The sequence below is a fragment of the Saccharopolyspora sp. 7B genome, assembly GCF_020177435.1.
Taxonomy (GTDB): domain Bacteria; phylum Actinomycetota; class Actinomycetes; order Mycobacteriales; family Pseudonocardiaceae; genus Saccharopolyspora_C; species Saccharopolyspora_C gregorii.
Genome location: NZ_JAIUKC010000092.1, coordinates 1 through 55237 on the forward strand (window position 1 = coordinate 1; position 55237 = coordinate 55237).

Genomic DNA, 55237 nt, shown 5'->3' on the forward strand with positions numbered 1-55237 from the left:
GACCCCGACTCCCCGGGCCACCCCGACTCCCCGAGCCGGCCGGACGATGACGACTGAGCAGGCGCGCCGCGGCACCCGCGTCCCCGCCCGCGCCCAGATCATGGGCTGGATGCTGCTGGTGCTGGTCGTGGTGCTGACCGGGATCGTGCTGCTGGTCTGGCGGTTCCTGCACAACGAAGCGATGAACAAGGTCACCGCCGCCCTGGAGCAGGAGGGGCACGAGTTCGTCAACTTCGCCCACGTCGGCCGCGATCCCGCCACCGGCGTGCCGATAGGCGACCCGGAGGTGCTGTTCGAGACCTACCTCGGCCAGCAGTACCCGGACGCGTGGGAAGCGCTCATCGGCACCTGGGACACGCCCACCGGCCTGCAGATGCGGGTGCAGTCGCAGGACAAGGGCACCCGCGCGGCGGTGCACGACCCGGGCCTGCTGGAACGCATCTCGCACTCCGCCGCCCGGGAGGGCACCGCGCGCTCCAGCGCCGGACCGCTGCGCTGGGTGAAGGTGGAGGTGCACACCCGCGACGGCGGGCACGCCTGGTTCATCACCGGGCACTTCACCGCCGCCGACGTGTCCGAGGTGCACGAGGTGGTGCGCACCTTGGTCCTGGTCAGCGCGTTCGGCGTGCTGCTGGCGGCGGCCTCGTCGTGGGTGGTGGCCGGGGCGATCCTGGCGCCGGTGCGGGTGGTGCGGCAGACGGCCGCGGAGATCAGCGAGCACGACCTGACCCGCCGCATCCCGGTGGAGGGCCGCGACGACATCGCGGCGCTGGCCTACCAGTTCAACGCGATGCTCGACCGGCTCGAATCGGCGTTCAGCACGCAGCGCCAGTTCGTCGACGACGCCAGCCACGAGCTGCGCACCCCGATCACCATCGTGCGCGGGCACCTCGAACTGCTCGGGGACGACCCGGAGGAGCGTGACGAGGTGGTGCGGTTGTGCACCGACGAGCTGGACCGGATGACCCGCATCGTGGAGGACCTGCTGATGCTGGCCAAGGCGGACCGGCCCGACTTCGTGCACCCCGCCGAGGTGTCGCTGGCCGAGCTCACCAGCGACATCGACGCGAAGGTGCGCTCCATCGCGGACCGGCGCTGGGTGCTGGAGAGCATCGGCGAGGGCGACGTGGTGGTGGACGCGCAGCGGCTCACCCAGGCCGTGGTGCAGCTGGCGCAGAACGCGGTGCAGCACACCGAGGACGGCTCGGAGATCCGCATCGGCTCGGCGCTGAGCCTGGGCCGGTTGACGCTGTGGGTCACCGACCGCGGGCCGGGGGTGGACCCGGCCGAGGTGGAGCAGATCTTCGCCCGGTTCGCGCACGGCAGCGGTCCCGGCCGCGGTGGCGCCGGGTTGGGGCTGGCGATCGTCGCCGCCATCGCCGAAGCGCACCAGGGGCGGGTGCGGGTGCTGTCCGAACCCGGGAACGGGGCCACCTTCGGCCTCGACCTGCCCGCCTGGCCGGGCGCGGTGCCCGGCCTCGTCCCGCCCGCGACCACCGAGGAGGCCAAACCGTGAGCAAGATCCTGATCGTCGAGGACGAGGCGCGCATCGCGGCGTTCCTGGAGAAGGGGCTGCGCGCCAACGGCTTCGGCACCTCGGTCGCCGGGGACGGCGCCACCGCGCAGGAGCTGCTGCTCGGCGGCGACCACGACCTGGCCGTGCTCGACCTGGGGCTGCCCGGCAAGGACGGGTTCTCGGTGCTGCAAGCGGTGCGTGCGCAGCGGATCACCCTCCCGGTGATCATCCTGACGGCGCGGGACTCGGTGCACGACACCGTCGCCGGGCTGGAGGGCGGCGCCGACGACTACATGACCAAGCCGTTCCGGTTCGAGGAGCTGCTGGCGCGGGTCCGGCTGCGGCTGCGCTCGGCGGACCGCGCGCCGGACGTGGCGGTGCTGCGCGACGGCGACCTGTCGCTGGACCTGCGGACCCGGCGCGCCCAGCTGCCGGACGCGACGGTCGACCTGACCGCCCGCGAGTTCGCGATGCTGGAGCTGTTCCTGCGGCACACCGGCCAGGTGCTGTCCCGGGAGCAGATCCTGTCCCACGTGTGGGGCTACGACTTCGACCCCGGTTCGAACGTGGTGGACGTGTACGTGCGGGCGCTGCGCCGCAAGATCGGCAGCGAGCGGATCCGCACGGTCCGCGGCATGGGCTACCGCCTCGGTTCCTGAGACCCGATCCGGTCGGTGGCGCGGTTCCGGGGGCCGTCGGCGTCACCCTGGGTCGCGGTGGCCGGTGCCCGTTCGGGACGCCCGGCGGTGCCGTGGTCGCGCTCCGCACCGAGTTGTGCACACCTGTGGACAACTTCGTCCACACCTGTGCACAACCGGTCGCGGAGCGGGTGCCGCGCACCCCCGGGAGCTCGGGGAACGGAGTTGTCCACAGGCTGTGGAAGGAATGTTTGCGCTGGCCCGGTGGTGCGGGCGCGCGTTCACCGGCCGGTCGTCCCACGGTTCCGCGCCGGACCGCCACCGGCCCACCACCACCGGCCCGGCGCACGGCCCGCGGGCCGCCCGTCCACAACCCCCGCGGCGCCGGGAACGACCCGCCCCGACGTCCGGCACCGCCCCTCCGGCCTCACCCGTCCCAGCAGCGTCCCGTGCCCCAGGGTGACCACCTCACCCCCCGCGCAGCCCCGGCGGAGCGGCGGACCGCCCGCCTTCGCCGCTCCCCAGCGGCCCGTTGCTGTTTCTTGTCAGCGGCGAAGCCGATGAGCGGCGACCACGTACCCAGGCCGACCACCCGCGGGTTCTCAGCGGTTCCCTCGCGAGGACAGCGATTTCTCCTGTGGCGGAGCCACCTCTGAAATCGATCCCGCAGCGAGGGGGCCGCTGAGGTTCCGCCACCCGACCACGACGCAGACCGAGTTCAACGGCAGAACACTCAGCCGACGGGGAGCCTGCCCACGCCGCGCCAGGAGATCCCGGCCCGCCGCAGCACGTCCGGGTCCAGGTGGTTGCGGGTGTCCACCACGACCGGCCCGGCGAGCAGGCCCGCCACCCGCGGCCAGTCCAGCGCGCGGAACTGCTGCCACTCGGTGAGCACGACCAGCCCGGCGGAGCCCTTCGCCGCTTCGTACGGGTCGTCCACCAAGGTCACCACGTCCCGCAGCGGCGCCTCGTCGCCGCGCAGCCCCGGGTCGCAGGCCACGAGTTCCGCGCCGCGCGCGGCCAGCAGCTCCGCCACCGCCAGTGCCGGGGAATCCCGCAGGTCGTCGGTGCCCGCCTTGAACGTGAGGCCCAGCAACCCCAGCCGCACCCCGTCGAGCGAGCCGGCCACGCCGACCCCGCACGCGTCGGCGACCTTCGCGACCATCTGCTCCCGCTGCCGCGCGTTCGAGTCGATCGCGGCGCCGAGCAGTTCGAAGTCGAACCCGACGGACTGCGCCACCTGCAGCAGCGCGGCCGTGTCCTTGGGCAGGCAGGAGCCGCCCCAGCCGGGCCCGGGCTGCAGGAACGACTGCCCGATCCGCCGGTCGTAGCCCATGCCCTCGGTGACGTCCGAGATGTTGGCGCCCAGCCGCTCGCACAGCTCCGCGACCGCGTTCACGTAGGACAGCTTCGTCGCGAGGAAGCAGTTCGCCGCGTACTTGACCATTTCGGCGCTCGGCGCGTCGGTGAGCACCGTCGGCGCGCCCAGCCGGGCGTAGAGCGCGGCGACCCGCTCGGCGGCGTCCTGCGAGGCGGAGCCCACCACGATCCGGTCCGGGTTCAGGAAGTCGTGCACCGCGGAGCCCTCGCGCAGGAACTCCGGGTTCGACACCACGGCCACGTCGGGGCGGCCGACGAGCTCGGCGACCCGCGCCGAGGTGCCCACCGGCACCGTCGACTTGCACACCAGCACGCACCCGGCCGGCAGCTCGGTGGCGACCTCGGCGACGACCGATTCGACGGCGGCCAGGTCCGCGCCACCGCCGGAGCCCATCGGCGTGGGCACGCACAGGAACACCACTTCGGCGTCGGCGACCGCACCGGCCGAGCCGAGCACGAACTCCAGCCGCCCGGCCGCGATGCCCTCGGCGACGAGCTCGCCCAACCCGGGTTCGAGGATGCCGACCTCGCCGCGGGACAGCCGGGCGACCTTCGCGGCGTCCACATCGCTGCACACCACCCGGTGTCCCAGCGACGCCAGGCAGGCGCCGGTCGTCAACCCGACGTACCCCGTCCCGACGACCACGATCCGGCGAGCGAACACGGCGACCTCCACAGCGGCGGCCCGACCGGGAAATCCCCAGTTCGGGAAGCTGACCTCGCTCGAATCGTGGCACACCGGCCGGGCGGGGAAGGCCGCTTCGGCAACTGTTCACGCGCTGCTGCTCGGGTGGTGACGCAGCGGTGCACGGCAGTTCACGACCCGATCAGTACTGCACAACCGCGCCCAGTACTGGTTGACTACGAGCGCATCGCGATCGACACCGAGGAGAGACCCATGCAGATCACCGGCACCGCCGCCATCGTCACCGGCGCCGCCTCCGGGCTCGGCGCGGCCACCGCCCGCGCGCTCGCCGAACGGGGCGCGCACGTGTTCGGCGTGGACCTGCCGGACTCGGTGACCGCGGCGCCGCCCGTCGACGGCATCACCTACACCGCCGCCGACGTCACCGACGCCGACCAGGTCGGCACCGCCGTCGAGCAGGCCGCGGGCGCCGGGGTGCCGCTGCGGATCGTGGTGAACTGCGCCGGGATCGGGCCGTCCGCGCGGATCAGCGGCAAGCAGGGCCCGCACGACCTCGACCTGTTCCGCAAGGTCCTGGAGATCAATCTGCTGGGCACCTTCAACGTGCTGCGGCTGGCCGCCGCGGCGATCCGCGAGACCGAACCCGACCGGGAGGGGCAGCGCGGCGTCGTCATCAACACCGCCTCCGTCGCCGCCTTCGACGGGCAGATCGGCCAGGTCGCCTACGCGGCCTCCAAGGGCGGGGTGGCGAGCCTGACGCTGCCCGCCGCCCGCGACCTGGCCTCCGCCGGGATCCGGGTGATGACCATCGCTCCCGGCATCGTGGACACCCCGATGCTGGCCACCGTCAGCGAGGAGTTCCGCGCCGGGCTCGCCGCCGGGGTGCCGTTCCCGAAGCGGCTCGCCGTGCCGGGCGACTACGCGAAGCTCGCGGTCGGCATCGTCGAGCACGACTACCTCAACGGTGAGGTCATCCGCATGGACGGCGCGCTGCGGATGCCGCCAAAATGATCAGCCAGGTGATCCGGATCGGGGAGGGCGCTCGCGAATGGGCTCGATGAAGGCCGTGCAGTACTGCAAGGTCGGTTCCAGGCCGGAGGTCGTCGAGATCCCCGTCCCCGAACCGGGCCCCGGCCAGGTGCTGCTGCGCGTCGAGGCCGCGGGCGTCTGCCACTCCGACTTCACCGTGATGAGCTGGCCCGCCGAGGGCTTCCCGTACCCGCTGCCGCTGACCCTCGGCCACGAGGGCGCGGGCACCGTCGCCGCCGTCGGGCGCGGCGTCACCGCGGTGGCCGAGGGCGAGCAGGTCGCGGTGTACGGGCCGTGGGGCTGCGGCGGCTGCCGGCAGTGCGCCACCGGCATGGAGAACTACTGCACCCGCACCGCCGAGCTCGGCGTGGTGGCGCCCGGGCTCGCCGCCCCGGGCGCGATGGCCGAGTACATGGTGGTCGACGACCCGCGGCACCTGGCGCCGCTGGACGGGCTGGACCCGGTGGTGGCGGCCCCGCTGACCGACGCGGGCCTCACCCCGTACCACGCGATCAGCCGCTCGCTGCCGAAGCTGGTGGCGGGCAGCACCGCCGTGGTGATCGGCGTCGGCGGGCTCGGGCACCTCGGCGTGCAGCTGCTGCGGGCGCTGACCCCCGCCCGGATCGTCGCGATCGACCTGGCCGAGGAGCCGCTGGAGCTGGCGCGGCGGGTCGGTGCGCACGAGGTGCTGCGCTCGGACGAGCACGCCGCCCGGCGGGTCCGCGAGCTGACCGGCGGGCGCGGCGCCGAGCTCGTCGTCGACTTCGTCGGCGCGGAACCCACGGTGCGCACCGCGGCGGAGTGCGTCGGCATCGCCGGGGACGTCACGCTCGTCGGGGTCGGCGAGGGCCGGCTGCCGGTGGCGTTCGGCGCGGTGCCGTTCGGGGTGTCGGTGGCGGCGCCCTGCTGGGGCGGGCGCGCCGAGCTGCTGGACGTGCTGGCGCTGGGCCGCTCCGGCGCCATCTCGGTGCACACCGAGACCTTCCCGCTGGAGCAGGCACCCGAGGTCTACGAGCGGCTCCACCACGGGGACATCACCGGCCGGGCGGTCCTCGTCCCGTGATCGGTCCGGCCGGACCGGGTCAGAGGTCCTCGGTGAACGGGATCTCCCCCGCTTCGGGCGAGGTCATCCAGCGGCGGACGGCGAGGGTGGCGCGGACGTCGTCCTCGTTGTACTCCAGCAGCCGCCGCCGCTGCGACGGCTCGGGCCGCTGCCCGTCGAGGCCCACGGCGTCCCGGTACCAGCGCATCGAGTTCTCCCCGCTGGCCTCCGGGTCCCGCCAGGCGAACCCGGCGCTGGGCGCGATCACCTTGAGCCCCTTGCCCTGCGGGCACAGGAACTGGTCGCGGACGGCGGCGAACAGGTCGACCCACTCGCCGGAGCCGATGAACCGGCGCACCTCGGACACCTCGGGGATGCCGGGCTTGCCCGCGAACCGCTCGGCGGAGGACAGCATCCAGCGGTTCTCGGCGAGCTCGTTGTAGCAGTAGGCGCGGAAGGTGAGGCCGCGCGCGTGCGCCCGCTCGCGGACGGCGGTGAACCAGCACCAGAACTCGGCGAACGAGCGGGCCTCGTCGTCGGAGGGCAGCGGGTCCCAGGTGACGAACGCGCGGTAGCCCGGTTCCTCGTCGACGTCGACGCCGGAGAGCCAGCAGCCCCACATGTAGGCGCCGGAGTCGGCGTAGCTCTCCATGTCGACGTCGATCTCCACGTCGGCGCGCGGCACGTCGAGCTCGCGGACGCGGCGGACCAGCGGGAGGTCGCGCAGCCACGCCTTCGCCAGCAGCACGGCCTCGGCGGTGCGGGCGGCGCCGAGCGCGGTGCCCGCGCCCCGCTCGGGGGTCATGGCCGCGAGGTCGTCGACGGTGTGCACGTCGGCGCCGCGCAGCGCGGTGGCGTCCTCGCCGCGCACGACGAGGCTCACGTCCCGGGCGTCGCGCAGTTCGGCCGAGCAGGTCGGCCACCACGGGCAGCCCTTGCACTCGGTGACGCGGGACGGCAGGGCGAGCGGTTCGGCGCCGGTCGCGGCGGCGGTGGCGACGGCGACCCGGTCGGTGAACCGGGCGTCGTACTCGGCGAGCGCGGTGCGGCCGCCCGGCCAGTTCGGGGCGAGCAGGTCGTGCCAGACGACGACGTCGCCGTCGACGCCGATGACGCCGCCGGTGGGGTTGCCGGGCGCGGCCATCCCGCACGCGGCGAGCAGCCGCACCAGGTGGGCGAGCCGCAGCTGGTCCCGGGGCTGGGACCGCACCTTGCGCCGCGGGTCCCGCCGCGCCGAGCCGGGCAGCGGGTCCTCCACCGGGGAGGTGCGGGCGCCGTTGCCGGGGTCGGTGGTCTTGTGCCGCACCACCAGCACCGGCAGGTAGCCGGAGTCGACGCGCACCAGCAGGTCGATGCCGCCGAACCGGCCGGCTTCGGGGTCGGCGGGCAGCTGCGCGCCGGAGATGAAGCGGACGCCGTCCCGCATCGCGGTGAGCGTCTCCCGTTCGCGCTGCCGCCTGCTCGCATCGCGGGGGACGCGCGCCCAGGACTCGCCGAGCGCGGCTTCGAGCCGGTCGGCGATGGCGCGGCGGTGGTCGGCGGCGTCGCTGACGCGCTGCTCGATGCCCGGGTCCACGGGTGCTTTCGGCAGGTCGCGGGCCTGCGGGTCGTTGTCGAGGTGCACCCTCCTGCGGCATCGCGTGACCACGCCCGCGTCGAGCAGCACCTCGTTCTCCACGCCCCGCAGCGTAGGCCGTGCCCCCGACGATCGCGCCCATCACCCCGGTGACGCAGCTGCACGAGTGGTGACTCGGCGTGCACATCTGGTAGATCACTCGCGCTTCCGGTCAACCGGCAGCCGCCGCCGCGACTCCTTACAGTGATCCGCGAGCGAGGTGAAGCCCCAGGTCGGGGCATCGGCACGGCGCGGACCGCGCCGGAACAGCAGGAGGCGGCGATGACGCGACGCGAACCGGCCACCGCAGCACTGACCACCGAGGTGCTCGACACCGAGCCGCTCACCGGCGGGGACACCGGCGGGGACGTGCGCTCGGCCGCCAAGCAGGTCAAGAAGGTCGCCAAGCTGGAGGCGAAGGCCGCCCAGCAGCGGACCAGGACGGCCAAGGAGGGCACCAAGGCCGTCAAGCAGGGGGCCAAGGCGGAGACCAAGGCCGCCAAGCAGGAGGCGAAGGCCGCGGCCAAGGCCGCCAAGCGGGACGAGAAGGCGCGCAAGAAGGGCGAGCACGGCCGGTTCACCCCCGGCGACGCCCGCAAGGCCGTCGGCGTCGCCAAGATCCTCGGCCCGGCGCTGGCCCCCTACGCGTGGCAGGCGTTCACCGCCGCGCGGGACGGTTACGACCGGGCCCGCGCGCGGCGGCTCGGCGTGCCCGTCGACGACCTGGGCCGGTTCACCGGGCGCGGGGCGGCGCTGCACGCCCGCATCGCCGGGGACGCGGAGGCGCTGCGCGACCTGCGCACCCGCACCGGCGGCCGCAGCGCCGCCGAGATCTCGCTGGTGGAGAAGTTCGCCGACCAGGCCGAGAGCAGGCTGGGCCAGCTCACCAGCGCCGTCCGCGCGGCCGAGCACATGCCCGCCCCGCGCCGCCGCGCCGCGCACCGCGCGGTGACCGGTGAGCTGGACCGCATCGAGGCCGACCTGCTCCAGCGCCTCGGCGTCTGATCGGACCGGGCAGCACGACGGCCGGGCCGGTCGCTCCACGAACGGAGCGACCGGCCCTGCCGCGTCGGAGGCGGGTCGTCAGAGCGTGACGAACCCCTGCTTCACCATCCAGTCGCGGGCGACGTCGGCCGGGTCCCGGCCGTCCACGTCGACCCCGGCGTTGAGGTCCAGCAGCTCCTGGTTGTTCAACCGGTCCGAGATCGGCTGGAACACGTCCTCCAGCTGCGGGTACTTCTCCAGCATGTCGACCCGCACCGTGACGGCCAGGTTGTAGCGCGGGAAGAACTTCTTGTCGTCCTCCAGCACCTTCAGGTCCAGCGCCTGGATCCGGCCGTCGGTGGTGAACACCTCACCGAAGTTGCAGGCCTTGCCGGTCGCCGTGGCCGTGTAGATGGTGCCGGTGTTCAGCGTCTCCACCCGGCCCGGATCGACCGCGAACCCGTAGGTCTCCGCGACGCCCGGCATGCCGTCGTTGCGGCTGGCGAACTCGCTCTCCAGGCAGAACGACAGCTCGTCCGGCTTCTCCTGGCCGAGCCGCTTGAGGTCGGACAGCGTGTGCACGCCGAGCCGGTCCGCGTTCTCCCGGTTCAGCGCGAGCGCGTAGGTGTTGTCCGAGTTCAGCGACGGCGCGAACCAGGTGACCCCGTTCTGCTCGATGTCGAGCTTGCGCACCGCCTCGTACTGGGCGATCGCGTCCGGGATCGGGTCGGTCTTGCCGTTGTAGCTGATCCAGGACGAGCCGGTGTACTCCCACACCACGTCGATCTGCTTGCTGACCAGCGCGTTGCGGGCGCTCGCGGAACCGGTGATGTTGCTCAGGTCCCGCACGTCCGCACCGGCGGCCACCAGCGCGAATTCGGCGATGTAGGCCAGCACGATCTGCTCGGTGAAGTCCTTGGAGCCGACGGTGAGCGGGACGCCTTCCAGCTCCGGGACCAGCTTGATCGAGCCGGGCCGGACGCTCAGCGGCACCGACGAGCCCGAGCTGAGCCCGCAGCCGGTGAGCGCCGCGCCCGCCGCGGCGGCCGAGAACAGCTTCAGCGCGCCTCGGCGGGACATCGGTGTTCCACGCATCATCGGAGCCCCCTCGGTGACAGGTACCGCTCGGCGAGCCCGCCGAGCCAGTCGACCAGCAGGGCCAGCGCCATGGCCAGCACCGCGCCGACGGAGAGCACCGTCCAGTTGCTCAGCTTGTACCCGGTGTCGATCAGCTCGCCGAGCCCGCCCGCGCCGACGAACCAGGCCAGCGTGGCGGTCCCGACCGCCAGCACCAGCGCGGTCCGCAGCCCGGCCAGGATGAACGGCACGGCCAGCGGCAGTTCGATGCGGACGAGCACCGAGAACCCGGACATGCCGATACCGCGCCCCGCGTCGATCAGCGACGGGTCGACCTGCTGGAGGCCGACCAGGGTGTTGCGCAGCACCGGCAGCAGGGCGTACACGGCGATCGGCAGCGTCGCGATCCAGAACCCGGTGGTTCCGTTGGTGAGCAGGAAGAACAGCACCAGCAGACCGACCGACGGCGCCGCCTGGCCCATGTTCGCCAGACCGATGATCAGCGGGCTCACCCGCCGCGCCCACGACCGGCTGAGCAGCATGCCCAGCGGCACCGCGACCAGCACCACGATCAACGCGACCGCCACGCTCATCAGCAGGTGCTGCCAGGTGAGCGTGAGCAGCGTGGAGGCGGTGATGTTCCGACTGGTGACGACGTTGTCCCGGTGGGTGAACGCCACGCCGACGACGACCACGACCAGCAGCAGCGCCACGAGCGGCTGCGCGAACAGGCGCAGCCGTTCCGCGGTGCGGGACCCGGAGTCGGCGGCGTAGGAACCGCTCATGACCGGTCCCCGGCGTCGGCGGGCTGATCGGCGTGGTCGTCGGCGTGCTCCTCGCGGAGGTCCTTGATCGTCGTCATCACGGTGTCGATGTCGACGACGCCGACGTACTCCCCGCGCGACCCGGTGACCACGGCGACGCCGTCGTCGTCGGTGAGGATGGCCTCCAGCGCGTCCTGCAGCGTGGAGGCGGGCGAGACGCTGTCCTCCACGGCGCGGCCGGCCCGCTCCAGCGAGGAGACGGCACCGGCTTCGCGGGCGGTGGCCCAGCGCAGCGGCCGCTTGCGGCGGTCCAGCACGAGGCCGATGGCGCCGCGCCGGGTGCCGAGGCGTTCCTGCAGCGCGCTGGGCTGCTCGTCGATCCCGGCGGTCGGCACCTGGCCGAGTTCGATCTCCCGCACCCGGCGCAGCGTGAGCTGCTTGAGCGCGGCACCGGCGCCGACGAAGCCCGCGACGGTGTCGTCGGCCGGGTTCGCCAGGATCGCCTCGGGCGTGTCGTACTGCAGGATCTTCGACCGCTCGCCGAGCACCGCGATGCGGTCGCCGAGCTTGACGGCCTCGTCGAAGTCGTGGGTGACGAACACGATCGTCTTGCCCAGGTCGGCCTGCAGCCGCATCAGCTCGTCCTGCAGCACGCCGCGGGTGATCGGGTCCACCGCGCCGAACGGCTCGTCCATCAGCAGCACCGGCGGGTCGGCCGCCAGCGCCCGGGCCACGCCCACGCGCTGCTGCTGCCCGCCGGAGAGCTGCCGCGGGTAGCGGCCGCGGTACTCGGCGGGGTCCAGGCCGACCAGGTCGAGCATCTCGTCGACCCGCTCCACGGTCCGCTGCTTGGTCCAGCCGACCAGGCCGGGCACCATGCCCACGTTCTCGCCCACCGTCATGTGGGGGAACAGCCCGGCCTGCTGGATCGAGTAGCCGATCTCGCGGCGCAGCTTGTCCGGGTCCAGGCCGAGCACGTCCTGGCCGCCGATGGTGATCCGGCCCGAGGTGGGCTCGATCAACCGGTTGATCATGCGCATGGTGGTGGTCTTGCCGCTGCCCGAGGGGCCCACGAACACGACGGTCTCACCGGCGGGGATCGTCATGGTGACCGATTCGACCGCGGACAGCTTCTGGCCCGGGTACCGCTTGGAGACCTCCTCCAGGCGGATTTCGACGCCGTGACCGCCGGCGCGGTCGTCGGTGTCGGGCTTGTTGTTCTCAGCCACGAATACCTCTCGAAGTCGTCAGGCGTCCGAGCAGCACGAACACCGCGTCCAGCAGCAGCGCCAGCACGATCACGCCGAGCGTGCCCGCGAGCGCCATGTTCAACGCGTTCGCGCTGCCGAGGCCGGACAGGCCGCTGAAGATCAGGTTGCCGAGGCCGGGCCCCTTCGCGTACGCGGCGATGGCGGCGATGCCCATCAGCATCTGGGTGCTCACCCGCATGCCGGCGAGGATCCCGGGCCAGGCGAGCGCCAGTTCGATCCTGGTCAGCACCCGGAACCGGTTCATGCCGATGCCGCGCGCGGCATCCAGGATCGGCTGGTCGACTGTAGACAGCCCGACGATGGTGTTGCGGACGATCGGCAGCAGCGCGTACAGCACCAAGGTCACCACCGACGGCGCGACGCCCAGCCCCAGCACGGGGATGAGCAGGCCGAACAGGGCGAACGAGGGGATGGTCAGCACTGCGCTGGACAGGGCGGTGGCCACCGCGGCCCCGGCGGGGCTGCGGTACACCGCAACCCCGACCAGGACGCCGACGATGGTCGCCAGCACGATGCACTGCACCACCATGCTGGCGTGCTGGTAGGAGTCCACCAGCAGTTGCTGCCACCTGGAAGCGACGTAATCCAGGAAACTCACGTGGTGGCCGCCCCCGGTTTCGCCGCCGACTCGCCCGAGCCGCCCTCGGCGCCGTCCTCCTCGGTCTCCGCGGGAGTCGTGACGAGCTGGAACTCGCCGTCGTGCTCCTCGGTACCGGCGATGACGGCCTGCTCGAGGACCTCGGCGCCCTTCTCGTCCCGCAGCGTCATCTCATCGCTGCGCAGGTCCTTGGTGAGCGCCACGCACAGCAGCACCATGACGATCGCGAACGGCAGCGCACCCATGAACGTCAGGTTCTGGATGCCCGAGAGGGCGTCGTCCTCACCACCGCCGATCACCAGCATGATCGCGGCGACCGCACCGGTCGCGGCACCCCAGAAGATGACCACCCAGCGGCTCGGCTCGATGGAGCCGCGCTGCGAGAGGGTGCCCATGACCACCGAGGCGGCGTCGGCACCGGACACGAAGAAGATCGCGACCAGGATCATCACCAGCACCGAGGTGACCAGCGGCAGCGGCAGGTGCTCCAGCACCGTGAAGGTCTGCGCCTCGGCGCCGCCGTTGACGATGGCCGGGTCGGCCTTGCCGGTGTCGATCGCGGCACCGCCGAAGATCGCGAACCAGATGAGGCTCACCACGCTGGGCACCAGCAGCACGCCGCCGATGAACTGGCGGATCGTGCGGCCGCGGCTGATCCGGGCGATGAACATGCCGACGAAGGGCGTCCAGGAGATCCACCACGCCCAGTAGAAGACCGTCCAGCTGGACAGCCACGAGTGCATCTCGTCGCCACCGGTCGCACCGGCGCGGGAGGCCATCTCGCCGAAGTCGCTGATGTACGCGCCCAGCGAGGTCGGCAGCAGGTTCAGGATCAGCACGGTCGGGCCGGCCACGAACACGAAGATCGCCAGCACCGCCGCGAGCACCATGTTGATGTTCGACAGCCACTGGATGCCCTTGGAGACGCCGGACACCGCGGAGGCGATGAAGCAGATCGTCAGCACGACGATGATCAGCACCAGCAGCACGGTGCTGGTCTGCCCGATCCAGCCCGCGGCCTGCATGCCCGACTGGATCTGCAGCGTGCCCAGGCCCAGCGAGGCGGCCGAGCCGAACAGCGTGGCGAACAGCGCCAGGATGTCGATCAGCTTGCCGATCGGGCCCTCGGCGTTGCGCTTGCCGATCAGCGGCATGAACACCGCGCTGATCAGCTGCTTGCGACCGCGGCGGAAGCTGCTGTACGCGATCGCCAGCCCGACCACCGCGTAGATCGCCCACGGGTGCAGGGTCCAGTGGAACAGCGAGGTCGCCATCGCGGTGCCCACCGCCGCGTCGGTACCGCCTTCGACGGTGCCGGGGGGCGGGGTCATGAAGTGCGTCAGCGGTTCGCTGACGCCGTAGAACATCAGGCCGATGCCCATGCCGGCGCTGAACATCATGGCGATCCAGGAGATCGTCCTGAACTCCGGCTTCTCGCCGTCAGCACCCAGCGGGATGCGCCCGTACCGGCTGAACGCCAGGAACAGGGCGAAGATGACGAAGCCCGTGGCGGCGAGGACGAAGCCCCAGCCGGTGTTGGTGACCAGCCACTCCAGCGCGCTCTCGGCGAAGCCGCTCAGCGACTCGGTGCCCACCGACCCCCACGCCACCAGGATGAACATGATGGCGGCGGTGACTCCGAAGACGGTCCAGTCCGTCCTCGGCTTGCCGATGAACTCGGGTGACCCCGATGGTTCCGTTGCGTGGCCCGACGAGCCACCCTCTCGTAGATCTGCTTCAGTCGACACAGGTTCCGGCGCCCGAACTCGCGACGCCCCCTCCTCTCCGTACCTCACGTCACGACGGCCGGAACACTATTCACCTGTCACTGTCTGCTCGTGCAGGAAGAATTCCCGACCGTCCGCAACCCATAAACCGTGACCCATTCGGCGGATCAAGGCAAGCTCACTTGCGCTCAGCGTGGCCGAACCGACATCTAGGCTGGACATCCGTGGCGACCCGTTCCATCCCTGCGCGTGGCGCTGCTCGTGCGCTGCGCGGGCTGGTACTGACGGCCACCTCGGCGTCACTATCAGTAGCCGCACATGCAGCCGCGGGTGGTTCCACACCCGATCTCGGAACCACCATTTTGATCACCGCCTTGTTGTCCGGAGCCGGGTTGGCGCTCGCCGACCGCAGGCGAGGGTTGTGGAGCATTGTAGGGGCAGTCGGTGTCGGGCAGGTGTCACTTCACTTGTTCCTGCAGCTAGCGGCCTCGCACTCGGACTCGGCACCCCTGCGCGGACTGCCACTGGACCCCGTTGCGATGACCCTGGGTCACGTCCTCGCGGGGCTCCTGGTAGCCGTCCTGCTGCACCGGGCCGAGGATGCACTCTTTGTAATCGTTTCAACCTTAAGGCTGACGCTTCCGCGGAAGATGCCAGCGCCGTTACCGCCTGTAACGACCAGATTCGCGATCTGCCTCCCGGCGGAGCCGCTCCTCCTGATCGAACAACTGATCCGGCAGCGGATCCACGCTCTGCGCGGACCGCCGGAACCGCCGAACGGCGGACCGGGATGACACCGAACGGCACCCGGATCGTTGCCCATTCGTATCCCCGATCGATTCGCAATTCTTGAATTGATGTGCGAAACCGCACAGATCAGGAGTCCAGATCTCCATGTCCACAACTCGATCTCTGTTCCGCACGACCGGCGTCACCGCCGCGATCGCATTCACCGCGATCGCCGGGGCGGGCACCGCCGCCGCGCACGTCAGCGCGACCCCCGAGCAGGCGGAGCAGGGCGGCCACGCCAAGATCGCGTTCCGGGTCCCGAACGAGCGGCCCGACGCGAGCACCGTGCGGGTGCACGTCGCGCTCCCCCTCGACCACCCGCTGAGCTCGGTGCGCACCAAGCCGCTGCCCGGCTGGACCGCCGAGGTGCGGAAGGTGCGGCTGGACCGGCCCGTCGACGTGGCGGGCGCCCAGGTCACCGAAGCGGTCTCCGGCATCACCTGGACCGCGCGCCCCGGCACCGCCATCGCGCCCGACCAGTTCCAGGAGTTCGAAGCCACCCTCGGCACCTTCCCCACCGACACCGACCGGCTGCTGCTGCCCACCGAGCAGACCTACGACAGCGGCGAGGTCGTGCGCTGGGACCAGCCGCCTGCCGCGGACGGCTCCGAGCCCGAGCACCCGGCACCGGCGCTGGCCCTGGTCGAAGGGGACGGCTCGGGCCACGGGCACGGCTCGGCGCCGGACGGCACCGGGCACGACGGCCACGAGGACGCGGCGGAGGCCGAACCGGCCGGAGCGGACGACACCGCGCGGGTGCTCGGCGGTGCCGGGCTCGCCGTCGGCGCGCTCGGGCTCGGACTCGGCGCCGGTGCGCTGCTGGCCGCCCGCCGCAAGAACGGGGGCCGGGCATGAGGCGACTGCTCGCGATCACCGCGCTGACCTTCGCGGCGCTGCTCGGCGCGGCGGGCCCCGCGTTCGCGCACAACACCCTCGTCGGCAGCGACCCCGCGGAAGGCGCGCAGCTGAGCTCCGGCCCCGCCGAGGTGCGGCTCACCTTCGACCAGCCGGTGCGCTCCGGCGAGGGCTACAACACGATCACCGTCGTCGGCCCGGACGGCAGCTTCTGGACCGACGGGCAGGTCCGCGTCGAAGGCACCGAGGTCGTCGCGCCGGTGCGCCCGCTCGGGCCGGCCGGCGAGTACACGATCGGCTACCGGGTGCTGTCCAACGACGGCCACCCGGTCAGCGGCAAGCGCGGCTTCACCCTGACCGAGGCGGGCACCGGCACCCCGGCGCCGCCGCCGGACGCCGACCGGGCCGAGCCCGACTCGGGCGGCGGGATGCCGATCTGGCCGTGGATCGCGGGGGCCGTGGTGCTCGTCGCGCTCGGCCTGGTGCTGGCGCTGCGGCTGGGCAGGTCGGGCGAGTAGCCGACCGGGCGGGCCGCTCCGGAAGGGGCGGCCCGCTCCCGCTCGGGAAGGTGCCACGTTCGGCGGTGCAGCGGCCGCCGAGCCGAACTAGAGTCGGACGATGCCGCGGAGCGCGCCCCCAGGAACGCCCGCGGCACTTCAGCCCGGCCGAACTCCGGGCTCGTTTTCCGCTGGGTGGAAAAGATCGGTTCGTCGCCGAACGGTCATTCGTGCTCGGTGAGCTGCTGCGCCCCGGACGAGGAGAGCGACTCCAACCGGCCCAGCGCACCCCGGCCGCGGCGTTCCAGCTCGCGCCGGCTGATCCAGCCGTAGGAGTAGTGCCGGTAGGCCTGGCTCAGCTGCACGAGCTCCGCGAGGTGGTCCACGGCGCGCTGCCGCGCTTCCCCGCTGAGCCCCGGCACCAGCCGGACCTCGCTGTTCACCACGTCGTCGAGCACCCGCGCCGAGTCCAGCGCCTTGCGCCCGCGCCAAGTGAGCTTGCGCCGCATCCGCGCGACGTTCCTGGTCATCACGTCCATCCGGGCCCCCCGTGCCGCAGACACTCACACATACGTATTACTTCAGACCTCGCTCGTCACCAAGAATCACCGACACGGCCCCCGCTCGTCGATGAACTTCGCCCGATCGTACGCATCAACCGCTACCTGTAGGGCTCCCACTGAGCCGCTGCGTCACCCTCCCGCATCGAGCGCAACCGGCTCCGCAGCTGGTCGCGCACCCCGGGGTTGCTGCGCAGGATCGGCAGCACGCTCACGGTGATCTTGAGCTCGCGCAGGTCCCGCAGCACCGGGAACCCGGACCACGCGGTGACGTCGAAGCCGTAGACCTCCGCCAGCCGGTGGTACCGCTCCGCGGGCGCGCCCAGCCGGAGCATGCCCACCGCCATCGGCGTCAGGTCCCACTCCGGCTGCCCCACGCACAACGAGTCCAGGTCGCACAGCAGCGGCCCTTCGGGCCCCGCGATCAGGTTGCCCAGGTGCGCGTCGCCGTGCACCACCGACGGCGGCAGCGGGAAGTCCAGCTCCGCCAGCCGCGCCTCCACGTCGTCGCAGCGCTGCTCCAGGAAGGCCCGGTCCGCTGCGTCCAGCTCCTCGGCGTCGGCCAGCCTCCGGCGCACGTCCGGCATCGGCTGCCAGCGCGGCAAGGTCGAGGGCTGCGGCAGGTCGTGCACCTGCCGCAGCAACCGGCCCAGGTCGGCGCCGTCCGGGGCGGGTCCCACCTCCGGGACCGCCTGCCACAACGTCGCCAGGTGCCCGCCGGTGCGCACCGGCTGCGGCACCCCCGGCAGCAACCGCACGGCGGGAACCCCGTGCTCGGCGAGCAACCGGCCGGCCTCCACCACGTTCACCGCGCGGTAGGCGAAGGACGGCGCGAGCACGATCCGGACGATCACCGGGTGCTCGCGCAGCAGGAAGACGCCGTTGTTGACGAACCGCACCAGCCGAGCGCCCCGCGGGTCGAGCCCCGCGGCCGCGCACACCTCCGCCAGTGCCAAAGCCAGTTTCGGCCGCGTGTAGCGGCCCTCCGCCGAGCGGGTCCCCGACGTCATCGGGGGCCAGCCCGGTCGTGCCGCTGCACCGCGCCCGGGAAACCGGCGCTGACCTGATCGCGCGAGGACCGCGCGCCGAACCGCCTGCCGCGCACCGGTCTCACGCCTCGCGGAAGCGGCGGATCTCTTCGGACAGGTCGCGGGCGTCGGAGTTCATCCGGTGCCGCCCGGCTTCCAGCTCCAGCGGCTTGAGCCGGTCGGCGACGCGGGCCGACTTGACCTTCTCGCCGATCTGCAGCGCCGACCGCCCGACCTTGATGCCCTCCTGGAGGTCACCGGCCCGGATGTGGTTGGTGGCCTGCAGGCTCAGCCCGAAGACGTGGGTCCGCTGCATGTCGGCGCCGTACGCCTCGTTGCACTTGATCGTCTCCGCGACGGCGAGCGGCGCGTAGCGGTCCGGATCGAACACGGCCAGCGCGTCGTGCGCCGAGCCGATCATCCCGTGCAGGTCGTTCTCGTTGAAGAACCGCACCCAGTCCGGGGCCTCGGCCACGTTCGCCCTGGCGAACTCGTCCTTGGTCCGGCCGACCATCTTCTGCACCTGGTCGGGCTTGTTGAGCATCCCGTAGGCCCAGGCCTCGTTCGCGCACAGCACCGCGACCGTCAGCGAGGAACCGGATTCCTGCGCGGCGATCTGGCCGAGCTGGAACAGCTTCAGCGCCTCGTTCGGTTCCTGGTAGTGCAGGTAGACGCGCCCCATCCGGTACAGCACGCTCGCCACGAGGCTGTCGTCCTCGGCCTGCTTGGCGAACTCCAGCGCCTTGCCGAAGTGGCCGCGCGCCGGGTCCAGCAGACCCGTGTCGAAGGAGGTCCAGCCCGCCAGGCTGTGCATGTCCGCCAGCGACACGTAGAGCTTGCGCTTGACCTGGTCGGACGCGTTGGCGTCGAGCAACTGCTGGGCCCAGGAGAGCTGGGCGACCACGGCGTCGCGGCAGGTGCCGCCGCCGTAGCGGTAGTCCAGGTCGCGCAACGCCTTGGTGGCCGCCTGGATCTGCTGCACGTCGGTCATGCCGATGCGCATCGGAGCAGGCGTCTGCACATTGCTCGGCACCCAGGTGCTCTCCTCCGTCCCGAAGACCGCGGCACCCATGGTCACCGCGGCCGCGTGGGACAGGAACTTCCGACGCTTCACCGACTCGTCCTCCTCAGCCTGGGGGCCGCTGTTCGACTTCGCGACCCTCATTGCCGTCGCCCCGTCGTAGGCGAGGCCCATGTACCCCCTCGGTATCCCGAGGCCGTCGGCGATTCGGGCCAGCACGTCATAAGCCATGACCTGGCGGCCCTTCAGGATCTCCGAGACCTCGGACTGCGACTGGCCCGTCGATGCCGCGATCTGGCGCTGCGAAACCCCGATCCGGCGCAGTTGCCGGTAGATCTCGCTGACGTTCCGCGCCGCCAACGCGTCCCGCATCTCACGGCCGTCCCAGACGTCTCGTGTAACGGGCGAGCCGTTCGAACCGATGGTGTTCATTTAGACCCCCTCACACTCTGCACGGGCGTCGGTCGCAGAGTAAGGGCACTTCGACGAGCCGGTGAAGTGCGTATCGGCAGAGGTGATCGGTGGGGGTGAAGTCCACCGACCGTTCGTCGTCGCCGTTGAGCCGGTCATCGCCTACCGGCTACCGCCCGCGTTCGACGCATTCCAATCTAGTCATCGGTAGCAACCGAGCACGGAGAGGAACCCGAACGGCAGTGGACGGGATGACGGAGTCCGACCCCCGGGGCGGCGTGGAGGTCACCGCGAACGCGGCGGTGCCCGAACAGGCCGGTTCCGCGGCGGGATCCCCCGACCGCCGTCGTTGGTGGCGGGTGCTGTGTCGCGACGTGGGGCACATCCGCCGCTACCTCACCGTGCTGGTCAACCGGGACAGGGTGGTTCTCGTCGGACCGCCCGGCCGCACCGTGGTGCTGTCGACCGATGGAGTCGGCGAGTTGAGCAGCGCACTACGGCGGGCCGCTGAGCAGGCGAGAAAGTGACGGTGAGGTTGCGGTGGACGAGATCTTGGGTCAGGTGCTGCGCAACGCGGTGTGGGAGCGGCTCGACGTGCTGAGCGAGCTGGCGAACCGCGCGGACGCCCCGTCCCTGCTGTCCGTGGCGCGTTCCGAACTCCCCCGGCTCACCGAGGGATGGCGGACGCTGCTGGCCGCGCACGACACCGACGACAAGGGCAACTGCATCGAGTGCTCTTCCCGATGGCGACCCCGCAGCGCACCGTGCTCGGTGTGGCGCTCGGCCTACGAGCACCTGGTCGCGGGAGCCCTCGCACCCCGTCCCGCACGGCACCAGCGACCGGCGCACGAGCTGCGCCCGGCGGCGCCGGTGCCGTAGACCGGCGGTCGCTCGGTCCCCCGGTCAGCACCACTCCCTCCCCGAACCGGACGGATCGAGCCACCGCCCCGGTGGCCGGCGAACCATCGCCGTGCACCCCCGACCACTGCAGTGGTCGTCGGCCACCACACAACTTCCAATTCCACAGTGGACGTGCTGGCGGCGCCCCGAAGGTCTCCTGATCCCCGAAGGCGTCCGGGCTCCCCCGAAGAGCTCCGATCCCCGCCCCGCTCCGAGTTCCCCCGAAGGACTCCGCGAGCTCAGGAGATCCGCCGCCGCACGAGTCTTCCGCGGGCCGGTGCTGCAGCACTCCCCTCCCCCGACCGGTACCGGTCCGCGGATTCCAACGACTCCGGTTCCCCTTTCCCCGAAGGGGCGCCGGGGTGGACGAGGGGTCCCGGTGCTCGTTTCCCCGGACGAGCGCCGGGACCTTTCTTGTCTTCAGACCCCGTCCGTCAGGTCCGGCCCGTCATTTGCGGCGCAGCCGAGCCGTGGCGGCGAACTCGGGGTCGAGGCGCATCCCGCCGCCCGCGCCGAGCCGGGTGTGCTCCGCGGGCACCGCGAACCACGGTTGCCGCGGCCCGAGCAGCGGCGTGTACACCGGCACGAATCCCCTGTCCTGCAACGAGACCGCGAAGTCGGCACCGATCCGGCCGCGCCGGTCCAGCGCGCCGGTGCCCTGCCACGGCAGCAGCCCGGACCCGCCGAGGTAGGTGAACCCGCAGCGGCCGGGCCGCGCGGCGCTGACGGTGAGCCGCACCCGGTTCGGGAACAGCAGCTCCTCGTAGCCGAGTTCCTCATCGACCCGCATCGTCGCCAGGTAGCGCACGACGGTGTGCCAGGCACGGCGCAGCACCTCCACCCGCGACTGCCGCAGCAGCGGCGGCACCGCGCCCCCGTCCAGGTCGTAGACGTTCGCGTAGACCGCGCGCGCCCAGTTCGCCCGGTCGACGCCCTCCGGCACCGACAGCGGGACGGAGAACACCACCGACATCAGCATTTCGCGGAACATCAGGACCGAGGCGGCGACCTCCTCCGGGACGCCGTCCGCGCGCCGGTCCACCTGGTCGAGGGTGCGCAGCGGGTCCTCGGAGATGTCCAGCCCGCGCAGCGCGTCCGCCAGCAGCCGCCGGTGCCGCGCGGTGCGCTCGGCCCGCTCGGCGGGCAGGTCCACGTCGAGCCGCCGGGCCGCGACCGCGTCCACCTCCTCGATGGTGGCCGCCTCCCCCAGCCCGGCGAGGTCGGCGTACTCGCGCAGGATCGCGCTGTAGGTGCCGGTGATCGACAGCGGCCGCGGCCGGAAGTGCCTGCCATCGGTGAGGATGCGGAACCGCAACCCCGGCGGGTGCACCGCGCTCGCCGCGCGCTGCATCTCGCGCAACCGCGCCAGCCCGCCGAACTCGGCGAGGTCGGGCAGCGGCCCGCTCGCCTTCAGCCCGTTCAGGCACTGCTTGATGGGGAAGCCCAGCAGCACCACGTCGATCGGTTCGCCCGCGCGCAGGAACGGTTCGACGTCGCGGCGCAGGTGCTCCACCTGGTAGTTGGACCGCGCCCCCTTGAGGAACTGCTTGCGGCCCAGCACGTGGTGCAGCGCGTGCACCACCCGTTCCCGGTGCTCCGGTTCGGGCGCGGGTTCGTCGAGCCGGAACCGGTCGCGGGCGGCGCGGGCCACCCGGTCTGCGGCGCGGTCGGCGTCGGCGAGGACGTGCCCGGCGAGCTCCAGCGCGGCGTCCCGGCCCAGGTGCACCGCCCAGCGCTGCGCCGAGCGGTTCGACCGCAGCGCGCCGATCTGCAGCTCCTCCAAGGAATGCGTGTGCGAGAGCAGGCCCGGGCCGGATCCGCCCGCGCGCGGCCGGGGTTCCACTTCGAAGGTGGCGATCGCCGGGGCGCCGTCCGGCAGCGGCCGTCCCGGGACGCGTTCGTGCACGAGCCCGGGCACTTCCACCGCGACGGCGAGCGCGCCGGGGAACTCCGCGACCAGCGCGGTGCGGTTGTCCCGCAGGTCGTCGAAGACGGCGACCACGTCGAGCTCGCCGAGCCCGCGCAGCCGCGCCACCTTCAGCTCCGGGATCGGCCGGGTGCGTTCGTCGGGCATGCACAGCAGCGGCGCGTCCGGCACGCCCGCGTCCCGCAGCACGGCCGCGGTGTGCTCGCGGACCCGTTCGCGGCGGCCGGTGCAGAACACGACCTGCCCGCCTGCGTCCCGGACGTCCCAGGTGAAGCGGGCCAACCCGGCGTTGACCTCGTCGGTGCGCAGCCGCTGCCAGGGCCGGGCGAAGGCGCGGAAGAACTCGGCGTGCACCGCTCGCCAGTCCACCGCCGGGTACTTCTCGGCCAGCCCGGTGCGGTCGAGGAAGGTGGGCCAGGTCGATTCGACGTAGGTCGGCAGCACCGGCAGCGCGTCCGGGTCGGCGAGCTCGGGGATGCCGTGCGGCGCGCCGGGCCGGGGCCCGGACACGGCGCGGGTGGCTTCGACGGTGCGCCGCAGCGGGACGATGCCGCACAGGTCGAGGTCGATGACCACGGTGGGGCGCGGGCGCTCCGGTTCCCAGCGGCGGCGCCGGGTCCGGTCCTGCACGGTGTCGAGCACCTGGCGCAGCACCTCGTGCTGGTCCGGGTCGACCGAGTGCGCGTGGGCGCGCAGGTCGGTGCGGGCCAGCAGCCGCGCGGTCCGCCGGTCGAGGTGCCGCAGCTCCTGGTCGAGCACCCGGTCGATGCCGGCGCGCACCGATTCGCCGCGCGGCAGCGGGTAGCCGATGCGGCGGAAGCCGTCGGCGAGTTCGGCGAGCACCGCGAGCAGCGCCCGCGCGGCGGAACGCACCGCCTGCTCGTCGGGTTCGGCGACGGCGGCGGAGGTGACGACGCGCCCGGTGGCCTCCAGCTCGGTGGACAGCTCGAAGGCGAGCGGGGCGGAGTCCGCGCCGTCCGCCGCGAACAGCGCGGTGCGCCGGTGCTCCAGCGCGTGCCGGAAGGCCCGCAGCGGTGGGCGGACGAAGTGCTCCAGGAAGAACCCGAGCTCGTGCTCCCGGTGCCCGAAGCGGTTGTCGATGACCAGCCGCAGCAGCCCGGGCGCCCCGTCGGGTCCCGGCGCCAGCAGCGCGTCCGGCCGCACCGCGACGGTGCCGCCGGGGTGCTGCGGATGCGGCGGAGACGGCAGCGCACCACCGCGCGGGCCGGTCTCCGCGCCACGGCGCGCGGGTCCGGGGACGACGGTGGCGCAGTGCATCCGCAGCACCGGGTCCTCGCGCACCGCGCGCGGCAGCGGATCATCGTCGGGGCCGGTGCGCGGCGGGAGCGCCGCACCGAGGGTGCCGGTGAGCGCCCGCAGCCAGTCGGGGTCGTGGTGCCGCCGCCTGCGGCGCAACCGGACCAGCAGCCGGTACAGCTCGGCCCAGGTCGGTTCGGGACCGAGCGGCAGACCGTCGCCCGCGCCGTCGCCGACGAGCCGGAACTCCCCGCCGTGCCGGCGCAGGCGCAGCCGGTACCCGCCGTCGTGCAACATCCGGTCGGCTTCCGGCACCGGCAGCGGCGACCACAGGTCCTGGGCCGGCCGGTCCGTCCACATCGGGACCAGTGCGGCCGGGAGCGCTGCGGTGCTCGGCCGGGAGACCGGCGTGTGCGCGGTCACCGGGCGAGCTGGCGCGGTGCCGGCGCGGGGAACGCGCGCGGGCCGGGCGGAGCGGGGTGGTGGTGCGCCGCCGGAATTCTGCTGGGGGCGATCCGGTCCTGGCCGGCGGTGCGCCCCGGCGCGAAGTCGCGGGGAGTGCGGATGCGGGGAGAACCAGGCGCGACGCCGCAGTAGCTCACGATCACCTTTCCATCACAGCTCGGGGAGGTCGACTCACGCTAGATAGTGACAATGCGCGTCGGCAACGTGACCGAATGCATACGCCCGTACCGTAACCCCGACCCGATAGCAGTGACCTGGAACACTATGGGGGTGATCTGGATCCGCAAGGCACCCCTTCCGCCGAGCGGGACGCCCCCGCCCGGCGGCACCCCTTCGGTGGACACCGGCCCCGGCATGTCCACTGCCTGCGCGGACGGACCGCGCGGCACACTGGGGCCCGATCGACCGAGCGCTGCACACCGTCGTCCCGCACCACCCCCGATCCGGAACGACGAGCACCGGCGCTCCGGCCGGGAGCGCGGTTCCGCCCGCGCGCGAACCGGCTCCGAGGATGGTGATCTCGTCGATTGAGATGATCTCGGACGCAAGGACCTGGGATGATCTCGCGGCGGGACCGCAACGGGGAGTACGCCGACCGTCCACCGCGCCCCCCGCCGGACGCCCCTCCCACGACGGTCCGCACGAGTGATCAAGGAGACGCCTTGTCCGCCGAAGTCGCACCGCTGCGGCGCAAACCCGTCCAGCAGCGCAGCACCCAGCGCGTGGAGAAGATGCTGGAGTCCTGCGCCCAGCTCATCGACGAGCTCGGTTACGAAGGGGTGACCACCACCCTGATCGCCGAACGCGCCGGCGTCGCCGTCGGCTCGCTGTACCAGTTCTTCCCGGACAAGCGGGCGGTCGTGCAGGAGCTCACCCGGCGCAACCTGAACCGCTTCGTGGAGGCGATCGGCGAGCGCTTCGCCACCGCCGAGCTCGCGAACTGGTGGGACGCGGTGGACACGGTGATCGACGTGTACATCACCATGCACCGCGACGTGCCCGCGTTCAGCAGGCTGCACTTCGGCGACGTGGTGGACCTGCGGCTGCTCGACGAGAGCAAGGACAACAACGCGGTGATCGCCGACAAGCTCGTCGCGCTGCTCGGCGAGCGGTTCCCGCTGGACGGCGAGCAGCTGCTGCTGCCGCTGTCGGTGGCCGTGGAAGCGGCCGACGCGGTGCTGAACCTGGCGTTCCGCCGCGACCCGGCGGGCGATCCGCAGCTCGTCGCCGAGACCAAGGAACTGGTGCGCGGCTACCTGTCGAACCGGATGCCCGACGATCAGCCGAACGACATGCCCTCGCCCCGGTAGGTGGGCACGGCGCCGACCAGCTGGTTCCCCTCCACCAGGTGGTACTGGGCGAACCGCTCGGCGAGCTCGCCCGCCTTCGCGTGCCGCAGCCACACCCGGTCGCCGATCCGCAGCCGCCGCGCCGCCGCCCCGGACACCGGGGTCTGCACCTCCCCGGCCCCTTCGGCCGCGGTCAGCTTCAACCCGCGCGGCAGGTGCACGCTCGGCGCCCGGCTCGGCCCGGTGGGGCCGGAGGCGATGTAGCCGCCGGTGAACAACGTGGCGAACGACCGGCTCGGCCTGCGCACCACCGGCAGCGCGTAGAGCACGGCGGGACGCGGCCGGAACGCCCGGTAGGCGTCGAACAGGGTCGGCCCGATGAGCCCGGAACCGGCGGCGATCTCGGTGACGCTGCGCTCGGCGCCGGTCGTCTCGATGCTGCCGGTGCCGCCGCCGTTGACGAACTCCAGCGGCGCCACCGCGCGCACCCGGGCGACCGCATCGGCGCGGCGTTCGGCGAGTTCGGCGGCGGACCGGCGCTGCATCCAGCGCAGCGCGGACGCGAGCAGCGGTTTCCCGGGCGGGGCGTCGCCGAGCCCGGCGATCTGCCCTTCGTAGGCCATGATCCCGACCAGCCGGAACCCGTCGCGCCGCACGATCCGCTCGGCGAACCGGCGGGCCCGGGCCGGGGTGTGCACCGGCGACCGGCGGGGGCCGACGTGCGCGATCCCGCCGGGGATCGGGTGCCAGGCGGCGTCGAGTTCGAGGCAGACGCGCAGCGGTTCGCGGTGCGGCCCGACGACGTGGTCCACGTGGTCGAGGTGCTCCTCCGAGTCGACCAGGAGGGTGATCGCCGCGGCGGCGGCCGGGTCGGCGGCGAGCGCCCGCAGCGCAGCGCGGTCGGCGGTCGGGTACGCGACGAGGATGTCGTCGGAGGCGCCTTCCCGGTGCAGCCAGAGCGCTTCGGCCAGGCTGTAGGCCATCAGCCCTTCGAACCCGGGGGTGCCGAGGACCCGGCCGAGCAGGTCCCGGCAGCGCACGGACTTGGACGCGACCCGGATCGGGGTGCCGGCGGCGCGGCGGCGCAGGTCCGCGGCGTTGTGCCGGAACGCGTCGAGGTCGACGACGGCGAACGGCGGGTCGAGGTCGCGGGTAGCCCGGTCGAGCCTGGCGCGGTCGGCTTCCGGGTCGGGCTGCGGTGAGGTGTGGGCCACTCCGCCACGGTAGGCGGCCGGGGGTTGTTATGTGAATCTCATTCACTTAATTTCTTCGGCACCGCCGCCGCACCGGCCTCGAGCAGCAGCACCGCCCGGGCCACCAGGAGGTCTGCCGCAATGCCTCGACCAGGTTGGACGAACTGGGCCCGCACCGTCAGCCGCGCACCCGGCGGCACCGCCCGGCCCCGCGACGTCGCCGAAGCCGCCGTCCTGCTGCGCACCGCCGCCCGCGGCGGCCGCACCGTGCGCCCCCTCGGCAGCGGGCACTCGTTCACCGGCGTCGGCGCCCCCGACGACGGCGCGCTCGCCCTGGACCTCGCGCACTGGAGCGGCATCGAGCGCGTCGACCCACCGCACGTGACGGTCCGCGCGGGCACGCCGCTGCACCGGCTCAACCACGAGCTCGGCGAGCTCGGGCTCGCACTGCCCAACCTGGGCGACATCGACCGGCAGACCGTGGCGGGCGCGATCTCCACCGGCACGCACGGCACCGGATCCGCGCTCGGCGGGCTCGCCACCCAGGTCACCGGGCTGGAGCTGCTGCTCGCCGACGGGCGGACGGTGCGCTGCTCGGCGACCGAGCACCCCGACCTGTTCGCCGCCGCCCGGATCGGCCTCGGCGCGCTCGGCGTCCTCACCAGCGTCACGCTGCGCTGCGTCCCCGCGTTCCACCTGGTCGCCGACGAACGGCCGGAACCGCTGGACGAGGTGCTGGAGCGGTTCGAGCCGCTCGCCGCGGACAACGACCACTTCGAGTTCTACTGGTTCCCGCACAGCAGCCGGACGCTGGTCAAGCGCAACAACCGGCTGCCGGCCGGGGCCACACCGCGGCCGCTGGGCAGGCTCCGCGACTTCGTCGAGTACGAAGTGGTGGAGAACCGGGCGTTCAGCGCGCTCTGCCACCTCGGCCGGTTGCAGCCCCGGCTGGTGCGCCCGCTCAACCGGTTCTGCGCGGCGACCTGGTCCGCCCGGCACTACAGCGACCACGCGCACCGGGTGTTCGTGACGAAGCGGCGGGTGCGGTTCCTGGAATCCGAGTACGCGGTACCGCGTGCCGCGCTGCCCGACGTCCTCGGCGAACTGCGGGCCGCGGCCGCCCGGCTCGCCGAACCGGTGATGTTCCCGGTCGAAGTGCGGGTCGCCGCGGCCGACGACATCTGGCTGTCCACGGCGCACCGGCGGCCGAGCGCCTACATCGCGGTGCACCAGTTCACCGGAATGCCGCACCGCGAGTGGTTCGAGGCGTTCTGGTCGATCGCGGACGCGGCGGGCGGGCGCCCGCACTGGGGGAAGATGCACCGGCTCACCGCCGACGACCTGCGGGAGCGCTACCCGCGCTTCGACGACTTCCGGGCGTTGCGGGCCGAGCTGGATCCGGGCGGGCTGTTCCGCAACCGGTACCTGGACCGGGTGCTGGGCTGAACGGGCTCCCCGCGATCTCCCGGCACGCGTCGGCGGGCGACGACCGGCGGAGATCGCGGGAAGCCGCCCGGTCAGGCGACGGCGGCGCGCACCGCGTCGACGACCGGCACGTCCCCGTTGATCAGCGTGAGGACGCGACCGGTCGACTTCGGCTCGTCCAGCAGGGCCACCAGCACGGCGGCCACGTCCGCGCGGGTGATGTCGTCCCGGCGGGTCCGCTCCGCGAGCTCGACCCGGCCGGTCGGCGCGTCGTCGGTGAGCGAGCCCGGGCGCAGGATCGTCCAGTCCAGGTCGCGCGCCCGCAGGTCCTGCTCGGCGGCGAGCTTCGCGTCCAGGTAGGCGCTGAACACCTCGCCCACGTCCGCGGGCTTCGGCTGGTCCACGTTGATCGCGCTCACCTGCAGGAAGCGCCGCACGCCCGCTTGCTGCGCGGCCTCGGCCAGCAGCACCGAACCGGCGCGGTCCACGGTGTCCTTGCGCTCGATGCCGCTGCCCGGCCCGGCTCCTGCGGCGAACACGACCCCGTCCGCACCGGTCAGCTGCGCGGCGAGGGTGGCCGCGTCGGTGGACTCCAGGTCGAGCACCACCGGTTCCGCCCCGTCGGCGCGCAGGTCGTCGGCGTGCGCCGGGTCGCGGATCAACCCGACCGCCGTGTCACCCCGCTCGGCGAGCAGCCGCCCGAAGTGGCGGGCGATCTTCCCATGTCCTCCGGCTACCACGATTCGCATGCCCCCACCCTAGGTCCGGGCGCGCGGCCACCGCGCGCTCCGGACCGGGCGTCAGCTGCGGGACGGAGCCGGGGCCTCCGCGGCGAGCAGCTGCTGGTAGACGACCTCGTTGACCCAGCGGGACACGGCGGTGTGCTCGATCGGCGGGGCGTCCGCGAAGGAGCGGCCCGGCAGTTCGACCTGCACGTCGTCGGCCTCCGCGCTGAGCACGGCCACGCCGAACTGCCGCGCCCGGATCAGGCAGGTGGACATGAAGTCCTGCGCCAGCGTCACGCTCTTCGGCACGATGATCGCGGTGCTGGTGAACCGGGCGAACGGCACGGCCGCGGTGAGCGCGGTGCGCCAGTGCCTCGCCGGCGCGAGCATCCCGACCAGGTGCGCGCTCGGCGGCGGCACCCGGCCGTCCATCTCCGGCCACACCCAGGTCGCTATCTCCGCGCGGTCCAGCACCGGCTCGCTGCCGAAGCACAGCCGTTCGGCGTGCGCGTCGGGGACGAGCTCGGCGACCGGCACCACGTGCCTGCCGAGCATCTTCACCGGCGGCAGCACCGTGCCCGACCAGGCGAGGGCGTCGGCCGCCAGCGAGGTCAGCCTGCCGATGGAGGCCGGTAAATCGAGCGGAGATCGTGCGTGGGTAGAGCTGATCCGGACCTCGTTGTCGACCGTGGCACGTCCCGGCATTCCGGTCACGGCTCCCCGCCTCCCTCGATGCACTGGCTGCAACAAAAAGTGCTCACTCGCCCGGCACTCGTTCTTCCCAGGCAGTTCGACTAAAACAGGTCGAGGGCGATTCCTCTGCGCTGACGCGGTGCTCCTGCGACCGGCGGCGGCGAGCGGTCGGTGACCGGTCGGTGAGCGGTTCAGCGACTTCAGTCCGGCGGTGCGGCCAATCAGGTGACGCTCGGAAGGGGATGATTCCGCGATCCGCGAACGCGGCTCAACCAGCGTCGGAACGGGCCGGATCGTGCTCGGCCAGTCGTTTCCCGATCGTCTCCGCCGCGGGGAGCAACGGCTTGACCAGCTTGGAATGTTCGGTCCGGACACTGCGTGCGACCAAGCCGAGCGCGGCGACGACCGCGCCCCCGCCGCCCCGCACCGGAACCGCCACCGAGCAATTACCGAGCGTCATCTCCTCCGACGTTCGCGCGAACCCCCGACTGCGCACGGCCTGCAGCTCCCGCGCCAGCCTGCCGGGCTCGGTGATCGTGTAGGGCGTGTGCCTGGTCAACCCGCCCTCGCAGTACTCCTGCACCACCCGCGCGGGCGCGTGCGCGAGCAGCACCCGGCCCACGCCGGTCGGGTGCAGCGGCAGCCGGCCGCCGGCGCGCGAGATGATCGGGACGGAACGGGGCGCGGCCAGCTTCTCCACGTAGAGGGCCTCCCACCGGTCGCGCACCGCCAGGTGGACGTTCTCCCCGGTCAGCTCGCACAGCTCCTGCATCAGCGGCAGCGCCGCCGCTCGCAGCGCGGTGTGCACCGGGGCCAGCAGGCCGATCTCCCACAGCCGCAGCCCGATCTCATAGCACCCGTCCGCGGCGCGCTGCACCGCGCCCCAGGACTCCAGCTCGCCGACGAGCCGGTGCGCCGTGGCCAGCGGGATCCCGGCACGACGGGCGATCGCGGTCAGCGTGAGCCTGGTGTGCTCGATGTCGAACGCGGTGAGCACGCTCAACGCGCGCCCCGTCACCGAACGCCCCGCGTCCCGGCTGTTGCCCGCCATCCCGTCCTCCCGGCCGGCTCCTCGTCACGCTTCCAGCCCAGCACAGTCCCGCTCGGCAGCCAAGGGCCGTTCGCCGAGCCCGGTGGCCGGGCGGCCGAAGAGGTCGAACGCCGGCCTCGGACGTGCGGTCACCGCTCCCCCGCGGCCGGGCGGCGGACGCGTCCGCTCCCCGCCGCCCCGGGCGGGTGCGGTCACCAACCGAGACCGGTCGGTTCACTCCACCGATATCTACTGATCGCACACCATCGCGGTTAGCGTTCACCGGACCGCCAGGCTCGGGGAGGCGCGATGCGGGAAACGGTGTACTGGCTGGTCGGGCCGGGTGCGAAGGTGCGGCACGCGGTGGAGTTCGCACCGGGCGCGTTCCCCGGTGGCCAGCTGCTGCCCACCGTCTGCAACCGCTGGATCAAGGTGCCCTTCGCCGGCCGGGACGCGGCCGTGGACGCGATCACCGCGCGCTGCCCCGATTGCACCGACACCGTCCGCCCGCACCAGCCCTGCGAAGTCACCTGGAACGCCTGAGCACCTGCACCGGACCCGGTCCGGGAAGCGCTCCGATCGGCGGGCAGGGCTTGATCACTCCGGCAAGGCCAGATCACTCCGGCAGGGCTTGATTACTCCGTCAGGGCCTGATTACTCCGTCAGGGCCTGATGTCGACCGCGTCCTTGCCCGTAGTACCGAATCGGTGAATGCTGGTCGGCAGCGGAATCCACTGGGGGCAGTCGATTCCAGCCGTCGATCGAATCCGACGAAGCCGAATCGGAACGATGCGAATCGGAATCCGATTCCTCTTACCACCGAGCGACGCAGCCACCGAGCGACGCAGCCACACTGGGGGAACATGTGTCCACTGGAACGACGGATGACGCCCACGAACACCTCGACACCGCACTCCTGATCCCGGCAGCATCCCGGACGAGGACTGGGAAAAACGCGCTCTCGCGGAATTCGAGCAGCGAATGCTGGATGCCGGAGAACCGTTCCCGTGCATCTTCGGCGTGGACGCGGTGCGCCGCGGCACGCTGCGCTACGCGTTCGTGCGCCGCGGGCGGCACCGCGCCTCGGACCTGGTGGCCGCACTGCGCGAGTACGCGGACGGCTGCGCCGGACTGGGACGCCGCACCTCGCTGGTCACCTTCTTCGAGCACGATGCCGAGATCCGCGGCCTCCCCGCGCACTGGGCGGAGTTCTGGCGACTGCTCCGCACCGTCCGCGACGCCGACGAACAGCCCTGGCCCGCCGGTATCGACCAGGACACCGAGAGCCCCACGTGGGAATTCTCCTGCTTCGGGAAATCGTTCTTCGTGGTCGCGAACACCCCGGCGCACGAATTGCGGAGAAGTCGACACCTCGGCCACTTCGCGATCACCTTCCAGCCGCGCTTCGTGTTCGACGGGCTGTCCGCGGACACGACCGCGGGGAGGAATGCGCGGAGCATCATCCGGGAGCGGCTCGACAGGTACGACCGAGTCGCACCGCATTCCGGGCTCGGTGATTTCGGGGAGCCGGGAAACCGGGAGTGGATCCAGTACTTCCTGCCCGATACCGACCGAGGAATCCCAGCGGAGCAGCGGTGCCCGCTGTCCGCGCGAACGGAAGGAACCACCATGACCGGTCCGGCGATCATCGACTCCGAGGCGCTCCCGTTGCCCGGTGAGCTGGAATCACTGCTGCCCGACCAAGGTGCCGTCGAGCTCCAGCACGACGGGCCGGGGAAGACCTTCAGCTGGCACGAGCACAGCGTCGACGAGCGGTTGTACGTGATCCGGGGCGAGCTCACCCTGTTCTGGCACGACCCCGCGACCGGCTACCACGAGCGGCGCTGCTCACCCGGCGCGGTGATCGCGCTGCCCGCGGGAACCGTGCACGGGTCGACCGCAGGTCCCGGCGGCGCCTACTACGTGATCCGCCCGATGGGCCCGAACCCGGAAACCCGGTTCCTCCCCGAGCAGGACTGGCCGCACCCGCTGCCCGGCGAGGAGGGCAGCTGACGCAGCCGGCCGCCCGGTGCGCCCCGCCTGCGGCCGGGCCGGTCACGTCCATCGGCCGCGGACCAGTCCCACGCCCGCACCCGCGGCGAACAGCGCCATCGGGTAGCCGATGGTGATCAGGTCGAACCCGACCAGCGCCACGACGAGCAGGCACACCGCGAGGACGATCCCGAACGCCCTGGCGGCCGCACCGTCCGCGACCTTCCCGTACACCGCCGCGCACAACACGTAGAGCAGGAAGAAGTTCTGCCCCGCGACCTCGAACATGCCGGTGACCGTGATCAGGCCGGTGGCCGAGCACAGCACCACCAGCAGGAACAGGCCGACCGTGGCGAGGACCGCCCGCCGCGGCACTCCGCCGACCCGGCTCACCGCCGCCAGCGAGCGGGGCAGCAACCCCTGGTCCGCGCTCGAGTAGACGAGCCGGGAAGCGCCCCACACCGCGCCGACCAAGTTGGCGGCGAGGATCAGCACCCCCAGCACGGAGACCAGCGTGGCCGCGGTCGGGGAGAACGCCGTCTCCACCAGTTCGGCCAGGGGTGCGGTCTCGACCCGCGGCGAGGAGGGGTCCAGCACCGCCTGCACACCGGCCGCGAGCAGCAAGTACACCCCGATCACGATCAGGAAGCTCAGCGCCACCACGCGCGGGAAGTCCCGGCGCGGATCGCGGTACTCACCCGTGGTGAACGCGATCATCTCCCAGCCGGTGAAGCCGAAGAAGACGATGCCGACCACGGTGAAGGCGTGTCCCCAGCCCTCCGGCCCGAAGTCCGGCGGGCTGAACTGCGCGCCCGGCGCGAACAGCCCCAGCGCGCCTACCGCCAGCAACGCGGCGGTCAGGACTGCTGCCAGCACGGTCTGCACCCGCGCGGACAGCGCCGTGCCCGCCGTGAGCATCGCCGCGACCGGCAGGAGCAGCACCACCGCCCCGATCCACGCCTGCGACGCCGGCCAGTTCAGCGCCGCCGCCAGGTACCCGCCACCGCTGAGCGCGATCGCCGGGATCCCGAGGCCGAAGGTGCCGATCAGCACGACCTCCACGCCCGCCGCGCTGATCCGGCCGAAGCCGGCCCCGGCGAAGCCGGCGATGCCGCCCGCGGACGGGAACCCCGCCCCCAGCCTGGCGAACACGAAGATCAGCGGGAGGGTGATCACCGCCGCGAGCACCCAGCCCAGCAGTGCGTCGTTCCCGGCCTCGCGCAACGCCGCACCGGGCAGCACCAGCGCGCCGCCACCGATCACCGTGGTGACCGCGAGGGCCGTGGCGGGGACCACCGTGAGGTGGCGGCGCAGCCCGGCCGGCGGGCTTTCGGTGGAGTTCGCACCTGTCGTGTCGCGCACTGTGAGGAACCTCGCTTCCACCCGGATCCGATCGACTCCAGCTTGCTGGCGACGGACAGATGAGAAAAGCGAATTGTTCTAAGCTCGACCAAGTAGCACTTCTCATCTATTCGTGAGGGCCTGCGTGAACCTCGAACGCCTGCGGCTGCTGCACGCGGTCGCCACCGAAGGATCGGTCGCCAGGGCCGCCGCCACGCTCGTCGTCACCCCGTCGGCCGCGTCGCAGCAGCTGGCGAAGCTCGAGAAGGAGACCGGTCAGCGGCTGCTGGCGCGGGACGGGCGCGGGGTGCGCCTCACCGACGCCGGTCACCGGCTGGTGGACCACGCCAAGCGGATCCTCGCCCTGGTCGAAGAAGCCAGGGCTGATCTCGAAGAACACCGCGGCCGGGTTTACGGCACGCTCGCCGTGGCCTCCTTCGCCACCGCCGCCAGGGGCCTGCTCCCCGAAGTCATGGCCCGGATGGCGGCACGCCACCCCGAGCTGTGCGTCGAACTGCGCGAGCAGGACCCGGGCGAGTCGATCCCGGCGGTGGCCCGCGGTGCCGTCGACGTCGCCCTGGTGCAGGACTGGGCGACGGAGCCGCTGGTCGTGCCGGACGGCTTGGCGACGACCGCGCTGTTCGACGACCAGGTGGACGTGGCGCTGCCCGCCGAGCATCCTTCGGCCGGGCGCGAGCAGATCGATCTCGACGAGGTCGCGGGCCAGCGGTGGATCAGCTGGCCGTCCGGTTCGATCTGCCACGCCTGGCTGCTGCACACGCTGCGCAGCCGGGGCGTCGAACCGCTGATCGCGCACACCGTGGCGGAGCACTCCACGCAACTGGCGCTGGTCGCCGCCGGCCAGGGCATCGGGATCATCCCCCGTCTCGGCCGCGGCCGGCTGCCCGGCGGAGTGCGGGTGGTGCCCGTGCGCCCGGCGCTGTCCCGGCGGGTCCACGTGGTGTGGCGCACCGGCGCGGGCCGGCGTCCCGCGATCCGGGCCGTGCTGGACGTGCTCACCACCACTCCCCCGGGCTGAACGGCGTCCGGAACGACGAAAGGCCCCCGGTTGAACCGGGGGCCTTTCGCTGGTGGGCGAGGAGGGAGTTGAACCCTCACGTCCTTACGGACACACGGACCTGAACCGTGCGCGTCTGCCATTCCGCCACTCGCCCGTGGCTTGGTCGAAGCTTATCCTGCCCGCTTCGGCCGTCTGCACCGGGGTCCGTTCCACCTGACTGGTGTTCCGCGCCCCCGTCGTGCTGGCTGGGAAAGATTAGCACCCCGCCGGAGGTGACTTTCAGCGGGGGTGGCACGAGTTGGGAACTGGTCGGTGTCCCGCCCCGTTGACCCAGATACGATGGGTGCCGGAGTCGTACGCGTGGAGGGGATTGTCGTGGGCCTCGTGCAGCGCTTCGAGCGCAAGCTCGAAGGCATGGTCGGCAATGGCTTCGCGCGCGTGTTCGGCGGGAAGGTGGTCCCGCAAGAGGTCGCGCAGGACCTGCAGCGTGAGGCTGAGGTCCAGCTGCGGGAGCTCGCGGGGGGCCGCCTGCTGGCGTGCAACCACTACGTGGTGCTCCTCAGCCCGTCCGACCACGAACGGCTCACCGGTGATGAGGCCCGGGTGACCGACCTCCTCACCGACTGCGTTCAGGAGCACCTCACCGAGCAGGGGTGGGACACATATGGTGACGTCGTAGTCTCCCTGGAGCGCTCTGAGACGCTGCACACGGGACAGTTTCGTATCAAGTCGTCAGTCGACCCCGACATCAATCGGCGGACGGCAAACCCTCGTACCGCAGGAGACCGACCCATGAGCCAGCCACCCGGCCACTACCCCCAGGGAGATCCGTACGGCCAGCAGCAGGGGCAGTACGGCTACGACCAGGGCTACGGCCAAGGTCAGTACGGGCAGGACCCCAACTACGGCTACGGCCAGCAGCCCGGTTACGACCAGGGCTACGGCCAGCAGCAGCAGCCTGGCTACGGCCAGCAGCCGCCGCAGCCGGGTTACGACCAGGGCTACGGACAGCAGCCGGGTTACGGGCAGCAACCCGGCTACGACCAGGGCTACGGGCAGCAGCCCGGTTACGACCAGGGCTACGGCCAGCCCCAGCCGGGGTACGGCCAGCCCCCGCAGCCGGGTGGCGGTTACCCGCCGAGCACCCCGGGCGGTTTCCCGCAGCAGCCGGGCTACGACCAGGGCTACGGCCAGCCGCAGGGCTACGACCCCGGTTACGGGCAGCAGCCCGGTTACGACCAGGGCCAGGGTTACGGCCAGCAACAGCCCGGTTTCGACCAGGGCTATGCTCAGCCGCCGCAGCCGGGTTTCGACCAGGGCTACGGACAGCCCGGTGGGGCCTACCCGCCGAGCGCTCCGGGTGGCTACCCGGAGGCGCGCCAGCAGACGGCGATGCTGCAGCTCGACGACGGTTCCAACCGCTCGTACACGCTGCAGCACGGCTCGAACGTGATCGGTCGCGGTCAGGAAGGCCAGTTCCGGCTCCCTGACACCGGTGTGTCCCGCAAGCACATCGAGATCACCTGGGACGGCATGTCCGCGATGCTGGCGGATCTCGGTTCGACCAACGGCACCACGGTCAACGGCACCCCGGTGCAGACTTGGCAGCTGGCGGACGGGGACGTGATCCGCGTCGGCCACTCCTCGTTGGTGTTCCGCAGCCAGGGCTGACCCGTCGGTCCCGGCTCACAAGACGGAGTAGGAGCGTTCACAACAAGTGCCAGAGCTGGTGATTCAGCTGACCAGAGCAGGGTTCCTAGCCCTGCTCTGGTTGTTCGTGCTGGCCGCGCTTCGCGTGGTTCGCTCCGATCTGTATTCCGCCTCCGGCATGCGGGTGTCGATGCCGGGGGCGGGCAAGACGTCGAGCAAGCAGGCCCGCGGCAAGAGCAAGGCGCCACGGCAGATGGTCGTGACGCACGGTCCCCTCGCGGGCACCCGCATCTCGCTCGAAGGTCGGCCGATCATGATCGGCCGGGCCGACGACTCCACGTTGGTGCTGGACGACGACTTCGCGTCGACCCGGCATGCTCGGTTGTCGCTCCGCGGCACCGACTGGTACGTGGAGGATCTAGGCTCCACTAACGGCACATACCTCGATCGGGCGAAGGTCACGGGAGCCACGAAGGTCCCGCTCGGCGTTCCGATCAAAATCGGCAAGACGGTGATCGAGCTGCGCTCATGACCCTCGTCCTTCACTACGCTGCCCGCAGCGACCGCGGCCTGGTGCGCTCGAACAACCAGGACTCGGTCTACGCCGGCCCACGACTTCTCGCCCTCGCGGACGGCATGGGAGGCCATGCCGCCGGTGAGGTCGCCAGCAAGGTCGTCATCGCGGCCCTAGCGCCGCTCGACGACGACGAACCCGGTGACGACCTGCTCGGACACCTCCGCCAAGCGGTGCTGTCCGGCAACGGTGCGATCTCCGAGCTCGTCTCCCAGGACCCCGACCTCGACGGCATGGGGACCACGCTGACCGCGGTGCTGTTCGCGGGAAGCAAGCTGGGGCTGGTGCACATCGGCGACTCCCGCGCCTACATGGTGCGCGACGGCGAGCTATCCCAGATAACCCACGACGACACCTTCGTCCAGTCGCTGATCGACGAGGGCCGGATCACCGAGGAGGAGGCCGCCAACCATCCGCAGCGCTCGTTGCTGCTGAAGGCGTTGACCGGCCACGAGGTCGAGCCCAGCCTCGCCGTGCGCGAGGCCCGGGCGGGCGACCGCTACCTGCTCTGCTCCGACGGCCTCACCGGTCCGGTCAGCGAGGAGACGATGGCCGACGCCCTGCGGATCCCCGATCCGCAGGCCTGCGCCGACCGCATGATCGAGATGGCGTTGCGCGGCGGTGGCCCCGACAACGTCACCGTGATCATCGCGGACGTCGTGGACGTCGAATTCGGCGAGGACGCCCCGATCGTCGGCGGCGCCGCGGGAAACGGAGAGGAGGATCCGCAGCCGGACTCTTCGGCGGCCCGCGCGAGCGCGGCCACCATGCCGAAGCCACAACCGCAGCGGTACGAAACAGCCCCCCCTCCTGACCAGGGCACGCACCGGCGAGGCTGGCTGCGTGCACTCTTCGTCGTAGCCGCCGCGATCGTCGTGCTCGTGGGAGCGGGCCTGGTCGGGCGATGGTGGCTGCTCCAGCAGTACTACATCGGCGTCAACGAGGCCGACGACGTGGTGATCTTCCAGGGCCTCCAGGGCAGCGTCCTCGGCGTGTCGCTGCGCTGGCAGGTCGAGGACTCCTGCCCGGAGGGCTCCGCACCGGACTGCCAGCCGATCGGCATCAACGATCTGCAGGAAGCCCGGCGCACCGACGTGCGCAGCGGCATCACCGACGTGGACGGGCTCGACTCCGCGCGCGACGCGATGCGGCGGCTGCGGATGACCGCGCTGCTGCCGCAGTGCGAGGAACCCGACCCGGCTCCCCCGGTGAACTCGCCCTCGACGCCGCCGGAACCACCCGCGCCCCCGGGGCAGACCACGGAGCCGGGCGAACCGTCCGCACCCGGTGCTCCCCCGTCGCCGACCGACACACCGCTGGCGTCGGCTGAGCAGACTCCCGGGGTCACCTGTCGGACGGTGAGCTGATGTCCCAGCCGGGCACGTCCGCCGAAAGCACCTCCGGCTCGAACACGGCCTCGTCGGGCGACACCCGGCGGGGCACCGAGCTGTTCCTGCTGGTGTGCAGCGCGGTGATCGTCACCTTCGCGCTGATGCTGGTCGAGATCAGCCAGGAGAACACGATCACGCGCCAGCTGTTCATCTACGGCGCCGCGTACCTCGCGCTGTTCGGTGGCGCGCACGTCGCGGTGCGCAAGTGGGCTCCGTACGCGGACCCGCTGATGCTGCCGCTGGTCGCGCTGCTCAACGGCCTCGGGCTGGTGATGATCCACCGGATCGACATCGCCAAGGAGACCGAGTACGCGGTGCGGCAGATCGCGTGGCTGACGCTGAGCCTCGTCCTGTTCGCGCTGGTGCTGGCCTTCATCAAGGACCACCGCGTACTGGCGAAGTACAGCTTCACCTGCGGTTTCGTCGGGCTCGTGCTGCTCGCGCTGCCCGGCCTGCTGCCGAGCGCCATCTCCGAGGTGAACGGCGCCAAGCTGTGGATCAAGTTCGGGCCGCTCGGGCAGGTTCAGCCGAGCGAGTTCGCCAAGATCCTCCTGATGATCTTCTTCGCGTCCTTCCTGGTGTCCAAGCGCGAGCTGTTCACCACCGCCGGCCGCAAGTTCCTCAACGTGGAGCTGCCGCGGCCGCGGGACCTGATGCCGATGCTGGTGGCCTGGGTCGCCGCGATCGGCATCGGCGTGCTGGAGAAGGACCTGGGCACGTCGCTGCTGTTCTTCGGCATCGTGCTGGTGATGCTCTACATCGCCACCGAGCGCGCCATCTGGGTCGTGCTGGGGCTCTCGCTGTTCGCCCTCGGCGCGGTCCTCGCCTGGCAGACCGTGACCCGCGTGCAGTCCCGGGTGAACGTGTGGCTGGACCCGCTTTACCACGACGACGGCTACCAGCTCAAGCAGGCGCTGTACGGCCTGGGCAGCGGTGGTATCGGTGGAACCGGCCTGGGCAACGGCAACCCGGAGATCGTGCCGTTCTCCAACAGCGACTTCATCATCACGTCGATGGGTGAAGAGCTCGGGTTGGTAGGCCTGATCGCGATCTTCCTGATGTACCTGCTGCTGATGATGCGCGGCTTGCGGAGCGCGCTCGCGGTGCGGGACTCGTTCGGCAAGCTGTTCGGCGGGGGCCTCTCGTTCACCGTCGCGCTGCAGCTGTTCGTGGTGGCGGGCGGTGTGACCGGGCTGATCCCGCTGACGGGTCTGACCGCGCCGTTCCTCGCCTACGGCGGCTCGTCGCTGCTGGCGAACTACATCCTGATCGCCATGCTGCTGCGCATCTCGGACGCGGCCCGCAGGCCGCAGACCCCGGCGAAGCCGAAGCCGCAGCAGGCCCCGATCGCCGAAGCACACACCGAATTGGTGGAACGTCCCCGATGAACAAGCCGCTCCGACGAGTCGCCCTGGCCATGATGGCCATGGTGCTGCTGCTGATGGCCAACGTGACCTACGTGCAGGTCATCCAGGCCGACGACCTGCGTCACGGGCCGGGCAACAGCCGCACCCAGCGGGCCGAGTACGCCAAGCAGCGCGGTCAGATCATCGCGGGCGGCCAGTCGCTGGCGAACTCGGTGGAGAGCGGCGACGAGCTGAAGTTCCAGCGCACGTACCCGAACGGGCCGCTGTACGCGCCCGTCACCGGGTTCGACTCGCCGACCTACGGTTCCAACGGGATCGAGCGGGCGATGGACTCCATCCTCAACGGGTCCGACGACAGCCTCGCGTTCAACCGGCTCTCCGACATGATCACCGGTCGGGCGCCCGCCGGCGGTGACGTGGAGCTGACCATCAACCCGGCGATGCAGAAGGTCGCCTACGACGAGCTGACCAGCAAGGGCTTCCAGGGTTCGGTGGTCGCGCTGAACCCGAAGACCGGCGAGATCCTCAGCATGGTCAACTCCCCGTCGTACGACCCGAGCCCGCTGGCCTCGCACGACAACAACGTCGCCGCCGAGCACTGGCAGGCGATGGAGAACGCGGACGGTTCGCCGATGAGCAACCGCTCCGTCTCCGAGATCTACCCGCCCGGTTCGACGTTCAAGCTGATCACCACGGCGGCCGCGCTGGACGACGGCTACCAGCCGAACTCGACGGTCACCGACGCGGCTTCGATCACGCTGCCGGGCACCAGCACCAAGCTGCCGAACTACGGCGGCAACACCTGCAAGGGCAACACGCTGACCGAGGCGCTGGCGCACTCCTGCAACACCGCGTTCGCCGAGATCGCGGGCAAGGTCGGCGCCGACAAGCTGCGCGAGACCGCGGCCAAGTTCGGCTTCAGCAACGACCTGCAGATCCCGATGACGGTCGCCAAGTCCGACCTCGGGCCGATGTCCGACGACGCCTCGCTGTACCAGAGCGGCATCGGCCAGCGCGACGTCCGCGTCACCCCGATGCAGAACGCGATGATGGCCGCGGCCATCGCCAACGGCGGCAAGCTGATGAAGCCGCAGCTGGTCAAGAGCACGCGGGCCCCCGACATGGAGGTCATCGACGAGCTCAAGCCGGAGCAGATGAGCCAGGCCGTCAGCTCCACCGTGGCCGACCAGATCCGCGCGATGATGCTCAAGTCGGAGCAGTACACCAAGGGCTCCGGCAAGATCTCCGGGATCGACATCGCCTCCAAGACCGGTACGGCCCAGCACGGCGACGCCGCCGACAAGCCGCACGGGTGGTACGTGGCGTTCGCCCCGGCCGAGGACCCGAAGATCGCGGTGGCGGTGATCGTCGAGAACGGCGGCGACGAGGGCGCGGAGGCCACCGGTGGCTCGCTCGCGGCCCCCATCGGCCGCGAGGTGATCCGGGCGGGCCTCCAGGGAGGTGGCTGATCCCGTGCTGACCTCCGGCCAGTTGCTCGCCGACCGGTACCGGCTGGGTCGGCGCATCGCCGTGGGCGGAATGGGCGAGGTGTGGGAGGCCGTCGACGTCCGGTTGGACCGGACCGTCGCGGTGAAGGTGCTCAAACCGGAGCTGTGCGGAGACGCCGAGTTCCTGCACCGCTTCCGCACCGAAGCCCGCACCACCGCCTCGCTGAACCACCCCGGCATCGCCGCCGTGCACGACTACGGCGAGACCGCCGCCATCCCGGACGGGCCGGAGGACACCGCCTACCTGGTGATGGAACTCGTCGAAGGGGAACCGCTGGCGGCCGTGCTGGCCCGCGAGGGCCGGATCGCCGTCGAGCACACCCTGGACATGCTGGAGCAGGCCGGCAACGCGCTGCAGGCCGCGCACGAACGCGGCCTGGTGCACCGCGACGTCAAGCCCGGCAACATCCTGATCACCCCGACCGGCACGGTGAAGCTCACCGACTTCGGCATCGCCAAGGCCGCCGACGCGGCACCGGTGACCCGTTCCGGGATGGTGATGGGCACCGCGCACTACATCGCGCCCGAGCAGGCGCTGGGCAGCGAGGCGAGCCCGTCCAGCGACGTGTATTCGCTGGCCGTGGTGGGTTACGAATGTCTCAAGGGGCACCGGCCGTTCCTGTCCGACAACGCGGTTACCGTCGCGATGATGCACATCCGTGAAGTGGCCCCGCCGCTTCCGCCGGACGTGCCGCCGGGCGCTCGCGCGTTGATCGAGGCGACGCTGGTGAAGGATCCGCGCAGGCGCTACGGCGCAGGCGGTGAGTTCGCGAAGGCGGTCGCCGCGGTCCGCGCCGGATTACCGCTGCCGACACCTGCCGCGATGGTCGTCCATCAGCAGGCACCGAGGAATGTGGGGGCACCCGCGGGCGGCGTGCCCCCGCTGCATGTCGGGCAGCCGTCGCCGCAGCAGCCACCGATGGGCGGCACCTACCCGCCCGGCATCATCCCGCCGCAGGGCCGGATGCCCGCGGCGCCGCAGCTGCCGCACCAGTCCGGGCCGCCGACCTCCGGGATCCCGGTGGCCGCGCCGTACCCGCAGGCGCAGTCGCAGCCGAAGCAGGCCCGCGCCGGGTTGTGGATCGTGCTGGCGCTCGCCGGCCTGGTGCTGCTGGTGCTGCTCGGATTCGGCCTCTGGTACCTGCTGCCCGCGTCCGGTGGTCCGGCGGCGCTGCTGGTCGCCGGTGCGCCGCGGCTGCGCGCGCGGGACGACCGGCGACGCCCGGGTCGTCCGATGGGAGTACCGGAATCCGCCGCGGGCGGCTCTGCGACCATGGGGGTCACTCGCGTGGACCCGCAGCGGTGGGCCGGGAAGCGGACGCTTCTAGATTCTTCGGACCAGATCCGACAGACTGCGCTACGGAAAACCGGTCCGGAACGCGCGCGCCACCACGGCGCCGCGCTCCGGCGGCCGGAACGGCGTCGGTCCCACCGCTGCCGGGTCGGTCTCGGCAACGGCTGGATCGGTGCCGAGACGCGTGCCGCAGCGGTCGGGTTCGCATTCGACGGTTCCGGCACACCGAAGTCGGGTACACACCGCGCGGTTCATCGCCACCGGACGGCGGCGATCTGCAGTGCGCAGCGGGTCGGCATGATGGGACGATCATTGACAAAGATCGGGACGACGCATCGATGAGCTCACCGCGACTTCTCAACAACCGCTACGAAATCGGGGACACGCTCGGTTACGGCGGTATGTCGGAGGTCCACCGCGGCCGGGACATCCGGCTGGGGCGGGACGTGGCGGTCAAGGTACTGCGTGCCGACCTGGCCCGGGACCCCACGTTCCAACTCCGGTTCCGCCGCGAGGCGCAGAACGCCGCCGCGTTGAACCACCCGGCGATCGTCGCCGTCTACGACACCGGTGAGACGGACACCGAAGAGGACCAGCTCCCGTACATCGTCATGGAGTACGTGGACGGCCGGACGCTGCGCGACATCGTCAAGTCCGAGGGTCCGCTGCCGCCGCGCCGTGCGATGGAGGTCATGGCGGACGCGTCGGCGGCGCTGGACTTCAGCCACCGGCACGGGATCGTGCACCGCGACGTGAAGCCGGCCAACATCATGATCACCCGCTCCGGCGCGGTGAAGGTGATGGACTTCGGCATCGCCCGGGCGCTGGCCGACGGCCAGGCCGCGGTCACCCAGACCGCCGCGGTGATCGGGACCGCCCAGTACCTGTCGCCGGAGCAGGCGCGCGGCGAGTCCGTCGACGCCCGCTCCGACGTGTACGCCGCGGGCTGCGTGCTGTTCGAGCTGCTGACCTCGGAGCCGCCGTTCACCGGTGACTCCCCCGTCGCGGTCGCCTACCAGCACGTGCGGGAGGACCCGCGCAAGCCGTCCGACGTGAACCCGACGGTGCCCGCCTCGCTGGACGCGGTGGTGCTCAAGGCGCTCAGCAAGAACCCGGCGAACCGGTACCAGTCGGCCGCGGAGATGCGCGCCGACCTGGTGCGGGTGCTGTCCGGCCAGCGCCCCAAGGCTCCGATGATCATGTCGGAGGAGGACCGCACCTCGATGATGGCGCCGCCCGCGGCGACCGAGGTGTTCAGCCCCGGCAGGCACCGCTCCGCGGAGCGCCACACCGGCTCCACGGCGACCGTGGCCGCCGCCGACTACGACGACGGCAAGCGCCGCCGGAACTGGTTGATCGCACTGGTCACGCTGGCCTGCGTCGGCGTGTTCATCCTGGTGGCGTGGCTGGCGACGACGTTCTTCGCGCAATCCGACGAACCGCGCAAGGAAGCCGTCCCGCCGCTGGAAGGCATGACGATGAGCGCGGCCCGCTCGCAGCTCAACGCCGGCAACTGGCTGTTCGACGTCAGCCCGCAGAAGTGCGAGTCCACCGCCGAGCAGCTCGGCACCGTGGTCAAGGTGACCCCGGCGGCCGGCACCCAGGTGGTGAAGAAGGAGCAGCGGCTCCAGCTCTGCGAGGGCGGCGGACCCGCGATCGTCAGCGTCCCCGACCTGTACGGCAAGGAGAAGAGCGAGGCCTCCACGCTGCTGCGCGACCAGGGCCTGGTGCTGGGCCTGGACGACGACGAGGTCGAGGTCGAGGACTCCAACCTGGTCGGCAAGATCGTCGACTGGGAGAGCAAGGACGGCTCCGTCGCCCGCGGCACCACCATCAACGTGACCGTCGGCAAGGAGGTCGCGAAGACGCAGGTCCCGGACGTGCGCACGCTCTCCTACGAGCAGGCGAAGGCCACCCTGGAACCGGCGGGCTTCAAGATCCAGCGCGAGGAGCGGGACTCCGACCAGGACGCGGGCACGGTGATCGACCAGAACCCGTCGCCGGGCACCAGCGTCAAGAAGGGTTCCGAGATCACGCTGGTCGTGTCCAACGGCGCCCAGCTCACGATGCCGCCGCTGACCGGCAAGTCCAAGGACGAGGCGGAGCAGGCCCTCAAGGCGATGGGCTGGAACGGCAGCATCAAGGAGGAAGAGGTCGAGACCGACGACCTGAGCAAGGACGACCAGGTCATCGGCAGCTCGCCCGGCTCCGGCCAGAAGATCGGCAAGAACCAGACGGTGACCTTGCAGATCGGCAAGTACGACGCCAACCCGAGCACCAGCAACCCGCCGACCTCCGACGGGTTCTTCCCCGGATTCGGTTGAAGGGGCCCTCGGGACTGAGGCACCGGTGCCCGGAGGCACGGTTCGCGCGCTCGCGCGGGCCGCGACCTCCGGGCACCGCTACGTTCCGGGCGGTTTCACGTGGAACGGTCGTCCACGCAGGTCAGCGCACTCCGAACGATCAAGAACGCTGCGCGGCGGCGGCGAGCGAGCGCATTCCGCGCTCCAGCTCGTCCACCAGTTCCGCCTGCGGCGGGTGCCCGGCGGCGGTCATCCAGTTCGCCAGCATCCGGTGCCCGCCGTCGGTGAGCACGGACTCGGGGTGGAACTGCACGCCTTCGACGGGCAACTCGCGGTGCCGCATGCCCATCACGATGCCGTCGGCGGTGCGCGCGGTGACCTCGAAGTCGTCCGGCACGCTCACCGCCCGCACGATCAGCGAGTGGTAGCGGGTCGCGACGAACGGCTGCGGCAGGCCGGCGAACACGCCCGCACCGGAGTGCTCGATCAGCGAGGTCTTGCCGTGCAGCAGCTCCGGCGCGCGTTCCACGACACCGCCCCAGGTGGCGCCGATCGCCTGGTGCCCGAGGCACACCCCGAACAGCGGGCGCCGGTCGCGGGCGCAGGTCCGGACGAGCTCCATCGACCGGCCGGCCCGGTCCGGCGTGCCAGGCCCGGGGCTGAGCAGGACGCCGTCGGACCAGGCCACGTCCTCGTCGGTCACGGCGTCGTTGCGCCGCACCGCGCAGTCCGCGCCGAGCTGGGCGAGGTACTGCACGAGGTTGTAGACGAAGCTGTCGTAGTTGTCGACGACGAGTACGCGCACCCCACCAGCCTACCGGCGAGGCATCACACGGTGGTGACGTCGTTGAACGGCAGCAGCGGCTCCAGCCACGGGAAGACCACGAACAGCAGCAACGCCACGACCGCGAGCACCAGCACGACCGCCTCGACGAGCTTCACCGGCAGCGGGCCCGGCAGGTGCCGCCAGATCCAGTGGTACATCAGGACTCCTCGAGCTCCGCGGGGCGCAGGTCCCGGTGCACCGGGTCCTTCGGGTACTGCTTGACCAGCACGCCGTGCACGATCAGCCGCTGCGCCGCGGACCACCGCGGGTGGCAGGTGGTGAGGGTGATCAACCGGGTCTGCTGCTCGCGCGGGAGCTCCTCGCGCGGGCGCCACGGCACCGGGTAGATCACTTCGCCCTGCTCCGGGCGGACGATCTCCTGCCCGACCAGGCCCTGGTACGGCCCCCCGATCGGCGCGACGCCCGCGCAGCGCGGGTCGGCCGCCGGGTCCCACCCCGCGACCTGGTCGCGCATCGGCAGCACCCGGTACACGTACCAGTCGGTCGCGGTCTCCACGACGATCGCGTCGCAGGCGGCCAGCCGGTCGAGGTCGCCGAACGGCGCGCCCTTGCCGATGCGGTGCCCGGCGATGGCCAGATTGCCCTGCTCACCAGGCAGCGCCGTGCCGGTGTAGTGGCCGGGTCCCGCGGCGAGGGTCGTCGCGTCGGTGCCCTCCAGCACGGTGTAGCGGAAGTCGGGGCCGAGCGCCGGGATGTGCAGCTCGGCGAACCCCTCCCCCTCCGCGGCGGGCGCGGCGGAGGCCGCGGGGCGCTCCCACTCGACGCGCAGCCGCTCGCTCGCCTCCGCCTGCCTGCGGGCGCTGGTCCAATCGGTGACGTACACGGCGTAGAAGACGAACAGCAGGAACACCAGACCGAGGGTGATCAACACCTCGCCGGTGATGCGGATGCCGCCGCGCAGCCGCTCACCTCGGCGATCCGGGGGCGGAGCGGTCACCACCTCAGACGATTCCAACGGTATCCCTCTCATCACGACCCGCTCCGCACCGCGCAGGGGTGTTCGGTCGGGCGCGCGATTACGTTAACGTGTGAGTGGACAACGAGACGCGTCGTGATCGGTTCCGCTGTTGTGGCCAGGCCCGCTCCGATACGTCGACCCGGGCCGTCCCGGCGCGGCGAACCGGTAGAGCGGCGGCCGTCGGCCGGTCCCGGCGCGTTCACCGAACGCGAGCAGGGCTGCGGCCCGCACCACCTGGCGAGGACACCATGCCGAAGTCAAAGGTCCGCAAGAAGGACTCCGCTGCCACCCCGGTGGACCGCCGCACGCCGGTGAAGGCGAAGTCGGTCGGCCCGTCGCACCCGATCTACGTGGTCGTGATGCTCGGCGTGATGCTGATCGGCCTGCTCTGGCTGGTGGTGAACTACCTGGCCGGCGAGCAGATCCCGTTCATGACCGAGCTGGGGCCGTGGAACTTCGCGGTCGGGTTCGCGTTCATCATCGTCGGTCTGCTGATGACCATGCGGTGGCGCTGACGCGCTCCCCCGTCCGGGGCGGAGCGGTTCACGCGCACGTGCGGCCGAGTCGCCGAACCACACGCGTGTAACTCATCCCCAGTGTGGACAACTCCTGTGGACAACTCCGTTCGGCCCAGGTGCGGGACACTGGCGGGGTGGATGTGAACACCGTGCGCGAGTGGTCCGCTCCCCTGGGCCTGGTCACCTGCGGTTGGGCGCTGGCCGCCTGCAGCGCCGTGTGGTGGTGGCTCGCCGAGACGCCGTCCGACCGGTTGTTCGTCGGGCTGCTCGTCGTCGTGCTGGCCGTCGCCGCGGCCTGCGGCAGCCTGCTGCGCCCCCGGTTGCGCGCCGACCCGTCCGGGATCGCGCTGCGCGGCTTCACCGGGACCCGGCACCACCCGTGGGCGCAGGTGCGGGTCGAGGTGCGGTCACGGCAGCGCTTCGGGCTGAGCACGTCGACGCTGGAACTGGACACCGAGTCCGGTGAGCTCGTCGTCCTCGGGAAGCTGGACCTCGGCGAGGACCCGCAGGACGTGGCCGACGCCCTGGACGTGCTGCGCGGCTGACGTTCAGCCGCCGAAGCAGCGGTCGGCGATGCAGTGGATCGGGCCCATCGACAGGTCCCGCGTCGCCACCACGACGACCAGCAGGAGCAGCAGTCCGCCGAGCGCCGCGGCCTGCACCGGCACCCGGCGCTCCCGCGGCGCGTACACCAGCGCCGCCGTCGCGGCCGCGCCCAGCGCCAACCCGCCGAGGTGCCCGAGCAGCGAGATGCCCGGGATGGAGATGCTCAGCACGATGTTCAGGGCGATCACGATGAGCACCGGCCGCAGGCTCACCTTCAGCCGCAGCGCCGCGATCGCGATCCCACCCATCAGCCCGTAGACCGCACCGGACGCACCGGCGACCGGCTGGTCCGCGGCGCCGAGCAGGAACACCAGCGCGCTGCCGCCGAGCAGCGACAGGAAGTAGACGGCGGTGAAGCGCAACCGCCCCAGCACCGTCTCCAGGTCCCGCCCGATGATCCACAGCGCCACCATGTTCATCAGCAGGTGGATCGGACCGATGTGCAGGAAACCGGAGCTCAGCAGGCGGATCCACTGCCCGCCCGCGACGCCCACCGGCCACAGCGAGAACTGGTAGAAGACCTCGGAGGCCGCGTTGTTCTGGATGCTGCCCGCCTGGAACGCCATCGCGGCGAACGCCAGCACGTTCAGCACGATCAGCACCGGCACCACGACGGGCTTCGCGTTGATCCGCGCCCCGGCGACGGTCACGGCCTCCCGGCCGCCGCGGGAGCTCTGCGCCAGGCAGTCCACGCAGTGGTAGCCGACGGAGGCCTCGCGGAGGCAGTCCGGGCAGGCCGGGCGCTCGCAGCGCGTGCAGCGCAGCCCGGTCGGCCGGTCCGGGTGGCGGGCGCACCCGGGCAGGGGCGCCGCTTCCTCCGGACCGGCCGGTTGACCGGGTGGAACGCTCATGTCACTCGCCGAGCTCCACGGAGACCTTCTCGATGACGATGTCGGTGAGCGGGCGGTCCTGCGCGCCGGTCGCGGTGTGCGCGATGGCGTCCACGACCTCGCGGGACTCCTGGTCGGCGACCTCGCCGAAGATGGTGTGCTTGTAGTTCAGGTGCGGCGTGCGCGCGACCGTGATGAAGAACTGCGAACCGTTCATGTTCGGCCGGCCCGGGTTGGCCATGCCCAGCACGTACGGCTTGTCGAACTGCAGCTCCGGGTGGAACTCGTCGACGAACTCGTACCCGGGGCCGCCACGGCCGGTGCCGGTCGGGTCCCCGGTCTGGATCATGAAGCCGTCGATGACCCGGTGGAAGATCACGCCGTCGTAGAACGGGCCGGAACGCTCACCGCGGGCGTTCGGGCTCGTGTACTCCTTGGTCCCTTCGGCGAGCCCCACGAAGTTGCCCACCGTTTTCGGCGCCTGGTTCGGGAAGAGGTTGATCCGGATGTCGCCCTGCGAGGTGTGCAGGGTCGCGGTCACGGTCTTCCCGACGAGCGATCCGTTGTCTTCAGCCACGCACCCATCCTGCCATCGGAAAGCGGGAACCACGTGCCTGGGTGCAGTATTGGTGGTGATCGTCGCGTGCCGGATACGGTTCGGCACGGCAGGACGACCGGTGAACGCCGGCCAAGGAGGCACACGATGGACGAGGTGGAGGCGATGGCCCGAACTGGTGAGAACGTGGGCAGGGCGGTCGGCACGGGGGTGCGCACCGCGCGCGAAGGTGCCGTCCGAGCGGGCAAGTACGGTCGCACGGCGACCAAGCAGGCGATCGCCCGCGCGGAACAGGAGCTGACCGAGCGGGGCCTGGCCCCGGAGCACCTGCCGGAGCTGCTCGCCCAGAAGGCCACCGGGCTCTCCCGCGATGACCTCGCCGAGCGCGGCCGCAAGGCCCGCAAGCAGTGGGAGAAGACCCGCAAGGACTGGGACAAGAAGACCGCCAAGTCGCGCAAACGGCTGGCGAAGAACGCCGAGCAAGCCCGCAAGGAGCTCGCGAAGAACGCCGACCAGGCGCGCAAGGAGCTTGCGGCCCGCATCGACCCGGCACCGAAGTCGCGCCGCAAGTGGCCGTGGGTGCTGCTGGTGCTGGCCGCGCTGGGCGGGGTGGCCGTGGTGGCGCTGTCGCGCCGCCCGGAGGAGCTGCCGATCGCCGAGGCCGAGGACTTCCCGACCCACGAGGACGGGCTCTCCCGCAATCCCGACGCGCGTCCCGACGCGGACCGCTGAGCACGTGCCGACGCGGCGGTGCCCTCCGGGGCGCCGCCGCGTTCACGGCTCCACGCACCACCCGTACGGGGTACTGTCGATCTAGTGACTCATGACGACACCCCCCGGTTGGACCTGCAGCACTCGACCTCCGTCGCCGCACCGCCGGAACGGATCTACCCGCTGATCAGCGACATCACCCGGTACGGCGAGTGGAGCCCGGAGAGCACCGGCGGTGAATGGCTGTCCGGCACGCCCGGTGAGGTCGGCTCCCGGTTCCGCGGGGACAACGGCAACGGCGAACGCACCTGGTCCAGCGAGTGCGAGGTGCTCGTCGCCGAGCAAGACCGCCGCTTCGCGTTCGGTGTGCTGCCCGGTTCGGAGCGGCCCGACAACTCCGTGTGGTCCTTCGAGATCGAGCCGGAGGGCTCGGGTTCCCGGCTCACCCAGCGGTACGTGATGCAGGCGCTGACCGCGCCGATCCAGGAGTTCCTCTCCCAGCAGGAGGACGGCGGCGCCCAGTTCGTCGAGACCCGCACCGCGCAGCTGAAGGATGCGCTGCGCCAGACCGTGGACGGCATCAAGAAGGCCGCTGAGCAGGGCTGAGCAGCACCGGTGGCGCCGTGCGGGAGCGGCGCCACCGCTCACCCGCGTCCCGGCGCCCGCACCAGGGCGATGCCGAGCGCTCCCAGCACCCCGACGGCCGCGTACGCGTAGAAGCCCCACGGGTACGCGATGCCCGCGGTGAGCAGCGCCCCACCGAGCAGCGGCCCGCAGATCGCGCCGATGCGTCCCACACCCGCGGACCAGCCGAGCCCGGTGGCCCTGGTCTCCGCCGGGTAGGCGCGGCCGATGAACGCGTACACCAGCACCTGCGCGCTGAACACGAAGCTGCCCGCGACGAAGACCGCCGCGTACACACCGGCCTCCGGCAACCGGATGCTGAGCGCGGCGAGGAACACCGCGGCCGCGAGGAACCAGCCGATCGTCACCGTCCTGATCCCGGCCCGGTCCGCCACGAACCCGGCGACGACGAGCCCGAACACCGCGCCCAGGTTCAGCGCGAGCAGCAGTCCCAGCGCCGCCCCCAGCGGATAACCGGCCACCCGCATGATCTCCGGCAGCCAGGTGTTGAGGCCGTACACCAGCAGCAGGCCCATGAACGAGGCCGCCCAGAACGCCAGCGTGCTGCGCGCGAACCCGCCGCGGAACAAGCCGGCGACGGTGTCCAGCCCACCGCGCACCCCGGCTCCCGCCGTCGCCGAACGCCGGAACGACTCCGACTCGGGCAGGTACCGCACCATCAGCGGGACCAGCACCAGCGCGGGCGCCGCGCCGAACAGGAACATCGACCGCCAGCCCAGCGCGGGCAGCACCAGGATGCCGAGAACGGCGGTGAGGATCGCGCCCACGTGGTACCCGGTCATGATCGTGGTGCTGGCGGCACCGTTGCGTCCGGGCCGCGCGTGCTCGGTGACCAGCGCGATCGCGGTCGGCACGCAGCCGCCGAGACCGAGCCCGGCGAGGAACCGCAGCACCCCGAACACCAGCAACGAGGGCGCCACCGCGCACAGCGCGGTGAGCAGCGAGAAGCCGGCGACGGACACCATCAGCGCGGTGCGGCGGCCGATCACGTCGGTGACGGTGCCGAAGCCCAGCGCCCCGATCGCCATCCCGAGCAGCCCGGCGGTGGACGCGAGCGAGGCCGTCGCCGGGGTGAGCCCCCACTGCCCCTGGTCGAGCAGCACCGGCAGCACGCTGCCCAGCACCACCAGGTCGAACCCGTCGAGCAGCACCGCGCTCCAGCACAGCGGCACCACCCACCCGGCGTGAGCGACACGTCCGGCGCCGGTTCCGGTAGCCACGCCAGGCCCCCTTCGACGGTTGATCAGGTAATCGACCTCACACCTGCTGCCGACGCATCGTGCCCGCCGGCTCACCCGCCACAACGCCGCCCCTTCCACTCACCGAAAACCCACTGCCTGGCCCGTTGGACCGAACCGCTCGGTCGATACCAGCGCCTTCCAAGGAACACACGACCTCGCCCCGTTGCGGATCTGCGGGGAGTCACCCCTTCAGAACAACGACGCTCGGGAAAGTCGAGACCCACAGGCAGAACCCGATTCATTCCTCCCTCCGAGTGGGGGCTGTGCTCGGTATTGATCATGCTGTCGTGATCGTGCGGTGACGCCGGAGGCGTTAATGCGAGTTCTCCCTTTGGTCGTGGTGTTCGCTGAGATATGGGGGGAGCGCCATGCCATGATCGGCGACGTACGACTTGCAGAGCTGAGGCGAACGCCGTCTGGTCGATGTCGGCGGAATATCGGCCAGTTCGTTGTCGTCGAGGCGCACTGGCTTGAGAGGGACCCGTGGAAATCTCACCGCAGCGATGCACTCGCGGTGGGCCCTGCGCACGTGGCCCGGCCGACCGCGACAAGGCTCGCCATGAGGACGGCGGTCCGCCTCCGCGAGGGATGTCCGCATGGCGCACGGCGAGCCCCAGCGCACCGACTACCGAATCTCCGGCCTGGATGACACCACCAGCCCGCGTGAGCTCGTGGAACTGGCCGAAAGCCGGTGACGAACTCGAACAGGGCCTCGGACCGCACCATCTCGGTGGCTGCGGGACGACGGGCCGGTACCGCCACATGAAGCTACGACCACAAGCTCCCGCGCCGGCCGGACCCGGTACGCAGTCCCGCGAGAACCGCGCACCCTGCTCACCGTCCGGACCGGCGTCTGCCGTCAACCTCGCCAACCCAACGAGCAAGGAGGCGCGATGCGTCGATGGGTGTCCGTTCTAGTTCTGTTACTGCTCGGCTTCGTCGTCGGGCCGGTGACTTCCGCACCGATCGCATCGGCTTCGGCCGAAGCCGATGCGCTACGGGGTGATCTGGACAAGATCCTGGCCGATCCACGCCTGACCGATGCCCATGCGGGAGTGGTGGTGCGGGATCCGGAGACCGATGAGGTGCTCTATGACAAGCAGGCCGAGGCGCCGGTGACACCTGCCTCGAACGCGAAGCTGCTCACCTCGGCGGCGGCCCTGGAGGAACTGGGCCCGGACTACCGGTTCAACACCCAGGTGCAGGCCGCCGCGCCGCGAGACGGATCGGTGCTGCGCGGTGACCTGTACCTGCGCGGCACTGGTGATCCGACGATGCGGCCCGCCGATTACGACCGGCTGGCCGAACAGGTCGCGGCGTCCGGCGTGCGGACCGTGCAGGGCCGGTTGCTGACCGATGACACTTGGTTCGACAACGTGCGGCTGGGCACCGGCTGGGACCCGGCCGACGAGCCGTACCCCTACGCGGCCCCGATCTCGGCGCTGACGGTCGCCCCGAACGAGGATTTCGACGCCGGCACCGTCCAGCTGCGCGTGTCCCCGACGCCGGTGGGCGCCCCGGTTCAGGTCGCAACGGAGCCCGCGACCGACGCCGTGCGGCTCGACGTGCAGGCCACGACCGGGCAGCCCGATTCGCCTTCGACCTTGCAGGTGACTCGCGAGCAGGGCAGCGACCGGGTCATCGTGTCGGGCTCGTTGCCTGCGGGCTCCGAGCCGGTGGAGGAACTCACCACCGTCCCCGACCCCACCGCCTACGCGGGGGACGTGTTCGCCCGCGCACTCCGCGCGCACGGCGTCGAGGTCGCCGAAACCGGTTCCGGCGTGGTTCCGGCGGACGCGGACGTACTCGCCGAACACGAGTCGATGCCGCTGCGCGAGCTGCTCACCCCGTTCCTGAAGCTGAGCAACAACGGTCACGCCGAGGTGCTGACGAAGGCGATGGGCAGGCAAGCTCGCGGCGAGGGCTCGTGGCCCGCCGGAATCGAGGTGATCACCGAGCGGCTCGCCGGGCTCGGGTTGGATCCGGCCGCACTGCACCTCGTCGACGGCTCCGGGCTCTCGCCGATGGACGAAGTCTCGCCGGAGCAGTTGACGTTGTTGCTGGACAACGCACGGCAACGCCCGTGGTTCGCGGATTTCCACGCAGCGCTGCCAGTGGCGGGAGACGCGGACAAGTTGGTCGGCGGCACGCTGCGCAACCGGATGGGTGACACGGCGGCCGCGGGCAACGTGCACGCGAAGACCGGCTCACTCACCGGTGCGACCGCGCTCTCCGGCTACGTCACCGCCGCGAACGGGCGTCCGCTGGTGTTCTCGGTGATCTTCAACGACTACCGGGACGCTGCGCCGAACGATCTCCAAGATGCGATCGCCGTGCGGCTGGCCGAGCACTCGGGCGCGGACGAACAATCGCGCCGCCCGACCACCGTGCTCAAGAAGATCGTTCCGGCCGCGGGCGCTGATTCGGGCTTGGAATGCTCTTGGATCAAGTCCTGCTGACCAAGAGTGACTGACCAGCTGGTGTCAAGGGTTCGGCATCTGGCGTCACCGCGCCGCCGAGTTCGTACCCTTGACACCAGCTCTTGACCGTTGTGGAGGTCGACAGGATGGGGACGTGCCCGGACGCAGCTGCCGCGCACAGCCCCATCCTGTTGGTCTGCCAGCCCGGCGGGGACATCTCTTCCACCTCGTAACGCACGGCCGCGGCCGTGCGTGCCCCGGATGTGCCTAAGCCGGATCATGAAAAAAGACCAGGTGCATGACCTGGTCTCACGAGGTGAAAGTTGCGGGAGCTCACTCGAGCACCGAGCCGTTGATCAGTGCGCGGATCGAGAACGCTCCCCAGCGAAAGACACCGACGAACCTCGACCACCGCACTGTGCGGGCCTACGGGACCCGACCCCCGTACAAGCAAAAAGGAGCCGCGACGACACGCTAGCGTCGACCAGACTCCTCGGAGTGGAGACGAGGGGAATCGAACCCCTAACCCCCGCCTTGCAAAGGCGGTGCTCTGCCAATTGAGCTACGTCCCCGTTGGTGCCGGAGCACCGGGCCGCCGGATCTCTGCGTCTGCTCCGAGCGTACTCAGGCGACCACATCAGGGTCGAGCGCAGAGCCCCGCGACCACTGGGGCCGACGGCGAGCCGGAGGCTCACACCTCGCCGGCGGTGGCCTCGCGCCAGAGGTCGGCCTCGGCCTTGGCGGCGCGGTTGCGGCGGACGACGAACAGAACGGCACCGGCAACGACGGCGAGTGCGAGAAGCTTCTTCATTTCCGGTCGCCTCCTAGAACGGGGCACCCGCGGAACCGCGGGCAATCGGGAGAACATCCTTGAACAGGAAGGGTGGGCCTAGAAGGACTTGAACCTTCGACCTCTTCGTTATCAGCGAAGCGCTCTAACCGCCTGAGCTATAGGCCCTTGGTGTGACTCGAAGATTACACGACGCCCGTGCGAGTCCACGCAGGGGGGTCCCGGCGGGGGGGGGGGGGGGGGGGGGGGGGGGGGGGGGGGGGGGGGGGGGGCGCCGGCCGGGGGGGGGGGGGCGGGGGGGGGGGCGGCGGCCGGGGCGGAG

47 protein-coding genes, 3 tRNA genes and 2 pseudogenes are annotated in these 55237 nt (G+C 71.6%); 26 read left to right on the forward strand and 26 right to left on the reverse strand.

What is annotated here, in order from left to right; all coding sequences use genetic code 11:
* Positions 1 to 46 precede the first annotated feature (46 nt).
* Together LCD33_RS15510 and LCD33_RS15515 are read left to right on the forward strand one after the other, a co-directional pair.
* Positions 47 to 1516 carry a cell wall metabolism sensor histidine kinase WalK gene (locus LCD33_RS15510; RefSeq protein WP_224962089.1) on the forward strand — a complete coding sequence of 490 codons (1470 nt, stop codon included), beginning with the start codon at positions 47 to 49 and terminating at the stop codon, positions 1514 to 1516.
* Positions 1513 to 2175, forward strand: a complete 663-nt coding sequence (locus LCD33_RS15515; RefSeq protein WP_224966687.1) for a response regulator transcription factor — start codon at positions 1513 to 1515, stop codon at positions 2173 to 2175. The genes LCD33_RS15510 and LCD33_RS15515 overlap by 4 nt, the downstream gene beginning before the upstream one ends.
* Positions 2176 to 2887: 712 nt before the next feature.
* Here LCD33_RS15515 and LCD33_RS15520 read toward each other — a convergent pair.
* Entirely contained in the window at positions 2888 to 4198 is a 1311-nt protein-coding gene (locus tag LCD33_RS15520; RefSeq protein WP_224962093.1) for a UDP-glucose/GDP-mannose dehydrogenase family protein, read from the reverse strand.
* 234 nt (positions 4199 to 4432) lie between these two features.
* On the opposite strand from LCD33_RS15520, the gene LCD33_RS15525 reads away from it, so the two are divergent.
* Complete coding sequence (locus LCD33_RS15525; protein ID WP_224962095.1) at positions 4433 to 5191, forward strand: SDR family NAD(P)-dependent oxidoreductase; 759 nt, start codon at positions 4433 to 4435, stop codon at positions 5189 to 5191.
* Positions 5192 to 5237: 46 nt separating this feature from the next.
* Positions 5238 to 6272, forward strand: coding sequence for an NAD(P)-dependent alcohol dehydrogenase (locus LCD33_RS15530; protein ID WP_224966686.1), 1035 nt, complete (start codon positions 5238 to 5240; stop codon positions 6270 to 6272).
* 19 nt (positions 6273 to 6291) lie between these two features.
* Here the strand turns inward: LCD33_RS15530 and LCD33_RS15535 are convergent, their stop codons facing one another.
* Complete coding sequence (locus LCD33_RS15535) at positions 6292 to 7929, reverse strand: TM0106 family RecB-like putative nuclease (protein ID WP_224962099.1); 1638 nt, start codon at positions 7927 to 7929, stop codon at positions 6292 to 6294.
* Between the two features lie 219 nt (positions 7930 to 8148).
* Here LCD33_RS15535 and LCD33_RS15540 point away from each other — a divergent pair, with 219 nt between their 5' ends.
* On the forward strand, positions 8149 to 8871 hold the full coding sequence (locus LCD33_RS15540) for a DUF6474 family protein (protein ID WP_224966685.1): 723 nt from the start codon (positions 8149 to 8151) through the stop codon (positions 8869 to 8871).
* A 78-nt stretch (positions 8872 to 8949) separates the two neighbouring features.
* Here the strand turns inward: LCD33_RS15540 and LCD33_RS15545 are convergent, their stop codons facing one another.
* Genes LCD33_RS15545 through LCD33_RS15565 form a run of 5 tightly spaced genes read right to left on the reverse strand, consistent with a single transcriptional unit; the run spans position 8950 to position 14233 of the window.
* Entirely contained in the window at positions 8950 to 9930 is a 981-nt protein-coding gene (locus LCD33_RS15545; RefSeq protein WP_224966684.1) for a glycine betaine ABC transporter substrate-binding protein, read from the reverse strand.
* Between the two features lie 14 nt (positions 9931 to 9944).
* Entirely contained in the window at positions 9945 to 10712 is a 768-nt protein-coding gene (locus LCD33_RS15550) for an ABC transporter permease (RefSeq protein ID WP_224958791.1), read from the reverse strand.
* Positions 10709 to 11920 carry an ABC transporter ATP-binding protein gene (locus tag LCD33_RS15555; protein WP_224958792.1) on the reverse strand — a complete coding sequence of 404 codons (1212 nt, stop codon included), beginning with the start codon at positions 11918 to 11920 and terminating at the stop codon, positions 10709 to 10711. The genes LCD33_RS15550 and LCD33_RS15555 overlap by 4 nt, the downstream gene beginning before the upstream one ends.
* Positions 11913 to 12560 carry an ABC transporter permease gene (locus LCD33_RS15560; protein WP_224958793.1) on the reverse strand — a complete coding sequence of 216 codons (648 nt, stop codon included), beginning with the start codon at positions 12558 to 12560 and terminating at the stop codon, positions 11913 to 11915. Before LCD33_RS15560 ends, LCD33_RS15555 begins: the two co-directional genes overlap by 8 nt.
* Positions 12557 to 14233, reverse strand: coding sequence for a BCCT family transporter (locus LCD33_RS15565; protein ID WP_308011284.1), 1677 nt, complete (start codon positions 14231 to 14233; stop codon positions 12557 to 12559). The genes LCD33_RS15560 and LCD33_RS15565 overlap by 4 nt, the downstream gene beginning before the upstream one ends.
* Before the next feature lie 948 nt (positions 14234 to 15181).
* Here LCD33_RS15565 and LCD33_RS15570 point away from each other — a divergent pair.
* Together LCD33_RS15570 and LCD33_RS15575 are read left to right on the forward strand one after the other, a co-directional pair.
* Positions 15182 to 15931: a YcnI family protein gene (locus LCD33_RS15570; protein WP_224958796.1), complete on the forward strand. Its 750-nt coding sequence runs from the start codon at positions 15182 to 15184 to the stop codon at positions 15929 to 15931.
* Positions 15928 to 16449 (forward strand): copper resistance CopC family protein, encoded by a 522-nt coding sequence (locus LCD33_RS15575; RefSeq protein WP_224958798.1) that lies wholly within the window; start codon positions 15928 to 15930, stop codon positions 16447 to 16449. The genes LCD33_RS15570 and LCD33_RS15575 overlap by 4 nt, the downstream gene beginning before the upstream one ends.
* A 203-nt stretch (positions 16450 to 16652) precedes the next feature.
* Here the strand turns inward: LCD33_RS15575 and LCD33_RS15580 are convergent, their stop codons facing one another.
* From LCD33_RS15580 to LCD33_RS15590, 3 genes are all read right to left on the reverse strand, one after another.
* Entirely contained in the window at positions 16653 to 16958 is a 306-nt protein-coding gene (locus LCD33_RS15580) for a hypothetical protein (RefSeq protein ID WP_224958800.1), read from the reverse strand.
* A 131-nt stretch (positions 16959 to 17089) separates the two neighbouring features.
* Positions 17090 to 17998 (reverse strand): phosphotransferase enzyme family protein, encoded by a 909-nt coding sequence (locus tag LCD33_RS15585; protein ID WP_224958802.1) that lies wholly within the window; start codon positions 17996 to 17998, stop codon positions 17090 to 17092.
* Between the two features lie 100 nt (positions 17999 to 18098).
* Positions 18099 to 19469 carry a helix-turn-helix transcriptional regulator gene (locus LCD33_RS15590; protein WP_224958804.1) on the reverse strand — a complete coding sequence of 457 codons (1371 nt, stop codon included), beginning with the start codon at positions 19467 to 19469 and terminating at the stop codon, positions 18099 to 18101.
* A gap of 230 nt (positions 19470 to 19699) precedes the next feature.
* Between LCD33_RS15590 and LCD33_RS15595 the strand changes: the two genes are divergently transcribed.
* Positions 19700 to 19975 (forward strand): hypothetical protein, encoded by a 276-nt coding sequence (locus tag LCD33_RS15595; protein WP_224958806.1) that lies wholly within the window; start codon positions 19700 to 19702, stop codon positions 19973 to 19975.
* Between the two features lie 13 nt (positions 19976 to 19988).
* Positions 19989 to 20327 carry a hypothetical protein gene (locus LCD33_RS15600; RefSeq protein ID WP_184483943.1) on the forward strand — a complete coding sequence of 113 codons (339 nt, stop codon included), beginning with the start codon at positions 19989 to 19991 and terminating at the stop codon, positions 20325 to 20327.
* A gap of 469 nt (positions 20328 to 20796) precedes the next feature.
* On the opposite strand, the gene LCD33_RS15605 is transcribed toward LCD33_RS15600, so the two are convergent.
* On the reverse strand, positions 20797 to 23955 hold the full coding sequence (locus tag LCD33_RS15605) for an L-tyrosine/L-tryptophan isonitrile synthase family protein (RefSeq protein WP_224958808.1): 3159 nt from the start codon (positions 23953 to 23955) through the stop codon (positions 20797 to 20799).
* Positions 23956 to 24659: 704 nt separating this feature from the next.
* On the opposite strand from LCD33_RS15605, the gene LCD33_RS15610 reads away from it, so the two are divergent.
* Positions 24660 to 25307, forward strand: a complete 648-nt coding sequence (locus tag LCD33_RS15610; protein ID WP_224958810.1) for a TetR family transcriptional regulator — start codon at positions 24660 to 24662, stop codon at positions 25305 to 25307.
* On the opposite strand, the gene LCD33_RS15615 is transcribed toward LCD33_RS15610, so the two are convergent.
* Positions 25277 to 26500, reverse strand: coding sequence for an amino acid deaminase/aldolase (locus LCD33_RS15615; protein ID WP_224958812.1), 1224 nt, complete (start codon positions 26498 to 26500; stop codon positions 25277 to 25279). The two genes, LCD33_RS15610 and LCD33_RS15615, sit on opposite strands and share 31 nt — an antisense overlap.
* Before the next feature lie 120 nt (positions 26501 to 26620).
* Here LCD33_RS15615 and LCD33_RS15620 point away from each other — a divergent pair, with 120 nt between their 5' ends.
* Positions 26621 to 27925, forward strand: a complete 1305-nt coding sequence (locus LCD33_RS15620) for a D-arabinono-1,4-lactone oxidase (RefSeq protein ID WP_224977989.1) — start codon at positions 26621 to 26623, stop codon at positions 27923 to 27925.
* Positions 27926 to 27996: 71 nt separating this feature from the next.
* Here the strand turns inward: LCD33_RS15620 and LCD33_RS15625 are convergent, their stop codons facing one another.
* From LCD33_RS15625 to LCD33_RS15635, 3 genes are all read right to left on the reverse strand, one after another.
* Positions 27997 to 28653: an SDR family oxidoreductase gene (locus LCD33_RS15625; protein ID WP_224958814.1), complete on the reverse strand. Its 657-nt coding sequence runs from the start codon at positions 28651 to 28653 to the stop codon at positions 27997 to 27999.
* Positions 28654 to 28704: 51 nt separating this feature from the next.
* Complete coding sequence (locus tag LCD33_RS15630; RefSeq protein ID WP_224958841.1) at positions 28705 to 29334, reverse strand: hypothetical protein; 630 nt, start codon at positions 29332 to 29334, stop codon at positions 28705 to 28707.
* Positions 29335 to 29590: 256 nt separating this feature from the next.
* Positions 29591 to 30373 carry an IclR family transcriptional regulator gene (locus tag LCD33_RS15635; RefSeq protein WP_224977990.1) on the reverse strand — a complete coding sequence of 261 codons (783 nt, stop codon included), beginning with the start codon at positions 30371 to 30373 and terminating at the stop codon, positions 29591 to 29593.
* A gap of 288 nt (positions 30374 to 30661) precedes the next feature.
* Between LCD33_RS15635 and LCD33_RS15640 the strand changes: the two genes are divergently transcribed.
* Together LCD33_RS15640 and LCD33_RS15645 are read left to right on the forward strand one after the other, a co-directional pair.
* The gene (locus LCD33_RS15640) at positions 30662 to 30895 is read left to right on the forward strand and encodes a hypothetical protein (RefSeq protein WP_224958816.1); all 234 of its coding nucleotides are present in this window, start codon (positions 30662 to 30664) and stop codon (positions 30893 to 30895) included.
* 438 nt (positions 30896 to 31333) lie between these two features.
* Entirely contained in the window at positions 31334 to 32365 is a 1032-nt protein-coding gene (locus LCD33_RS15645; RefSeq protein ID WP_224966681.1) for a YqcI/YcgG family protein, read from the forward strand.
* Between the two features lie 42 nt (positions 32366 to 32407).
* Here the strand turns inward: LCD33_RS15645 and LCD33_RS15650 are convergent, their stop codons facing one another.
* Positions 32408 to 33706: an APC family permease gene (locus LCD33_RS15650; protein ID WP_224966680.1), complete on the reverse strand. Its 1299-nt coding sequence runs from the start codon at positions 33704 to 33706 to the stop codon at positions 32408 to 32410.
* A gap of 124 nt (positions 33707 to 33830) precedes the next feature.
* Here LCD33_RS15650 and LCD33_RS15655 point away from each other — a divergent pair, with 124 nt between their 5' ends.
* Positions 33831 to 34724 (forward strand): LysR family transcriptional regulator, encoded by an 894-nt coding sequence (locus LCD33_RS15655; RefSeq protein WP_224958819.1) that lies wholly within the window; start codon positions 33831 to 33833, stop codon positions 34722 to 34724.
* A gap of 50 nt (positions 34725 to 34774) precedes the next feature.
* On the opposite strand, the gene LCD33_RS15660 is transcribed toward LCD33_RS15655, so the two are convergent.
* Positions 34775 to 34860, reverse strand: a tRNA-Leu gene (locus LCD33_RS15660).
* A gap of 221 nt (positions 34861 to 35081) precedes the next feature.
* Here LCD33_RS15660 and LCD33_RS15665 point away from each other — a divergent pair.
* The 7 genes and pseudogenes from LCD33_RS15665 (at position 35082) to pknB (ending at position 44814) form a co-directional block, all read left to right on the forward strand.
* Entirely contained in the window at positions 35082 to 36377 is a 1296-nt protein-coding gene (locus tag LCD33_RS15665) for a DUF3662 and FHA domain-containing protein (RefSeq protein ID WP_308011283.1), read from the forward strand.
* A gap of 46 nt (positions 36378 to 36423) precedes the next feature.
* Positions 36424 to 36888, forward strand: coding sequence for an FHA domain-containing protein (locus LCD33_RS15670; protein ID WP_184483956.1), 465 nt, complete (start codon positions 36424 to 36426; stop codon positions 36886 to 36888).
* The gene (locus LCD33_RS15675) at positions 36885 to 38297 is read left to right on the forward strand and encodes a PP2C family serine/threonine-protein phosphatase (protein WP_224958822.1); all 1413 of its coding nucleotides are present in this window, start codon (positions 36885 to 36887) and stop codon (positions 38295 to 38297) included. The genes LCD33_RS15670 and LCD33_RS15675 overlap by 4 nt, the downstream gene beginning before the upstream one ends.
* Entirely contained in the window at positions 38297 to 39709 is a 1413-nt protein-coding gene (locus LCD33_RS15680) for an FtsW/RodA/SpoVE family cell cycle protein (RefSeq protein ID WP_224966678.1), read from the forward strand. The genes LCD33_RS15675 and LCD33_RS15680 overlap by 1 nt, the downstream gene beginning before the upstream one ends.
* The gene (locus LCD33_RS15685; protein ID WP_224958824.1) at positions 39706 to 41157 is read left to right on the forward strand and encodes a penicillin-binding protein 2; all 1452 of its coding nucleotides are present in this window, start codon (positions 39706 to 39708) and stop codon (positions 41155 to 41157) included. The genes LCD33_RS15680 and LCD33_RS15685 overlap by 4 nt, the downstream gene beginning before the upstream one ends.
* 4 nt (positions 41158 to 41161) lie before the next feature.
* Positions 41162 to 42358, forward strand: a pseudogene (locus LCD33_RS15690) (protein kinase); the annotation flags it as partial.
* Positions 42359 to 42828: 470 nt separating this feature from the next.
* Positions 42829 to 44814, forward strand: coding sequence for a Stk1 family PASTA domain-containing Ser/Thr kinase (pknB, locus tag LCD33_RS15695; protein WP_224958825.1), 1986 nt, complete (start codon positions 42829 to 42831; stop codon positions 44812 to 44814).
* Positions 44815 to 44953: 139 nt separating this feature from the next.
* Here the strand turns inward: pknB and LCD33_RS15700 are convergent, their stop codons facing one another.
* Genes LCD33_RS15700 through LCD33_RS15710 form a run of 3 tightly spaced genes read right to left on the reverse strand, consistent with a single transcriptional unit; the run spans position 44954 to position 46577 of the window.
* Positions 44954 to 45598, reverse strand: a complete 645-nt coding sequence (locus LCD33_RS15700) for an aminodeoxychorismate/anthranilate synthase component II (protein WP_224966677.1) — start codon at positions 45596 to 45598, stop codon at positions 44954 to 44956.
* A 23-nt stretch (positions 45599 to 45621) separates the two neighbouring features.
* Positions 45622 to 45777, reverse strand: a complete 156-nt coding sequence (locus LCD33_RS15705; protein ID WP_224958827.1) for a hypothetical protein — start codon at positions 45775 to 45777, stop codon at positions 45622 to 45624.
* A complete protein-coding gene (locus LCD33_RS15710) occupies positions 45777 to 46577 on the reverse strand; it encodes a class E sortase (protein ID WP_224966676.1) in 801 nt (266 codons plus the stop codon). Before LCD33_RS15710 ends, LCD33_RS15705 begins: the two co-directional genes overlap by 1 nt.
* A gap of 269 nt (positions 46578 to 46846) precedes the next feature.
* Here LCD33_RS15710 and crgA point away from each other — a divergent pair, with 269 nt between their 5' ends.
* Entirely contained in the window at positions 46847 to 47113 is a 267-nt protein-coding gene (gene crgA, locus LCD33_RS15715) for a cell division protein CrgA (protein ID WP_224958829.1), read from the forward strand.
* Positions 47114 to 47250: 137 nt separating this feature from the next.
* A complete protein-coding gene (locus LCD33_RS15720; protein WP_224966675.1) occupies positions 47251 to 47661 on the forward strand; it encodes a PH domain-containing protein in 411 nt (136 codons plus the stop codon).
* Between the two features lie 3 nt (positions 47662 to 47664).
* On the opposite strand, the gene LCD33_RS15725 is transcribed toward LCD33_RS15720, so the two are convergent.
* Positions 47665 to 48573 carry a rhomboid family intramembrane serine protease gene (locus tag LCD33_RS15725; RefSeq protein WP_224966674.1) on the reverse strand — a complete coding sequence of 303 codons (909 nt, stop codon included), beginning with the start codon at positions 48571 to 48573 and terminating at the stop codon, positions 47665 to 47667.
* Between the two features lies 1 nt (position 48574).
* Positions 48575 to 49129 (reverse strand): peptidylprolyl isomerase, encoded by a 555-nt coding sequence (locus tag LCD33_RS15730; protein ID WP_224958834.1) that lies wholly within the window; start codon positions 49127 to 49129, stop codon positions 48575 to 48577.
* 126 nt (positions 49130 to 49255) lie between these two features.
* Here LCD33_RS15730 and LCD33_RS15735 point away from each other — a divergent pair, with 126 nt between their 5' ends.
* Entirely contained in the window at positions 49256 to 49840 is a 585-nt protein-coding gene (locus LCD33_RS15735) for a hypothetical protein (protein WP_224958836.1), read from the forward strand.
* Positions 49841 to 49924: 84 nt separating this feature from the next.
* Entirely contained in the window at positions 49925 to 50425 is a 501-nt protein-coding gene (locus LCD33_RS15740; protein ID WP_224958838.1) for an SRPBCC family protein, read from the forward strand.
* 38 nt (positions 50426 to 50463) lie between these two features.
* On the opposite strand, the gene LCD33_RS15745 is transcribed toward LCD33_RS15740, so the two are convergent.
* Complete coding sequence (locus LCD33_RS15745) at positions 50464 to 51684, reverse strand: aromatic acid/H+ symport family MFS transporter (RefSeq protein WP_224958839.1); 1221 nt, start codon at positions 51682 to 51684, stop codon at positions 50464 to 50466.
* 914 nt (positions 51685 to 52598) lie between these two features.
* Between LCD33_RS15745 and dacB the strand changes: the two genes are divergently transcribed.
* Positions 52599 to 54164: a D-alanyl-D-alanine carboxypeptidase/D-alanyl-D-alanine-endopeptidase gene (gene dacB / locus LCD33_RS15750; RefSeq protein WP_224966673.1), complete on the forward strand. Its 1566-nt coding sequence runs from the start codon at positions 52599 to 52601 to the stop codon at positions 54162 to 54164.
* A 460-nt stretch (positions 54165 to 54624) separates the two neighbouring features.
* Here the strand turns inward: dacB and LCD33_RS15755 are convergent.
* From LCD33_RS15755 to LCD33_RS15765, 3 genes and pseudogenes are all read right to left on the reverse strand, one after another.
* A tRNA-Ala gene (locus LCD33_RS15755) sits at positions 54625 to 54697 on the reverse strand.
* 131 nt (positions 54698 to 54828) lie between these two features.
* Positions 54829 to 54936 (reverse strand): annotated as a pseudogene (locus LCD33_RS15760) (DLW-39 family protein); the annotation flags it as partial.
* Between the two features lie 73 nt (positions 54937 to 55009).
* Positions 55010 to 55083, reverse strand: a tRNA-Ile gene (locus LCD33_RS15765).
* Positions 55084 to 55237: the final 154 nt, after the last annotated feature.

Coding starts and splice junctions, on each gene's coding strand:
- dacB (WP_224966673.1), top strand. CDS start 52,599: ATGCGTCGATGGGTGTCCGTTCTAGTTCTGTTACTGCTCGGCTTCGTC.
- LCD33_RS15645 (WP_224966681.1), top strand. CDS start 31,334: ATGCTGGATGCCGGAGAACCGTTCCCGTGCATCTTCGGCGTGGACGCG.
- LCD33_RS15685 (WP_224958824.1), top strand. CDS start 39,706: ATGAACAAGCCGCTCCGACGAGTCGCCCTGGCCATGATGGCCATGGTG.
- LCD33_RS15575 (WP_224958798.1), top strand. CDS start 15,928: ATGAGGCGACTGCTCGCGATCACCGCGCTGACCTTCGCGGCGCTGCTC.
- LCD33_RS15580 (WP_224958800.1), bottom strand. CDS start 16,958: ATGACCAGGAACGTCGCGCGGATGCGGCGCAAGCTCACTTGGCGCGGG.
- LCD33_RS15725 (WP_224966674.1), bottom strand. CDS start 48,573: ATGAGCGTTCCACCCGGTCAACCGGCCGGTCCGGAGGAAGCGGCGCCC.
- LCD33_RS15590 (WP_224958804.1), bottom strand. CDS start 19,469: ATGAACACCATCGGTTCGAACGGCTCGCCCGTTACACGAGACGTCTGG.
- LCD33_RS15540 (WP_224966685.1), top strand. CDS start 8,149: ATGACGCGACGCGAACCGGCCACCGCAGCACTGACCACCGAGGTGCTC.
- pknB (WP_224958825.1), top strand. CDS start 42,829: ATGAGCTCACCGCGACTTCTCAACAACCGCTACGAAATCGGGGACACG.
- LCD33_RS15640 (WP_224958816.1), top strand. CDS start 30,662: ATGCGGGAAACGGTGTACTGGCTGGTCGGGCCGGGTGCGAAGGTGCGG.
- LCD33_RS15735 (WP_224958836.1), top strand. CDS start 49,256: ATGGACGAGGTGGAGGCGATGGCCCGAACTGGTGAGAACGTGGGCAGG.
- crgA (WP_224958829.1), top strand. CDS start 46,847: ATGCCGAAGTCAAAGGTCCGCAAGAAGGACTCCGCTGCCACCCCGGTG.
- LCD33_RS15570 (WP_224958796.1), top strand. CDS start 15,182: ATGTCCACAACTCGATCTCTGTTCCGCACGACCGGCGTCACCGCCGCG.
- LCD33_RS15620 (WP_224977989.1), top strand. CDS start 26,621: ATGCCTCGACCAGGTTGGACGAACTGGGCCCGCACCGTCAGCCGCGCA.
- LCD33_RS15545 (WP_224966684.1), bottom strand. CDS start 9,930: ATGTCCCGCCGAGGCGCGCTGAAGCTGTTCTCGGCCGCCGCGGCGGGC.
- LCD33_RS15630 (WP_224958841.1), bottom strand. CDS start 29,334: ATGCCGGGACGTGCCACGGTCGACAACGAGGTCCGGATCAGCTCTACC.
- LCD33_RS15635 (WP_224977990.1), bottom strand. CDS start 30,373: ATGGCGGGCAACAGCCGGGACGCGGGGCGTTCGGTGACGGGGCGCGCG.
- LCD33_RS15675 (WP_224958822.1), top strand. CDS start 36,885: ATGACCCTCGTCCTTCACTACGCTGCCCGCAGCGACCGCGGCCTGGTG.
- LCD33_RS15595 (WP_224958806.1), top strand. CDS start 19,700: ATGACGGAGTCCGACCCCCGGGGCGGCGTGGAGGTCACCGCGAACGCG.
- LCD33_RS15530 (WP_224966686.1), top strand. CDS start 5,238: ATGAAGGCCGTGCAGTACTGCAAGGTCGGTTCCAGGCCGGAGGTCGTC.
- LCD33_RS15680 (WP_224966678.1), top strand. CDS start 38,297: ATGTCCCAGCCGGGCACGTCCGCCGAAAGCACCTCCGGCTCGAACACG.
- LCD33_RS15585 (WP_224958802.1), bottom strand. CDS start 17,998: ATGACGTCGGGGACCCGCTCGGCGGAGGGCCGCTACACGCGGCCGAAA.
- LCD33_RS15625 (WP_224958814.1), bottom strand. CDS start 28,653: ATGCGAATCGTGGTAGCCGGAGGACATGGGAAGATCGCCCGCCACTTC.
- LCD33_RS15705 (WP_224958827.1), bottom strand. CDS start 45,777: ATGTACCACTGGATCTGGCGGCACCTGCCGGGCCCGCTGCCGGTGAAG.
- LCD33_RS15550 (WP_224958791.1), bottom strand. CDS start 10,712: ATGAGCGGTTCCTACGCCGCCGACTCCGGGTCCCGCACCGCGGAACGG.
- LCD33_RS15525 (WP_224962095.1), top strand. CDS start 4,433: ATGCAGATCACCGGCACCGCCGCCATCGTCACCGGCGCCGCCTCCGGG.
- LCD33_RS15510 (WP_224962089.1), top strand. CDS start 47: ATGACGACTGAGCAGGCGCGCCGCGGCACCCGCGTCCCCGCCCGCGCC.